Source organism: Rathayibacter sp. AY1G1, from assembly GCF_002932095.1.
Taxonomy (GTDB): Bacteria; Actinomycetota; Actinomycetes; order Actinomycetales; family Microbacteriaceae; genus Rathayibacter.
The window spans coordinates 57,533-112,104 of sequence record NZ_PSUZ01000008.1; the positions used below are offsets into that span (position 1 = coordinate 57,533).

The window sequence follows — 54,572 nt, forward strand, 5'->3', positions numbered from 1 at the left end:
AGCCCGAGATGACGGCACAGGTACTCGACGGCGTCGCGACGGCGACGGCGGTCAAGACGGAGATCGCGGAGCGGGTCGCCGCTCTGCGCGAGCGGGGCGTCGTGCCCGGGCTCGGAACGCTGCTGGTGGGGGACGATCCCGCCTCCCGCTCGTACGTCGCGGGCAAGCACCGCGACTGCGCGGAGGTCGGGATCGAGTCGATCCGCGTGGACCTCCCCGCGACCGCGTCGGCGGACGACATCCGCGCCGCCATCCGGCAGCTCAACGACTCGGAGGCCGTGACCGGGTACATCATCCAGCTCCCGCTGCCGAAGGGCATCGACGAGAACGCGATGCTCGAGCTCATGGATCCGGACAAGGACGCCGACGGCCTGCACCCCACCAACCTCGGCCGCCTGGTTCTCGGCGTCGAGGGCGAGCTGGACAGCCCGCTGCCCTGCACGCCGAACGGGATCGTCGAGATGCTGCAGCGCCACGGCATCCCGACCTCGGGCCGGCATGTCGTCGTCGTGGGCCGCGGGCTCACCGTCGGCCGTCCGCTCGGGCTCCTGCTCACGCGGAAGGGCCTCGACGCCACCGTGACCCTCACCCACTCCCGCACGGCCGATCTCGCCGCGGAGGTGCGCCGCGCCGACATCGTGGTGGCCGCCGTGGGCGTGCCCGGGCTCATCCGCGCCGACTGGGTGAAGCCCGGCGCCGCCGTGCTCGACGTGGGCATCACGCGGGTCGAGAACCCGGAGACGGGCCGCGCGAAGCTGACCGGCGACGTCGCACCGGAGGCGGCGGAGGTCGCGGGCTGGCTGTCGCCCGTGCCCGGCGGAGTCGGCCCGATGACGCGCGCGATGCTCATCCACAACGTGGTGACGGCGGCCGAGCGCGCCCTGCGCTGACCGGTCCCGCGCCACAGGACCCGCGCCGGACCGCGCTCGGGGGCGACGTCCAGTCGCCTGCCGGTAGCGTGGCCCGGCGCTCTCGCGTCCCCCACCCCGTCGGACACGTCCTCGGAGCGCGCCCCGCCCCACGAGGAGAACCCATGCTCACCGTCACCGCCTACGCCGCCCCCTCCGCGACCGAGCCGCTCGTCCCCACCACCATCGAGCGCCGCGACGTCGGACCGCACGACGTGCTCATCGAGATCGCCTACTCCGGCATCTGCCACTCCGACATCCACACCGTCCGCGGCGACTGGGGACCGGTGGCGTACCCGCTGACCGTCGGCCACGAGATCGTCGGCGTCGTCGCCGAGGTCGGCTCCGAGGTCACCAAGCACTCCGTCGGCGACCGCGTCGGCGTCGGCTGCATGGTGAACTCCTGCCGCGAGTGCGAGAACTGCCTCGCGGGCGAGGAGCAGTACTGCCTGAAGGGCAACACCGGCACCTACGCCTCCGTCGACCGCGACGGCACCATCACCCAGGGCGGCTACTCCACGCACGTCGTCGTCGTCGAGGACTTCGTGCTCCGCGTGCCGGAGTCGATCCCCTACGAGGCCGCCGCTCCGCTGCTGTGCGCGGGCATCACGACCTACTCGCCGCTCTCGCACTGGGAGGCGGGCCCCGGCAAGCGCGTGGCCGTCGTCGGCCTCGGCGGGCTCGGCCACATGGCCGTCAAGTTCGCGCACGCGATGGGCGCCGAGGTCACCGTGCTCTCGCAGACCCTCAGCAAGAAGGAGGACGGCCTCCGCCTGGGCGCCGACCACTACTACGCGACGCGCGACGAGGCGACCTTCACCGATCTCGCGAACACCTTCGACCTGATCGTCAACACGGTCAGCGCGCCCCTCGACCTCGACGCCTACCTGGGGCTCCTGCGCCGCAACGGCACGATGGTGAACGTGGGCGCTCCGGCCGAGGCGCTGCCGCTGCACGTCTTCACGCTCTTCGGCGCCCGTCGCTCCTTCGCGGGCTCGGGCATCGGCGGCATCCGCGAGACCCAGGAGATGCTCGACTTCTGCGCCGAGAAGGGCATCGCGAGCGAGGTCGAGGTCGTCTCGGCGTCGCAGATCAACGAGGCCTACGAGCGCGTCCTCGCCTCGGACGTCCGCTACCGCTTCGTGATCGACGCCTCCACGTTCGAGAAGTGAGGGCGGCCGGGGCGCTAGCCTCGGCGGCATGAGCGAACGGAGCCACCCGGCCGTCGACCGCGTCCTCGCCGACCTCGACCGGCACGGCGTGCACCCGACCGTGCGCTGGCTCGATTCGGCCGCGTCGACGGCGGCACTGGCGGCCGAGGCGCTGGGCGTCGACGTCGGCCAGATCGCCAACTCGCTCGTGTTCCTGATCGACGGTGCGCCGCTGCTGGTCCTGACCAGCGGCGGCCACCGCGTCGACACCGCCTGGCTGGGCGTGCAGCTGGGCGGATCGATCACCCGGGCGCCGGCCGCGGAGGTGAAGTCCGCGACGGGCCAGACGATCGGCGGGATCGCGCCGGTGGGCCATCCCGCGCCGCTGCGCACCGTGGTCGACACGGCCCTCGCCGCCTACGACGTGGTCTGGGCTGCGGCCGGGCACGCGCACACCGTCTACCCGACGAGCTTCGCCGAGCTGGTTCGGGTCACCGGGGGAGAAGGGCGCGCCGTCGTTCCGCCGGATCCGGCGCCGTAGCGGCTGGACGAGGAACGCCCCCTGCGACGCGAGGTCGCAGGGGGCGTCGACGGAAGCAGAGGTCAGAGCACCCGACCCGCGCCGTCGGCGGCCGTGACCAGGAAGAGCTCCGGAGTCGTGAAGCCCTTCTCGGCGAAGGCGGCGAGGACCGCGGCGCGGACCTCCTCCTCCTTCTCCACCGGGGTGAGGGCGATCGCGGAGCCGCCGAAGCCGCCGCCGGTCATCCGGGCGCCGATCGCTCCGGCGCCGCGCGCCGCCTCGACGGCGGTGTCGAGCTCGGGCACCGAGATCTCGAAGTCGTCGCGGAGGGAGACGTGGCCGGCGTCGAGCAGATCGCCGATCGCCCGGGGACCGTGCTCGCGCAGGGTGCGGACGGTCTCGAGCACGCGGACGTCCTCGGTCACGACGTGCTTCACGCGCCGGTAGGTGACGTCGTCGAGGAGCTCCTGGGCGCGCGGCAGGTCGTCGACCGTCAGCTCGCGGAGCGACGGCACGCCGAGGGTCGCGGCGCCGAGCTCGCAGGAGGCGCGCCGCTCGGCGTAGCCGCCGGTGGCGTGCGCGTGCTCGACGCGCGTGTCGACGACGAGCAGGACGAGGCCGGCCTCCTCGAAGCCGAGGGGGACGACCTCGGTGTCGAGGCTGCGGCAGTCCAGGAACACCGCGGCGTCGCGCTTCCCGAAGAGGGAGGCGGACTCGTCCATGATCCCGGTGGGGGCGCCGACCGCGACGTTCTCGGCGCGACGGCCGACGCGGGCCATCGTCGCGCGGTCGAAGCCGAGGTCCCAGAGCTCGTCGAGGGCGACGGCCATCGCGCACATCAGCGCCGCCGAGCTCGAGAGCCCCGCGCCGACCGGCACGTCGGAGTCGACGTACGCGTCGAAGCCCGAGCGGGAGCCCAGGTCGACGCCGTACTCGGTGAGCGCCCAGACCACGCCGAGCGGGTAGGCCGACCAGCCGGTCACGGCGCCGGGGCCGAGCTCGTCGAGAGCGACCTCGACCACCTCGGGGGAGAAGGCGCTGCTGATCCGGATCAGGCGGTCCTCCCTCGGAGCGACGGCCATCGCCGTGGCGCGGTCGATCGCGAAGGGGAAGACGAAGCCGTCGTTGTAGTCGGTGTGCTCGCCGATCAGGTTCACGCGGCCGGGGCCGGCCCAGACGCCCGCGGCGGGGCGGCCGAAGGTGCGCTCGAAGGCGGCGGCCGCGCTCTCGGCGACGGCGGTCAGGGATGCGGGAGCGGCGGTCATCGGTTCTCCTCGGCGATGTCGGCGGCGGTGGTGGCGGGAGTGGCGGCGCCGCCGGGAAGCGAGTCGTCGCTGTGCGCGGCGACCGGCAGCGCCGCGTCGGGGCGCTGTGCGATCCCGGCCTCGAGCACGGCCGCTTCGGCCCGCTCGATCGCCGCGCGCAGGGCCGCGGCGCTCGTCTCGGGGGCGATGTCGCCGATCCAGGCGCCCATCGCGGCCTCGCTCCCCGCGAGGTACTTGAGCTTCGTCTCGGCGCGGCGGGGCGAGGTGATCTGGAGCATCAGGCGCACCTCGTCGCGGCGCTCGTGCACCGGGGCCTGGTGCCAGGCGGCGATGTAGGGCGTCGGGGTGTCGTAGAGGGCGTCGATGCCGCGGAGCAGGCGCTGGTACATCACAGCCAGCTCGTCGCGCTCCTCCGGGGTCGTCGCCGCCAGGTCCGGGACGTGGCGGTGCGGCAGGAGGTGCACCTCGACGGGCCAGCGCGCGGCGAACGGCACGAACGCGGTGAAGTGCTCGCCGCGGAGTAGGACGCGCTCGCCGGCCTGCTCGAAGGCGAGGACGTCGGCGAACATCGACGGCCCGTAGCTGTCGAGCGAGGCGAGCAGGCGGGTCGTGCGCGGCGTGACGTAGGGGTAGGAGTAGATCTGCCCGTGGGGATGGTGCAGCGTGACGCCGATCGCCTCGCCGCGGTTCTCGAACGGGAAGACCTGCTGCACGCCGGGAAGGGCCGAGAGGGCGCCCACGCGGTCGGCCCAGGCCTCGACCACGGTCCGGGCTCGGGAGGCGCTGAGCGTGGCGAACGAGCCCTCGTGCTCGGGGCTGAAGCAGACGACCTCGCAGCGGCCGACGCTGGTCAGCGTCCGGCCGAGCCCGAGAGTGCGCAGGTCCTCCAGGGAGGCGGGCGCGTCCGCGTCCTCGAGGAGCGGGCCGAAGGAGGGGGAGCGGTTCTCGAAGACGGCGACGTCGTAGCGGCTGGGCACCTCCGACGGGTTCGTCGGCGACGCCGGGGCGAGCGGATCGAGCTCGGCCGGCGGCAGGAACACGCGGTTCTGGCGCGACGCGGCGATGGAGACCCACTCGCCGGTCAGCACGTCCTGGCGCATCCGCGCGGTGGCAGGGCGGGGGTCGAGGTGGCGGGCGTCGGCGGCGCGCTCCGGGGGGAGGGTCGTGTCGGCGTCGTCGAAGTAGAGGAGCTCGCGGCCGTCGGCCAGCGTGTGCGGGCGCTTGACGACGCCGGCGGAGAGTGTGATCGCTTCGTTCATGGCAGGAGTCAGACTAGGGCCGCACCTTCGAAAAGGAAAGCTCGTTTTCCCTTTGACAAGTCCACCGGCCCGCGGGCACGATGGGCGGATGAGGACGGACGGCGAGCAGGAGTCCACGTCGGCGATCGAGCGCCGGCTGCGGCTGCGTCTGGCCGCCGAGAGCTCGGGCTTCGTCGGGGTCGCCCCGATGGCCGACATGCTCGGGGTCTCGGTCGTCACGGTCCGCTCCGATCTCGCCCTGCTCGCGAGCGAGGGCGTCCTCCAGCGGGTGCGCGGAGGGGCGATCCCGGCGCCGAGGCCCACCGGTGAGCGCTCGCTCGAGGAGGGCCTGAGCGCCGCCTCCGACGAGAAGGCCGCGATCGGCGAGGAGGCCGCCGCCTCCGTCTCCTCCGGGCAGAGCATCGTGCTCGACGTGGGCACCACCCCGCTCGCCATCGCGCACGCGCTCGTGGCGCGGGAGGAGCTGCGCGACGTCACGGTGATCACGAACGGCCTCTCCACGGCGCTGGCGCTCGAGCCGGCCATCCCGCGCTTCACGGTCGTCGTCACCGGGGGCACTCTGCGGCCGCTGCAGCACTCGCTGGTCGAGCCGCTCGCGTCCGAGCTGCTCGAGCGGATCCGCGCCGACATCGCCTTCATCGGCTGCACCGGCGTGCACCCCGATGCCGGCGTCACCAACGTCAACCTCCCGGAGGCGACCCTGAAGCGCCGGATGCTGCAGGCGGCGACCCGCCGGGTCGTGGTCGCGGACTCCTCGAAGCTCGGAGTGGTCGACCTCGGCCGGGTCGCCGCTCCCGACGAGTTCGACCGTCTGCTCACGGGGGCGGGCGCCGCCGACGGACTCATCGCCGCTCTGGAGGAGGCGGGGCTCGCGGTCACCCGCTGCCGGACGCTCGGCGAGCGCGTCAGTCCGTAGGATCGAGGAATGGCCGACTTCACCCCCGCCCCCGCCACCGGGCGCCAGTTCTCGCTCGACCTCACCGCCGAGGGACGCACCCTGCACGCCGTCGTGACGGAGGTGGCCGCAGCGCTGCGCCACCTCTCGGTCGACGGAGTGGAGATCACCGCCTCCTACCCGGAGAGCACCGTCCCGCCGTTCGGCTCGGGCATCGTCCTGATGCCCTGGCCCAACCGCGTCAAGGACGGGCGCTGGCACCACCGCGGCGAGACGCTCCAGCTCGCGATCACCGAGCCGAAGTACCACAACGCCATCCACGGCCTCCTGGTGAGCACCCCGTACCGCCTCGTCGACCAGGGCCCGTCCTTCGTCGAGCTGGCCGCGCCGGTCGTGCCGCAGGCGGGCTACCCGTTCCACCTCGAGACCTCGGTCCGCTACGAGCTGCAGGCCGACGGGCTGAAGGTCGTCCACCGCGTCGTCAACGTCGGAGCCGACGAGGCGCCCGTCGCCATCGGCACGCACCCCTTCCTCGCCATCGGCGACGTCCCGACCGACGAGCTCGAGATCACCGTCGACGCGGCGGTGCACATCGAGGTCGACGAGCGCCTCAACCCCACCGTGCAGAACCCGGTCGAGGGCACCGAGTGGGACCTCCGCTCCGGCCGCCGCATCGGCGACCTCGAGCTCGACGACGCCTGGGCCGACGTCCGGATGGTCGACGGCGAGAGCGTGCACGGCCTCCGCGCCGCGGACGGCCGCCGCGTGCTCCTCTGGGCCGACGCCTCGCACAACTTCATCCAGGTCTTCATCACCCGGATCTTCCCCGACGGCGACGACGTGAAGACCGCGATCGCCGTGGAGCCGATGACCGCTCCCGCCGAGGCGTTCAACAGCGGGCAGGGCCTGCGCTGGCTCGAGCCGGGCGAGGAGTGGACCGTCGCGTGGGGCATCCGCCACGAGGGGTTCCCCACCGCGTCATGACCACCCTCGCGGCGGTCGGGCGCGACGACGAGGCCAAGCGCGTCGCTCTCGTCCGGATGAAGCGGCTCGCCACGGGCCTGCTCGTGGTGATGGCCGTCGTCTTCGCCGTGTCGTTCGCCCTGCAGGAGCGCTACCCGTGGCTGCAGTGGGTCCGGGCCGCGAGCGAGGGCGGGATGGTCGGCGCGCTCGCCGACTGGTTCGCCGTGACCGCGCTGTTCCGGCGGCCGCTGGGCCTGCCGATCCCGCACACCGCGATCATCCCGACCAAGAAGGACGAGATCGGCGCGAGCCTCGCGCAGTTCGTCGAGGAGAACTTCCTCCGCGGCGCCATCGTGCGCGAGAAGCTCGACTCCTTCGGGATCGCCCGGCGGGCGGGGCTGTGGCTCGCCGAGCCGGAGAACGCGCACCGGGTCGGCGGCGAGAGCGCCGCGGCCGTCCGCTCGGCGATCGCCCTGCTGGACGACTCCGACGTGCAGCGCGTGATCGAGGCGCTGGCACGGCGCCACCTCCTCGACCCGCAGTGGGGCCCGCCGCTGGGCTCGCTGGTGGGAAGCGTGGTCGAGGCCGGCCACCACCGGCGCCTCGTGGACACGCTGGTGGAGCAGGCGGAGGCGTGGCTGACCGCGAACCCGCAGAGCTTCACCCGCATGGTCAGCGGCCGCCTGCCGAGCTGGCTGCCCTCCGCGGTCAGCCGAGCGGTGGACGAGCGGCTGTACCGCGAGGCGCTCGTCTTCGTCGCCGCGGTGCGCGAGGACCAGGTGCACCCGTTCCGGATCGCGATCGACGGCTACCTCGCCACGCTGGCGCAGGATCTGGGCACAGACCCCGACCTGATCGCCCGGGTCGAGGAGATCAAGAACCGCGCCTTCGACAGCCCGCGCGTCCGCGAGCTCGCCGGGGACGCCTGGGAGGCGACGAAGGCCTCCCTCCTCGGCGCGATGGACGACCCGTCGAGCCCCCTCCGCGGCAGCATCGAGTCGATCGTGGTCGATCTGGGCCGCCGGCTCTCGACCGACGCCGGTCTCGCGGCGACCGTCGACTCCTGGATCGGATCGGTCGCGGCCAACCTGGTCGACCGCTACCGCACCGACATCGCCAGCATCATCGGCGACACCATCCACCGCTGGGACCCGCGCGAGACGTCCGAGAAGCTCGAGCTGCAGGTCGGGAAGGACCTCCAGTTCATCCGGATCAACGGCACCGTCGTGGGCTCCCTGGCCGGGCTGGTCATCTTCACCGTCGCGCACGCGCTGCTCGGCTCGTGAAGCGGGGCGCCCGGGCCCGCTCCGCAAGCCCTCGTCGGCGTCGGTGGTCGGGCGTACGGTCGCACCATGAGCGATGACAACACCACCGATCCCGATGTCAAGACCGAGGGCGACGTCCTCGGCGCCCGTGCCGACGACGGCAGCGACACCAGCGCCAGCAAGGACCCGTCCGACTGGGTCACCGGCGACGAGCCGATGACCGGCCCGCAGCGCAGCTACCTCGACACCCTCGCGCGCGAGGCGGGCGAGACCCTGCCCGCCGACCTCACCAAGGCCCAGGCCTCCGAGCACATCGACCGCCTGCAGTCCTCCACGGGCCGTGGCGACGGCAGCAACGGGCACGACTGATCCCGCCGGGGCGCCCCGGGGCTGAGCATCAGTCCCCGTCGGCGCCCCCGTCCGGGGCGCGCACACCGCGCCCCGGCGTCCCTAGGGTTCCGTCATGGCGATCTCCCGCACCACGCGCAACGCCCTCGACCTCATCGACGCGATCCGGATCCCCGGCCGCATCGATCCCCGTCTGGCCCGGCAGGTGACCCTGTCCCTCCGCCAGCTCCTCGAATCCGGAGCCTTCGGCCCGAGCGAGCGGCTCCTCCGCCGCCGCGCGAGGAGGCTCCGCTCCCGCACCCGCGAAGCGGCCGCGTTCCGGCAGACGCGCTCGGCCGGCTGCACCGTCCAGCCCTGAGTCCGCTGAACGGAGCCGCTCCGCTGTGACCGGCGACGGGACAGACACCGTTCGCGCGGTCGTCTAGAGTTCCTGGCATCCGGTCCGCCGGATGCCCGCCGCAGTCTCCCGGCCGGTCGACAACGGAGTCGTCCCGGTGCGGGTCATCCCCCCGTTCGCGCGTCGAACGCCCCGCTGGTTCCAGCACCCCGCTCCCTCCTCGAGAAGGGACTCCCGCGATGACGACTCGCGTCTCGCACACCGCGACGACCGTCCGCCTCGTCCGCTGGTACCGGATCGACTCCGACTGGCTCTCGGAGGTCGTCACCGGCCGCCTGCTCGAGCACCAGGACGGCCGCTGGCGCCTGCTCGTCGGCGAGAAGGTCCGCGACTACCCGGACGAGGTGTGGTCGCTCTGCCACGAGTGACGCCGTCGCGGAGCACCGCGGCCCGGACGAGCCGTCAGAGGTAGAGGTAGTACGTCTTCGCGCAGTCCATCGAGCAGAACGGGTCACGGCGGCGGGCCGGCCGGAAGCGGCACGCCTCGCACAGCCGAGGCCGGCGCAGGAGGACGCGGAGGACGGTCAGCACCTCTGCACGGTAGTGCGGCGACGTGGCTGCGCCCTGGCACTGTCCGGAAAGCGCGACCAGGCGGTCGTGTGGTGGGCCCCGTCGGGCTCGAACCGACGACCCGCGGATTAAAAGTCCGCTGCTCTGCCAACTGAGCTAGAGGCCCGCGCGCTCCAGGGTAGCGGGCCGTCGACGCCCCCGGAGCAGGTGCGGCCCGGAGCAGGTGCGGCCCGGAGCGCGGACGATCCCGGAGCGGACCGCGTCCTCCGCGCGGGCATACCCGCCCAGCCGCGGGCGTTACCCTCCTCGAACCCCCTACGGAGCGCGAGCGCGAGAGCGTCCGCGCGCACGACCGCGGAAGGCGGCCCCATGACAGACGGCTTCCACAAGCCGACCAAGTTCCCCTCCCACGTCTTCGAGGCGTTCCAGGGAGGAGAGGACCCGGCGCAGATCAGCCGCGTCGCCCACGAGACCGCGATCGCGCTGCTGAGCCGTGTCCGGAACGACCCCGACCCGGTGGTCATCGACCGCCTGGTCGAGTACACCGACCACAACGGCATCGACGCGCTGGCCGAGCTCTGGGCGCGCTCCAGCGCGGCGAGCCTGCCGGGCGCCCTCTGGCGGATCTACCTGCTGCGGCTGGTCATCCGGCAGGACCCGGAGAGCACGAGCTTCCTCTACCAGCGCGGAGTCGAGCTGTCCGCCACGATCGACCCGGTGGTCGCCGGAGCCAGCACTCCCACGGGGCCGGCCGAGATCACCGAGCTGGCCGACCGGATCCTCCGCGGCGTCTTCGACGGCGACTTCGCGGTGGCACTGGACCGCGCCGCGGCGTTCTGCCGCGTGAGCGCCTCCGGAGCCGTCTCGGTCGCCGACGACGTGGAGCCGGTGAACCCCGCCCGGGCGAGCGAGCTGACCACCCGCGCCCTGCGCCTCTCGACCACCGCGGCCGAGCTCGTGAGCTGCGCGCGGCTGTGGCGGAGCGACTCCTTGGAGTGACGCGCAACCCGCGTTCACCCACTGCGAACGCCGCTCGCCGCCACCGCGGAGGCCTTTGGTAGACTGGCGGAAGCCGGATCGCAGTAACCCCGGGCTCCACTTATAGCCGCTTCGAGCGGCCTCGCGCCGAGAGGCGTTCCTGCGGTCCGGCCCCTTCTCTGCTCGCATCGCCGCCACGGTGCGCGAGGCGAGGGCCCAGGAGGAGTCGATCCTCGCCCGAGTCCCCACAGACAGGCGCCAGCGGAATGAAGAACAGCAGAGCTCTCCGGATCGGCGCGCGCGTCTGGGCGGGGGCGGGGCTGCTGGTCGTCGCCGCCCTCTACCTCCTCGCCGCCCCGAGCGTCGACGACGCGGAGGGCGCCCAGTTCGCCGCGGGGGTCTCGCTCTCGCAGGGCACGGTGATGCGCGTCCTCGCGGTCCTCGACGTGCTCGCCGGGCTCTGGGTCCTCATCCGCCCGCGCAGCTATCCGGGCATCACCGCTGCGGCGGTGGCCGTGATCTCGCTCTGGCTGGCCCCCCGGCTGGGCGACCCCGCGCTCGTGCCGATCGGCACGTTGGCGCTGGATGTCCGATTCGTGACGCATCCGATCGAGGTGTCGGTCGTCGTTGCAGGCCTGGCCGTGACAGCCTTCTGGATGACGCGGAATCTTTCAGCCCGGGCGCGGGCGAGGCGGGGCTGATGACGGACGACACCACAGCGGAGGCGGCTGTCCTCCTCGAGCGCATCGCCGGGGGAGAGCAGGCCGCGTTCGCCGCGCTCTACGACCAGATGGCCGGCCGGGTCCTCGGCCTGATCATCCGCGTCCTCGTCGACCGCTCCCAGTCCGAGGAGGTAGCCCAGGAGGTCTTCCTCGAGATCTGGCAAACCGCTGGGCGTTTCGCTCCGAATAAAGGAAGCGCGACGACCTGGATCCTCACGATGGCACACCGCAGGGCCATCGACAGGGTCCGCGCGGCTCAAGCCGGCCGTGATCGGGACATGCGCATCGGAATCCGAGACCTCGGACGCGACTACGACCAGGTCTCCGAGCAGGCGGAGGTGTCCCTCGAGCACGAGAAGGTCGCGGCCGCCATGGGCCGCCTGACGGAACTGCAGCGGCAGGCGCTGCAGCTCGCTTACTACGGCGGATACTCGCACAGCGAGATCGCGGGGATCCTGCAGTGCCCCGTGGGAACCGTCAAGACGCGCCTGCGTGACGGAATGATCAGACTTCGAGAAGAGATGGGGGTGGCCCTGTGAACGATGTGCGACTCCCCGACGGGATGGACGATCCGCGCGATCTCGCGGCGGGTCACGCACTGGGCATCCTGACGCCCGAGGAGCAGGAGCGCTACGAGCGCTTCCTCTCCGAGCACCCGGAGGCGCGCGGCGAGGCCGACGCGTTCGCCGAGGTGGCGGAGGCGCTGGTCGCCGACGCACCCGCCGTGGAGCCCTCGCCGGGCTTCAAGGCCGACCTGATGGCGCTCATCGCCACCACTCCGCAGCTGCCGCTGGAGGAGCCCGACGAGGACCACGAGGCGCCCGCCGCGCCCCGTCTGGTCCCCGTCGCCTCCGAGGGCGAGCGGAGCGGTCCGACGGCTCGCCGGGACGGTGGCGGCAGCGCCGCGAACCGCGCCCGGAGCCGCTGGTTTGCCCGCCCCGCGGTCTACCTCTCGGCGGCCGCGGCCGCCGCGGTGATCGTGGTCGGCGGAGTGACCCTTCCGCCGCTGCTCTCGTCCGGCCCCGGCCAGACGCAGCAGCAGACGGCTCTGGAGCAGATCCGCAGCGCCCCCGACGCGCAGGAGACGACCGGCACGGTCGCCACCGGCGAGCAGGCGACGCTGGTCTGGTCGAGCTCGCTCGGCCGCTCCGCCCTCGTGGTGGACGACCTGGCGCCGCTGCCGGAGGACAAGACCTACGAGCTCTGGTACATCGGCTCGTCCGGTCCGGTCGCCGCAGGGACGTTCGATGGGGGAGAGGGCAGCACCGTGGCCCCGCTCGAGGGGAGCCTGACCGAGGGCGGAGTCGTCGCCGTGACGGTCGAGGACGCCGGCGGCTCGCCGACTCCGACCACCGATCCGATACTGGCGATCGACATCGCCTGACGGCCCGAGCACGAGAAGAGCCGCACTCCCCTCACGGAGTGCGGCTCTTCTCGTTCCCGGAGGGCACGCGGTGGAACGAGAGCGAGCCGCGACCCCGGAGGGACGCGGCTCGCTCTCGCCTGCGGCGGATCAGCCGAAGCGGCCCGAGACGTAGTCCTCGGTCGCCTGGACGGACGGGCGCGAGAACATCGTCGCGGTGTCGTCGTACTCGATGAGCTTGCCCGGCTTGCCGGTGCCCGCGATGTTGAAGAACGCGGTGCGGTCCGAGACGCGCGAGGCCTGCTGCATGTTGTGGGTCACGATGACGATCGTGTAGTCGTTCTTGAGCTCCTCGATGAGGTCCTCGATCGCGAGGGTCGAGATCGGGTCGAGGGCCGAGCAGGGCTCGTCCATCAGGAGGACGTCGGGGGAGACGGCGATCGCGCGGGCGATGCACAGACGCTGCTGCTGGCCGCCGGAGAGACCGGAGCCCGGCTTGTCGAGGCGGTCCTTCACCTCGTTCCAGAGGTTCGCGCCCTGGAGCGAGCGCTCGACGAGCGCGTCCGCGTCCGACTTCGAGATGCGGCGGTTGTTGAGCTTCACGCCGGCCAGCACGTTGTCCCGGATGGACATCGTCGGGAACGGGTTGGGGCGCTGGAAGACCATGCCCACCTGCCGACGGACCTGCACCGGATCGACGCCCGGGCCGTACAGGTTGTTGCCGTCGATCAGGACCTCGCCCTCGACGTGCGCGCCGGGGATGACCTCGTGCATGCGGTTGAGCGTGCGGAGGAAGGTCGACTTGCCGCAGCCGGACGGGCCGATGAAGGCGGTGACCGTGCGGGGCTCGATGGCGAGCGAGACGCCCTCCACCGCGAGGAACTGGCTGTAGTAGACGTTGAGGTCGTTGACCTCGATGCGCTTGGACATTGCTTCCTTCGGGGATTCCGGCCGGAGCCGAGTGGTGGGTGTCAGCGGCCGAGCTTGGGGGCGAAGATCTTCGCGATCAGGCGGGCGACCAGGTTCAGCGCCATGACGATCAGGATGAGGGCCAGCGCGCCGGTCCAGGCCCGGTTGAGGAACGCCTCGGCGTCGGGGCCCTGGTTCGCGTACTGCGTGTAGACGAAGACCGGGAGGGTCATCATCCGCTCGCTGAAGAGGTCGTAGTTCATCGACGCGGTGAAGCCGGCGACGATGAGCAGCGGGGCGGTCTCGCCGATGACGCGGGCGATCGCGAGGGTGATGCCCGTCGTGATGCCGGCGATGGAGGTCGGCAGCACGATCTTGACGATGGTCAGCCACTTCGGCACGCCGAGGGCGTAGGACGCCTCGCGCAGCTCGTTCGGGACCAGCTTCAGCATCTCCTCCGACGAGCGGACGACCACGGGGATCATCAGCACGGCGAGGGCGATCGAGCCGGCGAAGCCCATCCGGACGCCGGGGCCGAGGAGCAGCGCGAAGAGCGCGTAGGCGAACAGGCCCGCGACGATGGAGGGGATGCCCGTCATCACGTCGACGAAGAAGGTGATCGCCCGGGCGAGGTGGCCGCGGCCGTACTCGACGAGGTAGATCGAGGTGAGCAGGCCGATCGGCACCGAGATCAGCGCGGCCATGGCCGTGATCTCGAGCGTGCCGATGATCGCGTGGAGGGCGCCGCCGCCCGCGTCGATGACGTTGCGCATCGACGAGGAGAAGAAGAGCGGATCGAACCGCGCGACTCCGTTGGAGACGACCGTGTAGAGCAGGGAGATCAGCGGGAGCAGCGCGATGATGAACGCGGTCGCGACCAGCGAGGTCACGAGGCGGTCGACAGCCTTGCGGCCGCCCTCGACCAGGCGCGAGACCACGTAGATGGCGACGTCGAAGAGGACGGTGCCCCAGAAGATCGCGCCGACGAGGCTGAAGTCATTCATCATGCCGGCCGCCTGGAGGATCAGGAAGACGGCGGCGAACACGACCCAGCTGCCGACGAGCAGCATCCAGGGGGTGCCCTTGGGCAGCTTGCCCGCCTGCAGCGAGAAGGGCATCGACGAGGTGGCGGCGGACATCAGTTGGCTCCCGAGAAGGCCTTGCGGCGGTTGACGATGAACCGCGCGACCGAGTTCACGACGAGGGTGATGACGAAGAGGATGAGGCCCGAGGCGACGAGGACGTTGACGCCGACTCCGCTCGCCTCCGGGAACTGCAGCGCGATGTTCGCGGCGATGGTGTTCGAGTTCTGCGAGGTGAGCAGGAGGAAGGAGACGACCGTCGCAGGCGAGAGCACCATCGCGACGGCGAGCGTCTCGCCGAGGGCCCGGCCGAGGCCGAGCATGGCGGCCGAGACGATGCCCGGGGCGCCGAAGGGCAGGACGGCCATGCGGATCATCTCCCAGCGGGTCGCGCCGAGCGCGAGCGCCGCCTCCTCGTGCAGGCGCGGGGCCTGGAGGAAGATCTCGCGGCAGACCGCGGTGATGATCGGGATGACCATGACGGCCAGCACCACCGAGGCGGTGAGGATCGTCTTGCCGGTGCCCGACGCCTGGCCGCCGAAGAGCGGGAACCAGCCGATGTTCACGTTGAGGAAGAGGTAGAAGGGCTGCACCATCGGCGCCAGCACGGTCGCGCCCCAGAGGCCGAAGACCACCGAGGGGACGGCGGCGAGGAGGTCGACCACGTAGCCGAGGGCCATCGCGATGCGGCGCGGCGCGTAGTGCGAGATGAAGAGGGCGATCGCGATCGAGAGCGGCAGGGCGATCACCAGGGCGATCACCGCTGACCAGACCGTGCCGAACACCAGGGGGCCGACGTAGGCCCAGAAGCTCGTCGCGTCGCCGGGGAGGCTGCCGGCCGGCGCGGTGAACGCGGGGATCGACTGCGCGATGAGGAAGATCGCGACGGCGGCGAGGACGAGGAGGATGAGGGAGCCGGCGGCGACGGTCGAGATCGAGAAGACCCGATCTCCGACACGCACCTTCGCCTTCGGGCGGACGACGGTCTCAGTTGCCATTCCAGGGGACTCTCTTCAGACGAGGGGGTTCGGCGGGGCGCACAGGGAGATGCTAGGGCTCGGAGGGGCGTCCGGTGGGTCGAGCCCGGCACAGGCGGGGCCCGTCCCGCGGATCGTGCTGCGAGACGGGCCCTGCCGGTGGGACTACTTGATCGACTCGATCGCGGTGGCGACGGTCGAGGCGAGCTCGGAGCTCAGGGGAGCGGAGCCGGCCTGAGCGGCGGCGGCCTCCTGGCCATCCTCGCTCGCGACGTAGGAGGCGAAGGACTTGACGACCTCGCCCTTGTCGGCGTCCGCGTACTCCTGGCACACGATGAGGTAGCTGACCAGGACCATCGGCCAGGCGTCCGCCTCGGTGCCGGTGCGGTCGATCTTGATCGCGAGGTCGTTGTCCTCGCGGCCGTCGGCGATGGGCGAGGCGGCGACGACCGCCGCGGCTCCGTCGGCCGAGATGGTCGAGAACGCGTCGCCGACCTTCAGCTGGGCCATGTCCATGCCCTGGGCGCCGGACTCGTCGGCGTAGCCGATCGTGTTGGTGCCGTTCTTGACCGCGTCGACGACACCCGAGGTGCCCTTGGCGCCGTCACCGCTCTGGTACGGGAAGGTCTGCGCGGCGGGAGCGTCCCAGACGTCGCTCGCGGTGGCCGCGAGATAGTCGGTGAAGTTCTGCGTGGTGCCCGAGTCGTCCGAGCGGTGCACGGAGGTGATGTTCGCCGACGGGAGGGTCGCGTCGGGGTTCAGGGCCTTGATCTCCGGGGCGTCCCAGGAGGTGATGGTGCCCTTGAAGATGCCAGCGATGGTGGCCGCGTCGAGCTTGAGCTCGTCGACGCCCTCCACGTTGAAGATGACCGCGATCGGCGAGATGTAGACCGGGAGGTCGATCGCCTTGGTGTCGGGGGCGCAGGCGGCGAAGGTGCCCGCGAGCTCCTCGTCCTTGAGCGCGGAGTCGGAGCCGGCGTAGTCGGCGGCGCCGTCGATGAAGTTGGTGCGGCCGGCGCCGGAGCCCTGCGGGTCGTAGTTGACCGTGACCTCGGGGTTCGCGGTCTGGAACGCGGCGGCCCAGGTGGTCTGCGCGGTGCCCTGAGCGGACGAGCCGATCCCGGTGATGGTGCCGGAGAGCGTGGAGGTGGTGGCGGAGCCGGAGCTGCCGCCTGCGGCCGGTGCCTCGTTGGCAGCGCAGGAGGTCAGCGTGATCGCTGCGACGGCGGCGACGACGGCCGCCTGGCCGAGACGCGAGAATCTCACAAGTATCCCTTTCGGGTAGGAAAGCGTGGAAAACAGAACAGGGCCTGGTGCAGCCCGCGAGCGAGAGTACGGAGGGGTCGTGTCCTGGCACCGACCGCTCGGTGAACGCGCGGTGAACGGGTCCGCCTCGGGGATTGCGGAGCGACGGGGCGGCGGGGAAGGCGCGGTGCGTCGGGCGCGTCCCGGCGGCGCGACCGGCCCGGTCCGGAGGGACCCGTCGAGCCGGCCGCGCAGCGCCCGGGCGGGTCAGGCCAGCGGCGTGTGCGTCTCGATCGCGACGATGCCGGAGCCGGGGTGACCGGTGGAGAGGTGCACCACGGCGAAGCCGCCGGTCGGGAGCGCTGCCGCCTCGTCGAGGTAGGCGCCGAGAGGGGTCGCCGTGGCGAGGGCGATCTCGCGCAGGATCTCGGGGATCACCGGTCGGTGGCTGCAGAGGACGGCGGTGCGGCGGGCGCGGACCCGCTTGCCGACGAGGGCGCGGACGTCGGCGGTGCCCTGCTCGTGCGCCTCCTGGCTGAGGTCGTCGCGCAGCTTGACCGGCTTCCTGACCAGACCGGACAGCGGGGCGATGGTCGACCGGCAGCGCTTGGCGGTGCTCGAGACGAGGCGGCGCGGGCGCCAGGCGGCCACGGCCTGAGCGGCGGCAGCGGCCTCGACCCGGCCGCGCCCGGTGAGGCGGCGGGTGGAGTCGCGGCCGTCCCAGGAGGAGGCGGGCACCGCCTTCGCGTGCCGCAGGACCACGATCGCGAAGGTCTCGAGCGCACCGCGTGCGGCTATCCGGGCGAACTCGTCGACGATCGTCACGTCGTGCGGATAGGTCAGGTAGCTCCGGGCCCGCTTGAGCGTCACCCACTCGAGCGCCTCGACCTCGTCGTTCGGGAGGAAGTCGGACGCCAGGACGGCCTTCTCGGTCACCTGCGCCGCCCAGTAGTAGACGGCCTTCGGGCGCCCACTCGGCAGCGTGTACTCGGTGCACCCCAGCGGCACCCCGAGCGCCACCGAGAGCCCGGTCTCCTCGCGGATCTCGCGCACCGCGGTCTCCGGGAGGGACTCGCCCGCGTCGACCTTGCCCTTGGGCAGGCTGACGTCCCGGCGGTGCGGCCGGTGGATCACGAGGATGTGCGGGCGGCCCTCGATGATCCGCCAGCACACCGCTCCTGCTGCGTAGACGGTGCCCGTCACGGGCGTCAGCGGCTGGAGGCCCGGTTGGCGGACCGTGTCGCCGCGCGCTTGCGATGGGTGATGTGCTGCATCAGCTGGTTCTGCAGGTCGGCGAGCGGAGCGCCCTCCTCATCGAGGTGGTGCCGCGTCCAGTCGCCGTCCGGGCCGAGCCACCAGGAGGCGGTCCGCTCGTCCATCGCCCGCTCGAACATGTCGTCGATCTCGCTGAGGTGCGCCGGCTCGACGATCCGCACCAGAGCCTCGACGCGGCGGTCGAGGTTGCGGTGCATCATGTCGGCGCTGCCGATGAAGACGTCCGGCTCGCCGCCGTTGACGAAGCTGAAGATGCGGGAGTGCTCGAGGTAGCGGCCGAGGATCGAGCGCACGCGGATGGTCTCGGAGAGCCCCTCCTGGCCGGGCTTCAGCCCGCAGATGCCGCGCACCCACACGTCGACCGGCACGCCGGCCTGGCTGGCGCGGTAGAGCGCGTCGATCACGGACTCGTCGACGATCGAGTTGACCTTGATCCGGATGCCCGAGGGGCGCCCCGCGCGGGCGTTCTCGGTCTCGGCGGCGATCCGCTTGAGCAGGCCCTTCCGCAGGTGGCGCGGCGCGACCAGCAGGCGCTTGAACTTCTTCTCGATCGCGTAGCCCGAGAGCTCGTTGAACAGACGCGTGAGGTCCTTGCCGACCTCGGGGTCGGCCGTCAGGAGTCCGAGGTCCTCGTAGATGCGCGAGGTCTTCGGGTTGTAGTTGCCGGTGCCGATGTGGGAGTAGTGGCGGAGCACTCCGCCCTTCTCCTGGCGGATGACGAGCGCGAGCTTGCAGTGGGTCTTCAGCCCGACGAGCCCGTAGACCACGTGCACGCCCGCCTTCTCGAGCTTGCGCGCCCACGAGATGTTCGCCTGCTCGTCGAAGCGCGCCTTGATCTCGACCAGGGCGAGCACCTGCTTGCCCGACTCGGCCGCGTCGATGAGCGCCTCGACGATGGGGGAGTCGCCCGAGGTGCGGTAGAGCGTCTGCTTGATCGCGAGCACGTCCGGATCGGCCGCCGCCTGCTCGAGGAACGACTGCACGCTCGTCGCGAAGGACTCGTAGGGGTGGTGAAGGAGCACGTCGCCGCGGGAGACGGCCTTGAAGACGTCCTGCCGCTGGTTGGGCTCGCTGGGCGAGAGCTGCACCGCCGTCGTCGGGACGTGATTGGGGTACTTCAGGTCCGGGCGGTCGATCTTCTGCAGGCTGAAGAGCCCGCTGAGGTCGAGCGGGGCCGGGAGCTTGTAGACCTCCTGCGTCGTGATGTCGAGCTCGCGGACCAGCAGGCCCAGCGTCTCGTCGTCCATGTCGTCGGTGACCTCGAGGCGGATGGGCGGGCCGAACCGGCGGCGCAGCAGCTCCTTCTCGAGGGCCTTGATCAGGTTCTCGGTCTCGTCCTCGTCGACCTCGACGTCCTCGTTGCGCGTCACCCGGAACACGTGGTGGTCGAGGATCTCCATGCCGGGGAACAGGTCGTCCAGCTGGTTGGCGATCAGGTCCTCGAGCGAGATGAACCGCATCGGCTCGCCCGGCGCCGCGACGCCGGCGATCCGCACGAAGCGGGGGAGCATCTGCGGCACCTTGAGGCGCGCGAACTCGACCTTCTGCGTCTTCGGGTTCCGCACCCGCACCGAGAGGTTGAGCGAGAGGCCGGAGATGTAGGGGAACGGGTGCGCCGGGTCGACCGCGAGCGGCATCAGCACCGGGAACACCTGGGCCGAGAAGTAGTCGTCCAGCACGGTGCGCTCGGCGTCGCTCAGCTCGTCCCAGCGGACGAGGTCGATGCCGCCGTCGCGCAGGGCGGGCTCGACGAGCTCCTTGAACGCTCGGGAGTGGCGCTGCTGCAGCAGGTGCGCCTTCTCCGAGATGTCGGTCAGCACGTCGACCGGCACGCGCCCGATGTTCGTCGGCAGGGCGAGCCCCGTGAGGATGCGGCGCTTGAGGCCGGCGACCCGGACCATGAAGAACTCGTCGAGGTTGGACGAGAAGATCGCGAGGAAGTTCGCCCGCTCGAGCGCCGGAACCAGCGGATCCTCCGCGAGCTCGAGCACGCGCTGGTTGAACGCCAGCCAGCTCAGCTCCCGGTCGAGGTAGCGGTTGTCGGGGAGGAGCGGGTCCGAGTGCTCCTCCTCGTCGTCGAAGTCGTCGTCGAGGTCATCGCTGAGACCGTCTTCGAGAAGCAGGTTGTCGCCGTCCATGCGACCATCCTGGCACCGCGTCCGTCCGCTCCGCGCCGCCGCTCGTGAATGCCGGATGAACGGGGCCGGGGGATGCCCTGTGGAGGAGTGCCGGTTCAGCGCAGCGGCGCAGCCCGCTGCAGGTACTGCACGTCGACGGAGGCGTCCGTGAACCCGAGCGAGCGGTAGAGCGCCACCGCCGACCGGTTCTCGGCCTCGACGTAGAGGTCGGCCGTGGTGCAGCCGCGCTCGAGCATCCGCGCGAGCCCGGCGTTCAGCAGGGTGCGGCCGAGTCCCCGTCCGGCCGCCTCGGGGGCGACCCCGAGGACGTAGATCTCGCCGGTCGTCGATCCGGGCTCGATCTTGAGCCAGTCGTAGCCGAGGAGCGTGCCGTCGGCGTCGCGGAGCAGGAGGAAGTCGCCCTCGTCGAACCACGGCTCGGCGCGGCGGGCCGCCAGGTCCTCCTCCGTCATCCGCCCCTGCTCGGGGTGCGCGGCGAAGATCCGCGCGTTCAGGGCGATCCACTCGGCCGGAGCGAGGTCGCGGGCGTCCGAGAGGACGACGCCCTCGGGGACGCGGACCTCGGGGGCGGCGAGCGGCTCGAGCTCGAGGTGCAGGAGGGTGCGAACCGGTGCGAAGCCGTGGGAGGCCGCGAGGGCCCGGGCGGCGGGGTGGTCGCCGTGCGCCCAGGCGAGCAGGCCCGTCCGGCCGCTCGCGAGGACCTGCTCCAGGGTCGCGGTGCCGAAGCCGACCCCGCGCCACTCCGGATCGACGACGAACTCCAGCTCGCCCTGCCCGAGGATCGCCGCCGCCACGACCACGTCGGCGCGCAGCCCCACGAGGAGGGTGCGCGAGCCGGCCCGGGCGTCGACGAGCGTCTGGTCGCTGAAGGGGGGCTGGTGGTCGAACCAGGCGGCGCGCCCGATCAGGTGCTCGAGGCCGGCCGCCACCGCGGGATCGGCCAGGTCCTCAACGGACAGGTTGAGCGACTCGCTCATTGTCCTCTTCGTACACGTTGAAGCGGTATCCGACGTTGCGGACCGTGCCGATCAGCGACTCCAGGTCGCCGAGCTTCGCGCGGAGGCGCCGCACGTGCACGTCGACCGTGCGGGTGCCGCCGAAGTAGTCGTAGCCCCACACCTCGCTCAGCAGCTGCTCGCGGGTGAAGACGCGCGAGGGGTGCGTGGCGAAGAAGCGGAGGAGCTCGAACTCCTTGAAGGTGAGGTCGAGCGGGCGCCCGTGCACCTTGGCGGAGTAGCTGGCCTCGTCGATCACGACGCCCGACGCCTGGATGCGCGAGGTCGACTGCTCCTGCGCCAGTCGGCCGATCACCAGGCGGATGCGGGCGTCGACCTCGGCGGGGCCGGCCGAGTCGAGGATGACGTCGTTGACGCCCCAGTCGGCCGAGACGGCCGTGAGCCCGCCCTCCGTGAGAATCAGGATGAGGGGGACGTTGATGCCCGTGGTCGTGAGGATCTTGCAGAGCGACTTGGCGCTGGCGAGGTCCTGCCGCGCGTCGACCAGGATCAGATCGCAGCTCGGGGCGTTCACGAGCTGGGCGGGCTCCGCGGGGATCTGCCGGGTCCGGTGGCTGAGGAGCCCCAGTGCGGGGAGCACCTCGGCGCCTCCCGCCGAGGTCAGTATCAACAACTGCGCCACGGATCCTCCAGAACTGGTCTGCCCGCAATACTAGCGGCGGGCCGGGAGGGGCGTCCGCCTGGGGCACAATTGTCGGATGGGCAGGGATCGGGTGGGCATCGGAGTCGTCTGGGCGCTCGCACTCGCGGGCTCCGTGCTGACGCTGGCGATCGCCGCTCCGGAGTCCCGGCAGCTCTGGCTCGCGCTGACGTTCGGCGGCTGCCTGCTCGCGACCTTCGCGGTGCAGCTCGCCGTGGCCCGCGCCGAGGGGTACCTCCTCCGCGCGATGACGAGCATCGTCGGAGCGATGGCCGTGGTCGCGGTCGCGAGCGGGATCGCCCTCCTCCTCCCCGCCTGAGCAGTCGCGTCCTCCCGTCCCGAGCGCCCGGATCCGCACCGCCTGAGCGGTCGCGTCCGCCCCGCCCCTGCGTCGGAGGCGGCGGGTAGGATGAGCGCATGCTTCTCGCCCTGGAACTCTTCTACCTCGGTCTGCTCGGGCTCGCCTCCCTCGCCATCGCGTGGGTCTCCGGCGTGGTCGTCTACAAGCTCTACCGCGGCCAGCGCTAGCCGCCGCCGGAGCCCGAGTGATCTCGCTTCCGTCGGGCCTGCCGCCCGAGCTCGTCCCCCTGTCCTGGCTGCTCGGCGTCTGGGAGGGCTCGGGCGTCATCGACTACACGATCGGCGACGACTCCGTCCAGGCCGAGTTCGGCCATCGCATCAGCTTCAGCTACGACGGCCTCCCGTACCTCAACTACAACTCCTACACGTGGCTGATCGAGGAGGGCGCCGAGGAGGCGCCCCGGCCGCTGGTCACCGAGACCGGCTACTGGCGCCTCAGCCGCGCTCTGACCGACTCCGACGCCGGCCCGGGAATGCTGCCCGGCCGCGGCGCACCCGCCTTCCCCGACGCGGAGTCCGTCGAGACGCTGCGCAACGCCGCCGGCGGGTTCGACATCGAGGTCTCGCTCGTGCACCCGGACGGGGTCAGCGAGCTCTACCTCGGCCAGGTCAAGGGGCCGCGGATCGACCTCGCGACCGACGCGGTGATGCGCACCGCCGCGGCGAAGGACTACGCCGCCGCCACGCGCCTCTACGGCCTGGTCGACGACCACCTGCTGTGGGCGTGGGACATCGCCGCGCTCGGCCAGGGCCTGCGGACCCACTCCTCCGGACGGCTCGCCCGTGTCGACTGACGCGCTCTCCCCGCTCCTGGCCGCCCCGGGCGCCGTCGCGACGACGAGCGCCGCCGAGCCCGGCGTCGCCGCCCACTACGGCGAGCCCTTCCGCGAGCAGCGCGCTCTCGCCGCGGGCACCGCGCTCGTCGACCTCTCCGGCCGCGGCGTCGTGACCGTCACGGGGCCGGACCGCCTCACCTGGATCGACTCGCTCACCAGCCAGGCCGTCTCGCGCCTCGCTCCCGGCGCGTCCGCCGAGACGCTCCTGCTCGACCCGACCGGCCGGATCGAGCACGTCATCCGCCTCGTCGACGACGGCGAGACCGCCTGGCTCCTGCTCGACCGCGACGAGACGGCCGGCCTGGCCGCCTGGCTCGACCGGATGCGCTTCATGCTCCGCGTCGAGGTCGCCGACCGCACCGACGACTTCGCGACCCTCGCCGCCCTCGGCGACGGGCCGGCCCTGACGCTCGCCCTGTCCCTGGCCGAGGAGCCCGTCGTCTGGAGCGACCCGTGGTCGCAGGTCCAGCCGGGCGGCTGGCAGTATGCGCTGACCACAGAGCACCCCGGGGCCTCCTGGGAGCTCCGCGAGGTCCTGGTCCCGCGAGCGGCCCTCGAGGCCCTCGCGGAGACGGCCGTCGGGGTGGGAGTGGCCCTCGCGGGAGTCGACGCCCTCGAGGCGCTGCGCATCGCCGCCTGGCGCCCGCGCCACGCGACCGAGGTCGACGAGCGGTCCATCCCGCACGAGCTCGACCTCCTCCGCTCGAGCGTGCACCTCGCCAAGGGCTGCTACCGGGGCCAGGAGACGGTGGCGAAGGTGCACAATCTCGGCCACCCGCCCCGGCGCCTGGTCCTGCTGCAGCTCGACGGCTCCGACTCGGTCCTCCCCGCCCACGGCGACGTCGTCACGGCGCTCAAGGGCGGCGAGCCGGTCGACGTCGGCACGGTCACCTCCAGCGCCTGGCACTACGAGGACGGACCGGTCGCTCTCGCGGTCGTCAAGCGGAGCGTCCCGGTGGATCTCGAGCTGACCGTGCTGGCCGGCGACTCGCGCGTGGCCGCGGCCCAGGAGGTCGTGGTCCCGCCCGGAGCCGGAGCGGAGGCGGGAGTGCCCCGCCTGCCCCGCCTCGGGGCGACGACCAGGTAGGCCACGCCGTGGTGGCCGCACGTCCCGCCGAGCGGGGCCGGGCGGCCGAGCGGCTGCGCGGTCTCGTCCGGACCCCCGAGCTGAGTCCCGCGCGCGCCCTCGCCCGCGCGGGGGCGTCGCTCCCCGCCGTGCTGCAGATCGTGCTCGCGGCGACCCTCGCCTACTCCGTCGCGCACTTCCTCCTCGGGCACCCCGCGCCGGTGCTGGCGCTGACGGCCACGATCTCGAGCCTCGGCATCGCGCGCGACACCCGCCCCAAGCAGGTGGCCGAGACAGCGACGGGGATGCTCATCGGCATCACGGCCAGCGAGGTCCTGCTCCTGCTGTGGGGGAGCGGCGTCTGGCAGCTCGCCGTCGTCCTCGCGATCGTCTTCACGCTCGGCCGGGCCCTCTCGCCCTCGCCGGGGTTCGCGGTGGCCGCCGGGACCCAGGCGATGCTGGTGATGGTCCTCCCTGCGCCGGACGGAGGCGTCTTCACCCGGAGCGTCGACGGCCTGATCGGCGGGCTCGCGGCGCTGCTCTGCACGGCGATCGTGCCCCGCCCGCCGCTGCGCACAGCGCGGGCCGAGGCGCACCGGCTCCTCACCGCGCTCAGCCGGACCGTGGAGGAGCTGGCCGAGGCGCTCCGCCGGGGCGACTCCTCGGCGTCCACCGCAGCCCTCGAGCGGATCCGCGGGACGCAGCCGGTCATCGACGGCTGGACCGCGGCGCTCGACTCCGCGACCGGCGTCGCCCGGATCTCGCCGTTCGTCCGCCGGCACCGCGGCGAGCTCTCCCGCCAGGCCGTGATGCTGTCCGCGCTGGACCTCGCGACCCGCAACCTGCGCATCGTCGCGCGCCGCACCGACTTCCTCGTCCGGGACGGCGCCCCGCGGCCGGAGCTCGCCGGAGCGGTCGCCGCCCTCGGCCCGGGCATCGCGCTGCTCGGCCGCGCGGTCGCCGATCCGTCGGTGCTCGCCCTGGCGCGTCAGGACCTCGTGCTGCTCGCGACCACGCTCGACCCCCAGCGGCTGATCCCGGAGGCGCGCCTCGCCGAGAAGACGGTGCTCGTCCTGCTCCGCCCGCTCGTCGTCGACCTGCTCACGGCGACCGGCGCCGCTCCCGCCGAGGCGCGGGCCGCCCTGCCCCCGCTCGCCTAGGGCTCAGGAGGTCCGGTGCTCAGGTCCGGTGCTCAGGCCCGGTGCTCAGGCCCGGCGCTCAGGAGGAGGGGGCGACCGCCTCCCACGCGACCGTCACCTCGCCCAGGCGCCAGCGCCGCGGCCCGCCGAGGACCGGCCACTCCGGCCGGAGGTCCCGGACCGCCGCGATCCAGCGCTGACCCGGACCGTAGACGGCGAGAGGGGCGTTCAGCGTCCACGCCCGCTCGAGGGAGGAGAGGAAGGCGTGCACGCCCTCGCCGGGCACGTTGCGGTGGATGAGGGCCTTCGGCAGGCGCTCGGCCGCCGTCATCGGCGAGGGGATCGCCGCGAGCCGGAGCGAGAGGGTCAGCGAGCGCGGGCCCTCCCGGCCGACCTCGATCCAGGTGCAGATGCGGCCGATCTCGTCGCAGGTGCCCTCGACCAGGACGCCGTCGGGCTGCAGACGGTCCGTCATCGTCGCCCAGGCTCCCTCCACCGCGTCCTCGTCGTACTGGCGGAGCACGTTGAAGGCGCGGATGACGCCCGCCCGCCGCCCCGCGGGCAGGGGCACCTCGAAGCCGCCGCGCTCGAAGCGCACGCGCGCGTCCGCGGGGAACGGCGTGCCGCCCTCCCTCACCCGGGCGAGCTGGCGTCGAGCGGTGTCGACTCGGGCGGGCTCGATCTCGAGGCCGAGCACCTCGACGTCGGGCGCGGCCCGGACGAGCCGGCGGTGCAGCTCGAGCGTGGTGACCGCGCTCGCCCCGAAGCCGAGATCGACGACGAGCGGGGAGGCGGTGCTGCGCACTACGGGCAGCTCGGCGAGCCGGCGGTCGACCCGGCGGAGGCGGTTCGTGCCCGTCGTTCCGCGGGTGACGGCTCCGATGGGCATGCTCTCCAGCGTATCCGCGGGCGAGGGGGCCGCCTCTAAGCTGGACGCATGTCCGAGACCTACACCCTCATCCTCGTGCGCCACGGCAACAGCGAGTGGAACCAGAAGAACCTCTTCACCGGCTGGGTCGACGTGCGCCTGACCGAGCAGGGAGTCGCGGAGGCCACCCGCGCCGGCGAGCTGCTGACCGACGCGGGCCTGCACCCCGACATCGTCTACACGTCGCGCCAGACGCGCGCGATCCAGACCGCCAACATCGCCCTCGAGGTCGCCGACCGCCTGTGGATCGACGTCAAGCGCTCCTGGCGCCTCAACGAGCGCCACTACGGCGCCCTGCAGGGCAAGGACAAGGCGCAGACCCTCGCCGAGTACGGCCCCGAGCAGTTCCAGACCTGGCGCCGCTCCTTCGACGTGCCGCCGCCCCCGCTCGACGACGACGACCAGTACTCGCAGGCGCACGACGAGCGCTACGCGGACCTCGGCGACGCCCTGCCCCGCACCGAGTCGCTGAAGCTCGTGATCGAGCGGATGCTGCCCTACTGGGAGTCCGACATCAAGCCGGACCTCGCCTCGGGCAAGACCGTCATGATCACCGCGCACGGCAACTCCCTCCGCGCGCTGGTGAAGACGCTCGACGGCATCTCGGACTCGGACATCGCGGAGCTCAACATCCCGACCGGGATCCCGCTCGTCTACGAGCTGAACGAGGACTTCGAGCCCATCGGGGAGGCGCGCTACCTCGACCCGGAGGCCGCGGCCGCCGGTGCCGCCGCCGTCGCCGCCCAGGGCGCCAAGAAGTAGCACCGACCCGCACGCGCGAACGGCCCGCCCGAGTCCTCGACTCCGGCGGGCCGTTCCCGTCCGCAGCTCCGACGGGGACGGCACGGACACGTCCGGCCCGCAGGAGACGATCGTTCCTGCGGGCCGGACGGTGAGACGGGCCGGAGCCCGCGGTGTCGACTAGGAGTAGTCGCCCGAGATCAGGTACTGGACCTTCTTGGCGATCGACACGGCGTGGTCGGCGAAGCGCTCGTGGTAGCGGCTGGCGAGGGTCGCGTCGACGGTGTCGGCGGCCTGGCCCTTCCACGCCTCGCTGAGCACCTTGTCGAAGACGCTGACGTGCAGCTCGTCGATCTTGTCGTCCTCGTCGCGGATCTCCTCGGCGATGCGCGGGTCCTGCGAGCGGAGCAGGTCGGTCAGCTTGTGCGCGACGACCACGTCGAGGCGGCCCATCTCGACGAACGTCGGACGCAGGCTCTTGGGGACCACTTTGTCGGGGAAGCGGTAGCGCGAGAGCTGGGCGATGTGCTCGGCGATGTCGCCCATCCGCTCGAGCGACGCGCTGATGCGCAGCGCCGAGACGACGATCCGCAGGTCGCGGGCGACCGGGTTCTGCCGGGCGAGGATGTCGATCGCGAGCTCGTCGAGGCTGATGGCCAGCTCGTCGATGCGCGCGTCGCTCGCGATGACCTCCTCCGCGAGGGTGACGTCGGAGTGGTTGAACGCCTGGGTCGCCTTCTCGATGGCGATCTCGACGAGTCCGGAGATCTCGACGAGTCGTTCCTGGACCTCGGCCAGCTCCTGCTGGAAAACTTCGCGCATCTGTGTTCGACCCTCTCTACGGCGCGCGCGGACGACGGCGCCGGATCTGCGGCGAGCACCTCGCACGCCGCTGCGACTGCACTCCGTGGGCGCAGGCGCAGTCATGATGACCACGGCAGGTTAACGGACGGTGCCGGGCTTTTGAACAGTACTCGACCCCCGGAGGATCGACGGGCGTCCGGTAGGGGGACGCCCGGTGGATGGTTAGCCTGGGTCCGTGGATTCGGGCTTGATCGTGGTTCTGTCGCTCGTTCTCGGTGTCGCGATCGGGATCCTTCTGACGACCGTGCTCACGCTCGCCGCCCGCCAGGGCCGCATCGCGCAGGACGTGATCTCGGTCGGGCTCCCCGAGGGGATCGAGGCGATCATCGACGCCGTCGGCTCGCCCGCCTTCGTGACCGACCCGTCTCACAACGTGCTGAAGGCGTCCACCCGCGCCGTCGCGCTCGGCCTGGTCTCGCAGGACACGCTGCTCCACCCCGACCTCGCCGCCATCGTCGACCGCGTCCGCCGCTTCGGCGACGACATCGTCCAGGACCTCGAGCTCGCGACCAGCCCGCTCTCCGACGCCGCCGTGACGCTCGTCGTCCACGCGACCCGCCTCGGCTCCCGCTACGTCCTCGTCATCGCCGAGGACCACACCGAGGCGCGCCGGCTCGAGGCCGTCCGCCGGGACTTCGTCGCCAACATCTCCCACGAGCTGAAGACCCCGATCGGCGCCGTCGGCCTGCTCGCCGAGGCCCTCGACTCCGCCGCCGACGACCCCCAGCAGGTGCGCCGCTTCGCGCACCGGCTGACCCAGGAGTCGCACCGCCTCGCGAAGATCACCCGCGAGATCATCGAGCTCTCCCGCCTCCAGGCCGCCGACGTCGCCGGCTCCGCCGAGATCATCCGCGTCGACGACGTCGTCACGGCGGCGCTCGAGACCACCCACGTCATGGCGGAGTCGCACGACGTCACCCTGGTCAAGGGCGGGATGAAGAAGGCCTACGTCGTGGGGCAGGAGAAGATGCTCGTCTCGGCGCTGCACAACCTCCTCGCCAACGCCATCCAGTACTCGCCCGCCGGCTCCCGCGTGGGCATCGGCGTCCGCTCCACCGGCGGAGTCGTCGAGATCGCCGTCACCGACCAGGGCATCGGCATCCCGGAGGAGGACCTCGACCGGGTGTTCGAGCGCTTCTACCGCGTCGACCAGGCCCGCTCCCGCCACACCGGCGGCACCGGCCTCGGCCTCAGCATCGTCAAGCACGCCGTGCAGAACCACGGCGGCGACGTCCGCGTCTGGTCCAAGCCCGGCCGCGGCTCCACCTTCACCATCCGGCTCCCCGAAGCCGACCCCGCCCGGACGCCCTTCGCGGCGACCGCCCCGATAGGAGAACACGCGTGACCAGCATCCTGCTCGTCGAGGACGAGAGCGCCCTCAGCGAGCCCCTCAGCTACCTGCTCGAACGCGAGGGCTACGACGTCACCGTCGCCGAGGACGGCAACCGCGCCGTCGCCGCCTTCGACGAGAGCGACTACGACCTGATCCTCCTCGACCTCATGCTGCCCGGCATGCCCGGCACCGAGGTCTGCCGCGAGATCCGCACCCGCTCCTCCGTCCCGATCATCATGGTCACCGCCAAGGACTCCGAAGTGGACATCGTCGTCGGCCTGGAGCTCGGCGCGGACGACTACGTCACCAAGCCCTACTCCACCCGCGAACTGCTCGCCCGCATCCGCGCCGTCCTCCGACGCCGCACCGAGGAGCCCGGCGAGGAGCGGATCGTCGTCGCGGGCCCCGTCCGCATGGACATCGAACGCCACACGGTCGAAGTCGACGGCGTCGAGACCCCGATGCCCCTCAAGGAGTTCGAGCTCCTCGAGATGCTCCTCCGCAACGCGGGCCGCGTCCTCACCCGCGGCCAGCTCATCGACCGCGTCTGGGGGAGCGACTACTTCGGCGACACGAAGACCCTCGACGTCCACGTCAAGCGCATCCGCTCGAAGATCGAGAAGACGCCGAAGGAGCCGGTGCTCCTGGTTACTGTCCGCGGCCTCGGCTACCGCTTCGACGCTTGATCGCGGGCCCTGGCGGGGCGATCTGCGGCGTTGTCGTCGGTTGCGATACCGCTGGTATCGCGTCCTCCTCCGCCTTGCAGCTCACCCCGCCAGGACCCGCGATCAACCCTGTACTGGAGGGGTGGGGGACGAGGCCGTCGCTGCGCGACGAGCCAGGTGGGGTGGGCCGTCGCTGCGCGACGAGCCGGGCAGGGGTGTCGCTCAGGGCGTGGTGCTCGAGTGGTCGGTGTATCGAGACGCGCGCAGCCGGACGTCGCGCGAATGGTGGTCGAGTGGCCGACGGAGTCGGCGGATCGAGACCTGCGGGGACGACGAAGGGACGCCCTCCGGGGTTGACGGCCCTCGAGGGCGGAGGGGGCTACTCCGCGGTGGGAGCGTCGACGCCGGGCTCGGCGGTGGGAGTGGGGAGCGCGGTCCGGGCGGGGTCGGCCGTCGGGGTGACGGTCGGCGTCGCGGAGGGAGCGGGAGTCAGCGTCGAGTAGGCCTCGAGGGCGTTCGTCAGGACGGGGACGAGGAGCTCCTTGCCCTGCTCGGAGCCGTACTGGAAGTAGACGGGGAGCAGGCCGCCGGGAATGGTGTCGATGTCGTCCATCTGGACGGCCTCGGTGCTGTCGGGGCGGACCTCGGTACGGCCGGGGACGGCGTCGACGGTGTCGCTGGTGCGGCCCGCGGAGCCCTCGTACTGCACCTCGACGCTCAGCGCCTCATCGGTGGAGTTCACGAGCGTCACGATCAGGGTGCCGGCCTCGCCGTCGTCCGAGACGATCATCGCGTTGCGGATGGCGAGATCGCCGATCGTCGCGCCGACTCCGTCGCTCGGGTCGTAGATCTTGCGCGTCGCCTGCGGGGCGACAAGGTTGCAGCCGGCGGTAGCGAGGGCGACGCCGACCGCGAGAACGACGGATGCAGCGATACGCGCCTTCACAGGAACCTCCAGATCGTCGGCCCCGCTCGCCCCGGACAGGGCGACTTCACTGTGCACGAGCCGACACCAGGCTAGCGTAGCGAGCACCGCGGCTCCGCCCGTCCGGACTCCCGTCCCGCTCGGCGCGCATGGTAATCTGTCCGCCGCTGAAAGGACGTCGCATGCAGTTCGAGGTCGGAGAGACGGTCGTCTACCCCCATCACGGAGCCGCCACGATCGCCGAGGTGAAGACCCGGACGATCAAGGGCCAGGAGAAGACGTACCTGAAGCTCCGCGTCGCGCAGGGCGACCTCGTCATCGAGGTGCCCGCCGACAACGTCGACCTGGTCGGCGTCCGCGACGTCATCGGCCGCGATGGCGTCGAGCGCGTGTTCGAGGTCCTGCGCGCCGAGGTCGTCGAGGAGCCGACCAACTGGTCGCGCCGCTACAAGGCCAACCTCGAGAAGCTCGGGTCCGGCGACGTCGTCAAGGTCTCCGAGGTCGTCCGCGACCTCACCCGCCGCGACCGCGACCGCGGCCTCTCGGCGGGGGAGAAGAGCATGCTCGCCAAGGCCCGCCAGATCCTCGTCTCCGAGCTCGCCCTGGCCGAGAAGACCGACGAGGACGCCGCCTCCGTGCTCCTCGACGAGGTCCTCGCATCCTGAACGGTCCGGCCGGCGCGCCGACCGCGGCCGTCGTCGTCGTCGCCGCCGGCAGCGGCACGAGGCTCGGCCGCGAGCGCCCCAAGGCCTACGTCGACTGCGCGGGGAGGACGATCCTCGAGCGCAGCCTGCGCACGGTGCTGCTGCTCGCGGAGCCGGTCCAGATCGTCGTCGTGGCTCCCGCCGCCCTCCTCGAGGAGACGGCCGCTCTCGCGCACGCCGCCGGAGCCCCGGACGGCTCCGTCAGCGTCGTCGCCGGAGGCGCCAGCCGCCAGGAGTCGGTCGCTCGAGGGCTCCGGGCGCTCGGTCCGGCCGTCGAGACGGTGCTCGTGCACGACGCCGCCCGCGCCCTCACGCCCGTCGACCAGTTCGAGCGGGTGATCGCGGCGGTCCGGGAGACGCGCGGTGGAGTGATCCCGGGTCTGCCGGTTACCGACACGATCAAGCGCATCCGCGCCGACGGCGGGATCCTCGGCACGGTGGACCGCTCCGAGCTCGCCGCGGTGCAGACGCCGCAGGGCTTCCCGCGCGTGCTCCTCGACGAGGCCTACGCCTCGGCGGAGGAGGACTTCACCGACGACGCGGCGCTCCTCGCCTCGCGCGGCGGCCCCTCGATCGTCGTCGCCGGCGACCCGCTCGCCTTCAAGATCACCACCCCCTGGGACCTGGCCCGCGCCGAGCAGGTGCTCGCACCGCCGCCCGTCGTCGTCGTGCCGCGCGTCGGCATCGGCACGGACGTGCACGCCTTCGACGACGCGTCGCCGCTCTGGCTCGCCGGGCTGCACTGGCCGGGGGAGCGGGGCCTGTCCGGGCACAGCGACGGCGATCCGGTCGCCCACGCGATCTGCGACGCGCTCCTGGCGGCGGCGGGTCTCGGCGACATCGGCTCCCGCTTCGGCACGGCCGACCCGCGCTTCGCGGACGCCCACGGCGAGGTCTTTCTCCGCGCGACCCGCGAGCTGGTGGAGGCCGCCGGCTTCGCCGTCGGCAACGTCTCGGTGCAGCTCATCGGCAACCGCCCGAAGTTCTCGCCGCGGCGCGACGAGGCGCAGAGGCTGCTCTCGGAGCTGCTCGGCGCACCGGTCAGCGTCGCCGCCACCACCTCGGACGCGCTGGGCTTCACCGGCCGGGGCGAGGGGGTCGCCGCGACCGCGACGGCACTCGTCGTCCCCACCCCCGCTGTCACCCGGTAGTCCCCGGGCGGAGCCGCCGACCCGGCCGGGAGCGGTCCGCCCGGTAAACTCGCCCGCGTGACTCTGCGACTGCATGACTCGAAGGCCCAGGCCCTCGTCGATTTCGTCCCCCTCCGCGAGAACGAGGTCGGGATGTACGTCTGCGGACCCACCGTGCAGTCCTCGCCCCACATCGGGCACCTGCGCTCCGCCCTCGCCTACGACCAGCTGCGCCGCTGGCTGGCGTACCGCGGCTTCCAGGTCACCCTGGTGCGCAACGTCACCGACATCGACGACAAGATCCTCGCCATCGCCGAGGACGCGCGGCGTCGGGTGCCCGAGGGCGCGCCGGTCGAGCAGTGGTGGGCCCTCGCCTACCGCGTGGAGCTCGAGTTCACCGCCGCGTACACGGCCCTCGGCATCCTCCCGCCGACCTACGAGCCGCGCGCGACCGCGAGCATCGCCGAGATGATCACGCTCATCCAGACCCTGATCGAGCGCGGTCACGCCTACCCGGCGCCCGACGACTCCGGCGACGTCTACTTCGACACGCGGTCCTGGCCGGACTACGGCTCACTCACCCACCAGCGCCTCGAGAGCATGGAGGCGGCGACCGACGCCGACCCGCGCGGCAAGCGCGACCCGCACGACTTCGCTCTCTGGAAGGGCGCCAAGCCGGAGGAGCCCGAGTCGGCCGCCTGGGCCTCGCCGTGGGGCGCCGGCCGCCCCGGCTGGCACATCGAGTGCTCCGCGATGTCGACGAAGTACCTCGGCACCCAGTTCGACATCCACGGCGGCGGGCTCGACCTGCGCTTCCCCCACCACGAGAACGAGCTCGCCCAGTCCAGCGCCGCCGGCCACGCCTTCGCCAGCTACTGGCTGCACAACGGTCTCGTGTCCGTCATCGGCCAGAAGATGAGCAAGTCGCTCGGCAACTCGGTGTTCGCCTCCGAGCTGCTCGAGGCGGCCCGCCCGCTCGTCGTCCGCTACTACCTCGGCTCGGCCCACTACCGCTCCACCCTCGAGTTCCACGACGGGGCCCTCGAGGAGGCCGAAGCGGCGCTGGAGCGGATCGAGGGCTTCCTCGAGCGCTCCCGCCGCCGCCTCGACGGCACGCGGTTCGCCGCGCTCGGCGAGCCGGTGGTCCCGGAGGAGTTCGCCGAGGCGATGGACGACGACCTGTCCGTCCCGCAGGCCATCGGCGTCCTGCACGAGACCGTGCGCGCCGGCAACGCCGCCCTCGACGCCGAGGACCTCGGCTCCGTCTCGGCCCTGCGCACCCAGGTGCTCGCGATGGCGGCCGTGCTCGGCATCGACCCGGAGGCGCCCGAGTGGGCGCGCTCCGACGACGAACCCTCGTACCGCGCGCTCAGCGTGCTGGTCGACCGCCTGGTCGCCGAACGCCAGACCGCGCGCGAGCAGCGCGACTGGGCGAGCGCCGACCGCATCCGAACCGATCTCGCCGCGGCGGGAATCACGATCGAAGACACCCAGACGGGTGCGCATTGGAGTCTCGATGGCGAATAAGCCCGGCCGCCCCGGAGCGGTCCGAAAGAAGAGCAAGGGCAAGGCCGTCGGTTCCGGCGGTCAGGGCCGTCAGGCCCTCGAGGGCAAGAAGCCCACGCCCAAGGCCGAGGACCGGCCCTACCACCCCGCAGGCAAGGCGAAGCTCGCGCGCGAGCGCTTCGTCGCCGCAGGCGGCAAGGGCCGCCCCGGCGGAGCCCTCTCCGCGGCCGCCCGCGGACAGGGGCGCCCCGCTCCGTCGCGCAAGCCCAAGAGCGGCGACGACTTCGAGATGGTGACGGGCCGGAACTCGGTCCTCGAGGCGTTGCGCGCCAGCATCCCGGCCACCACCCTCTACCTCGCGACCCGCATCGAGATGGACGACCGGGTCAAGGAGGCGCTCAAGATCGCCACCGCCCGCGGCCTTCCCGTGCTCGAGGTCATGCGCCCGGAGCTCGACCGCCTCGCCGGCCCCGACTCCGTGCACCAGGGCCTCGTGCTGAAGGTGCCGCCCTACGAGTACGCCCACCCGAGCGACCTGCTCGAGCGCAGCGTCTCCCGCGGAGCGGTCCCCCTCCTCGTCGCCCTCGACGGCATCACCGACCCGCGCAACCTCGGAGCGATCATCCGCTCCGTCGCCGCGTTCGGCGGCCAGGGCGTCATCGTCCCGCAGCGCCGCTCCGTGGGCCTCAACTCCGCCGCCTGGAAGACCTCCGCCGGAGCCGCCGCGCGCATCCCCGTCGCGATGGCGTCCAACCTCACCGCCATGATCAAGGACTTCAAGCGCGCCGGCGTCTTCGTCATCGGACTCGACGGCGACGGCGACGTGATGCTGCCCGGCCTCGAACTCGCCGACCGGCCGCTCCTCGTCGTCGTCGGCAGCGAGGGCAAGGGCCTCTCCCGCCTCGTCACCGAGCAGTGCGACGCCGTCGTCTCCATTCCGATCAGCTCCGCCACCGAATCCCTCAACGCCGGGATCGCGGCGTCGGTCGCGCTCTACGAGATCTCCAAACTCCGCTCCGCCTCCGAGTAGCGCGGGCGCTGGCACGGCGATCTGCGGCGTTGTCGTCGGGCGCGATACCGCCGGTATCGCTTCCTCCTCCGCCTTGCAGCTCACCGCGCGGGCGCCGGCGCGGCGATCTGCCGCGTTGTCGTCGGGCGCGATACCGCCGGTATCGCTTCCTCCTCCGCCTTGCAGCTCACCACGCCGGCACCCGCGCTACGGGTCTGGATGTCAGGGGCGCCGCCTGCGGCGAGCGAGCCGGGGGAATGCGAAAAGGGCCCGTGCTGATGGCACGGGCCCTCTTGCGGTGGTGGGGGGTCAGACGTTCTTGGTCCAGTCGACGTCGGCGTCCTCGTCGGTGAGCTCGGCGTCGCCGGACTCGTCGAGGACGAGGTTCGGGAGGGTCAGCGCCTCGGTGGGAGGAGCGATGACCGTCGCCTCGTCGCGGCGGTGACGCAGGATGTCGTTCACGTAGGCGGTGACCGCCTCCGCCAGGGGGACGTCGCGCGCCTGCTGCTGCGACATGAACCATCGGTGCTCGAGCAGCTGGTGGAACATCTCGGCCGGCTCCAGGCGGCCCTTGAGATCACGGGGGATCGAGCGGATGACCGGCTCGAACACCTGCGCCAGCCACTCGTGCGCCACCATCTCCTCGTCCAGGCCCTGCTTGTCGTAGGTCGCCGTGTACGAGTCGAGGTCGTTGAGCAGGCGCCGCGCCTGGTTCTCCTGCGCGTCCAGCCCGGTGAGACGGAGCAGCCGCCGCTGGTGGTGGCCGGCGTCGACCACCTTCGGCTGGATCCGCACCGTGGACCCGGCCTCGTCGGTCTTGATCGCGAGCTCCTCGATGTCGAAGCCCAGCTCGTTCAGCCGGTTCACGCGGTCGTTGATCCGCCAGCGCTCCGAGGTCGCGAACGACTCGGCACCGGTCAGCTCCTTCCAGAGGCTGCGGTACGCCGCGACGATGCCGTCGGAGACCGTGATCGGATCGAGGTCGTCGTCGACGCGACCGCCGGCCTCGAGGTCGAGCAGCTCGCCGGCGATGTTGACGCGGGCGATCTCCAGATCGTTCTCGCGCTGGCCGTTCGAGAGGCCGCCCGAGTAGAGCTGCCCGGTCTCCGCATCGACCAGGTAGGCGGCGAAGGCGCCGGCATCGCGCCGGAAGAGGGTGTTCGAAAGGGACACGTCGCCCCAGAAGAAGCCGATCACGTGCAGGCGGACCAGGAGGAGCGCCAGCGCGTCGACCAGACGGGTCGCCGTGTCCGGCCGCAGCGTCTGCGAGAAGAGCGCCCGGTAGGGGAGCGAGAACTTGAGGTGACGGGTGACCAGCACGGCGGGCAGGGCCTCGCCCTCGTCGTCGGTGCGGTTCGTGATCACCGCGCCCGGCACCACGCACGGCACGTCGAGGCGCTGCAGCGTCTTCAGCATCTCGTACTCGCGCCGCGACATCTCGGCGGTCGTCTCCTTGACGGCGACGACGTGACCGGAGAGGTGGGCGAAACGGACCGTGTGCCGCGAGATGCCCTTCGGCAGGGCGGCGATGTACTCGTCGGGCCAGTCGTCGAGCCGCAGGTTCCACGGCAGGTCGAGCAGGGCCGGGTCGACGGTGGCCGAGGTGATGTTCAGGGAGCCGGACATGGTGCGCCGTTCGTGTCGCGTGTCGGACGGTGGGGGAGCCGCAGACGACGCTGCCGCCGCCCTGGAGGGGACGGCGGCAGCGTGCGGTGCAGGAGGAGGCTCAGGAGAGGCGCTCGCCCGACTCCGCGTCGAAGATGTGCACGCGGTGGTTCGCGGTCACGTACACGCGGTCGCCCGCGGTCGGGTGCACGCGGCCGTCGACGCGCGCGACGATGTCGGTGCGGCGGCCCTCGACCTCGGTGTGGCCGTAGAGGTAGCCGTCCGAGCCGAGCTCCTCGATGAGGTCGACCTCGATCGGCAGTCCGCCGGGCTGGGTCGAGACGGTGACGTCCTCCGGGCGCACGCCGAGCGTGACGACCTTCTGGCTCGTCTTCGCGAGCGCCTCGCGGGCGATCGGGAGGACGGTGTCGCCGAACTTGACGCCGCCGTCGGTGACGTCCGCGTGGAAGAGGTTCATCGCGGGCGAGCCGATGAAGCCGGCCACGAAGACGTTGTTCGGGTTCTCGTACAGGTCGCGGGGCGAGCCGACCTGCTGGAGGAGGCCGTCCTTGAGGACCGCGATGCGGTCGCCCATGGTGAGCGCCTCGGTCTGGTCGTGGGTGACGTAGACCGTGGTGATGCCCAGGCGGCGCTGCAGCGTGCCGATCTGGGTGCGGGTGGACACGCGGAGCTTGGCGTCGAGGTTCGACAGCGGCTCGTCCATGAGGAAGACCTGGGGCTTGCGGACGATGGCGCGGCCCATCGCGACGCGCTGGCGCTGGCCACCGGAGAGCGCCTTCGGCTTGCGGTTCAGGTAGGGCTCGAGGTCGAGCATCTTCGCGGCCTCGAGGACCCGCGCGGCGCGCTCGTCCTTGTTGACGCCGGCGATCTTGAGCGCGAAGCCCATGTTCTCGGCGACCGACATGTGCGGGTACAGCGCGTAGTTCTGGAAGACCATCGCGATGTCGCGGTCCTTCGGCGGAACGTCCGTGACGTTGCGGTCGCCGATGAGGATGCGGCCCTCGTTGACCTCCTCGAGGCCGGCGAGCATGCGCAGGGAGGTGGACTTGCCGCAGCCGGAGGGGCCGACGAGGACGAGGAACTCGCCGTCGCCCACCTCGAGGTTGAGCTTGTCGACGGAGGCACGAGTGGCCCCGGGGTAGACGCGGGACGCGTGGTCGAAAGTTACGGACGCCATTGTTCTTGCTCCTTCACCGGCAGGTACGTGCCGGACGATCCGAGTGAATGGAAGTGATGGTCATCATCGCGTGGGCGACTCCGACCAACCGTCACAGTATGCCACGGGGCCGACAGTCGTCGGTCGGGCACCGCGTATCCGTCGTTTGGAGGTTTCCCAGGGCTCGCGCGTAGGATTCCGGCGAGTCGCGCCCGGCGACCCCCTTCTTCCCCCTCTCTCATTCGGAGCGTTCTTGTCATGACCACCGGCGGAGCCAACGACCGTCTCTCGAAGAACCAGCGACGAGAGGCCGCCCGAGAGAAGGCGCGCCGCCTGCGCGAGCAGCAGAAGCGCCGCGACCGCGTGAGCCGCTTCGCCCTGCAGGGCGGGCTCGCCGCCGTCGTGATCGCGGTCGTCGTGATCGTGGTCTTCGCCGTCACCTCGAGCATCCGCCCCGCGGGCCCGGGCCCGGCGAACATGGCGAGCGACGGTGTCGTCATCGGCGAGAACATGGTCGCGCAGACGAGCGGTGCCGTCGCCGCCGACGGGACGCCCACCCCCAGCGCGCTCGACACCTCGGCCGGCACGGTCGACATCCGGGTCTACCTCGACTACCTCTGCCCCTACTGCGGCCAGTTCGAGAAGACCAACGGCGACCAGATCAAGGAGTGGGTGACCAGCGGTGCCGCGACGGTCGAGATCCACCCGATCGCCATCCTCACGACCCGCTCCAACGGAACCAAGTACTCGGAGCGCTCGGCCAACGCCGCCGCGTGCGTCGCGGACCGCTCGCCCGACTCCTTCTTCGACTTCAACTCCCTGCTGTTCGCCAACCAGCCGGCGGAGGGGACAGACGGACTCTCGGACGACCAGTTGAAGGACTACGCCTCGCAGGCGGGCGTCGAGGACACGGCGGCCGTGAACACCTGCATCGACGACCAGAGCTTCGTGAGCTGGGTCCGCGCCGCGACCGAGCGCGCCACCTCGGGTCCGCTGCCCGGCACGGACGTGCCCGCTGTCACGGGCACCCCGACCGTCCTGGTCAACGGCGAGGCGTACTCGGGCTCGCTGACCGACCCGGACGCCTTCAGCTCCTTCGTGCTCTCGGCCGCCGCCGACTCCTACTCGTCGGCGACTCCCGCGCCCACTTCCTCCGAGACCCCGGCGCCGAGTGACACGCCCGCCTCGACCGAGGCCCCCGCGTCGACCGAGACGCCCGCGTCGACCGAGACCCCCGCTCCCAGCGACGCCCCGGTCTCCACCGAGGCTCCGGCCTCCTCCGAGCCCACTCCGGCCGCCGCGGGCTGAGCCCCGGACGCGCAGGAGCCCCGCGCATGCAGAAGGCCCCGACCGCACACAGCGGTCGGGGCCTTCTTCTCTCCTGAGCCGACGACGGGACTTGAACCCGTAACCGCCCGATTACAAGTCGGGTGCGCTACCAATTGCGCCACGTCGGCAGGTGCGCTCGCGCGCCCGGCCACCCTATCGCGGGCCCCGGATCCGCCCGGATCGGGGCCCGCCGCGTCTCACGGTTCGAGGATGCTGAGGTGCCGCTCTGCGGGAACGGGACGCTTGGGGCCGCCGATCTTCCCGTCGGGACGGCCGACGTAGAGCCAGCCGAGCAGCTCCTCGCCCTTCTCGAGGCGATGCGCCTTCCGCACGGCCTTGTCGCGCGTGTAGGAGCCGGTGCGCCAGAAGACACCCCAGCCCGCCTCGTCGAGCAGCAGGCTCAGGAGGTGGGCGACGCCCGAGGCGACGGCCTCCTGCTCCCAGGCCGGCACCTTCGACTTCTTGACGCTGACCACGACGGCCAGCAGCAGGGAGGCGCGGTGCGTCTTCTCGATGTACTTCCGCGGGTCCTTCTTCGCCCCCGAGGCGACCGCGAAGCTGCGGCCGACCCGGTCGCGGGCGGCGCCGCGGATCTCGATGACCCGCCACGGGCGCAGCGAGCTGTGATCGGCGAGACGCGACGCCGCCGAGACGAACGCCGCGATCTCGTCGTGCCCCGGAGCCTCCGGCGTCACCTTCGAGCGCGATCGGCGCGCGAGGACGGCCTCGAGCACGGGGGAGGAGGACACGGTCACTCGCCCTCGGCCTGGAAGTTCAGGGCGATCGAGTTCATGCAGTAGCGGTCGCCGGTGGGCGTGCCGAAGCCGTCGGGGAAGACGTGTCCCAGGTGGGATCCGCAGTTCGCGCAGCGGACCTCGGTGCGGACCATGCCGAGGGTGCTGTCCTCGATCAGCTGGACCGCGTCCGGGTTCACGGACTCGTAGAAGCTCGGCCAGCCGCAGCCGGAGTCGAACTTGGTGCCGCTCTTGAAGAGCTCGGCGCTGCAGGCGGCACAGGTGTAGAGGCCGGAGCGGTGCTCGTCGAGCAGCTCGCCGGTCCACGGGCGCTCGGTGGCCGCTTCGCGCAGGACCGCGTACTGGTCGCGGTCGAGCTCCTCGCGCCACTCGGCGTCGGACTTGTTCACGGAATACGACGACATGGGTCTCCCTCGGAATCCTCGTCAGTGTACGGGGGCGGTCGCGCCCCTCCACCTGGTCCAACCCCCGGGGCGACGGCTCCATTCCGCCTCCGCGGGCTGTGGAGGAGACTCCCCGCCTCCATGCCGCGACACGGTCACGAGCCGTTCGGAGCGCCTCCCCGGCGGCGGCCGTGGGCCTGCCTACCCTGGAGGGATGAGCAGGACGACGGACCCGAGACCGGGCATCGGTCTGTCCGAGCGCGAGCTGCGAGTGCTCGCCTTCGAGCGCGAGTGGACGGCCCGCTCCGGGGACAAGGACGACGCGATCCGCTCCCAGTTCGGACTGTCGGCCGCCCGCTACTATCAGGTGCTCAGCGCGGTGCTCGCCTCTCCGGCCGCCCTCGCGCACGACCCGATGCTCGTCACGCGGCTGCAGCGCATCCGCGACCAGCGCGCCGGCGCCCGCGCCTCGCGACGCCTCGGGCGCCTCGAGTAGACGAGCTGCTCGAGTCCACCAACGGAAGGCCGGCCGTACCCCCGATGTCGAACACGCACCCGAGAGACCGCTTCGACGAGGTCCCGGCGACGGAGGCGCGCGTCGGCGCCCACCGCCGGCCGCCGGCCCCTCACGCCCGCGGCGTCGCGCTCGCCTGGGCCGCGCTCGCCACCGGGGTCATCGTCCTGCTCGGCTTCATCGGGCTGCTGGTCATCGACGACCGGGTGCAGTTCACGGACGTGTTCACTCCGCCCACCGCGACCGCGGAGGCGGCTCCGACCGCTGCCGCGACGCTCGATCCCGAGCTCGCCGTCGCCGTCCTCAACGGCACCGCCACCGTCGGACTCGCCGCCAGCGCCGGCGACGCCCTGACGACGGCCGGCTGGAGCGTCCCGACCGTCGCGAACGCGAACACCGAGGACATCGCCGCCACGACCGTCTACTTCACCGACCCGGCGCTCGAGGGAGCGGCCCTCGGTCTCGTCGACTCGCTCGGAACGGGGACCGTCCTGCTCTCGCAGGACTTCGTCGAGACGGGCTCCGTCGTCGTGGTCCTGGGGGCCGATTACGCGTCCGAGCAGGGCTGATCGGGGCCCTCTGTTACGGGCACGTTTCCTCCGTGTTGAATCCCGGGCAACTCTTCCCCGCGAGGCCCTTTCCAGCCCCTCCCGGGGCCGATAGCCGGATTAGTATTCCTGACCAGGCACCAGCACATCGCTCGTGCCGCGGGCATCACAGCACTGGGGAGTACAGAGATGGCGAACGGAACCGTCAAGTGGTTCAACGCTGAGAAGGGCTACGGCTTCATCACGGTCGACGGCGGCGGACAGGACGTCTTCGTCCACTACTCCGCGATCGACATGTCGGGGTACAAGGTCCTCGAGGAGGGGCAGCAGGTCGCGTTCGAGGTCGGCACGGGGTCGAAGGGCCCCCAGGCCGAAGCGGTCCGCCCGGCCTGACCGCCGAGCCTCCCGGGAGCCGTCGTCCGCCTCGTGCGGGCGGCGGCTCCTTCGTGTCGGAGCGCGTGCCGGTCGCTTGCACTCGTCCACCGCGAGTGCCAGAATCGACCTTGGCACTCGCTCCGGTCGAGTGCCAGCACAGACATTTCACGACGTCCGGGAGGGACGAGAAACACACATGGCCAAGATCATTGCTTTTGACGAAGAAGCCCGCCGCGGCCTCGAGCGTGGACTCAACACTCTGGCCGACGCGGTCAAGGTGACCCTCGGCCCGCGCGGCCGCAACGTCGTCCTCGAGAAGAAGTGGGGCGCTCCCACCATCACGAACGACGGCGTCTCCATCGCCAAGGAGATCGAGCTCGACGAGCCGTACGAGAAGATCGGCGCCGAGCTCGTCAAGGAGGTCGCCAAGAAGACCGACGACGTCGCCGGCGACGGAACCACCACCGCGACCGTCCTCGCTCAGGCGCTCGTCCGCGAGGGCCTGCGCAACGTCGCGGCCGGCGCCGACCCGATCAGCCTCAAGAAGGGCATCGAGAAGGCCGTCAAGGCCGTCACCGCCGAGCTCATCGCCGGCGCGAAGGCGATCGAGACCAAGGAGGAGATCGCGGCGACCGCCTCCATCTCCGCTGCGGACCCCGAGATCGGCGCGATCATCGCCGAGGCGATCGACAAGGTCGGCAAGGAGGGCGTCGTCACCGTCGAGGAGTCGAACACCTTCGGCACCGAGCTCGAGCTCACCGAGGGCATGCGCTTCGACAAGGGCTACCTGTCGCAGTACTTCGTGACCGACCCCGACCGTCAGGAGGCGGTGTTCGAGGACCCCTACATCCTCATCGTCAACTCCAAGGTCTCGAACATCAAGGACCTGCTCCCGGTCGTCGACAAGGTGATCCAGGCGGGCAAGCAGCTGCTGATCATCGCCGAGGACGTCGACGGCGAGGCGCTGGCGACCCTGGTCGTCAACAAGATCCGCGGCATCTTCAAGTCGGTCGCCGTCAAGGCCCCCGGCTTCGGCGACCGTCGCAAGGCGCAGCTCCAGGACATCGCGATCCTCACCGGCGGCCAGGTCATCTCCGAGGAGGTCGGCCTCAAGCTCGAGAACGTCACCCTCGACCTGCTCGGCTCGGCCCGCAAGGTCGTCATCACCAAGGACGAGACCACGATCGTCGAGGGTGCCGGCGACGCCGAGGCCATCGCCGGCCGCGTCGCGCAGATCCGCGGCGAGATCGAGAACACCGACAGCGACTACGACCGCGAGAAGCTCCAGGAGCGCCTCGCGAAGCTCGCCGGCGGCGTCGCGGTCATCAAGGCCGGAGCGGCGACCGAGGTCGAGCTCAAGGAGCGCAAGCACCGCATCGAGGACGCCGTCCGCAACGCGAAGGCCGCCGTCGAGGAGGGCATCGTCGCCGGTGGTGGCGTCGCCCTCATCCAGGCCGGCAAGCTCGCCTTCGAGAAGCTCGAGCTCGTCGGAGACGAGGCGACCGGCGCGAACATCGTCAAGGTCGCCATCGACGCCCCGCTCAAGCAGATCGCCCTCAACGCGGGCATGGAGCCCGGCGTCGTCGCTGCGAAGGTCCGCGAGCTGCCCACCGGACACGGCCTCAACGCCGCGACCGGCGAGTACGTCGACCTCATCGCCGCGGGCATCATCGACCCGGTCAAGGTCACGCGCTCCGCTCTGCAGAACGCGGCGTCGATCGCCGGTCTCTTCCTCACCACGGAGGCCGTCGTCGCCGACAAGCCCGAGAAGAACCCGGTCGCCGCGGGCGGCGACCCCACCGGAGGCATGGACTTCTAGTCCGTCCCCCCACCACGCAGAAGGCGGTTCCCCTCCGGGGGAGCCGCCTTCGGCGTTTCCGGAGGCATCTGAGCGAGCAGCAGGCGACCGAACCGGCAGGTGGTTCTGAATCCGCTCCGCGACCACAACGGCGGTCCTCCTGCGGTGGCACCGCACTCCGCGCCGCCTCGGTCTCCTCAGCGGACACCGGCACCAGAAGCGCGTGGGGTGCGCCGGTGCGGGTCGCGACGTACGGGGTCGGGGCGGAGATGTCGTCGGCCGAACGGATGCGGACGGCGACTCTGCAAGAGCCGGCGACGCGGCATCCGTCGAGCGTCGGGTGTCATCTCCAGCGGTCCGGGCGGGCTCGCCGCCCGTTGGTCCCCAAGAGGAGAGAGTGAGCCGTGCGCGGCCGTGCGCGGCCGTGCGGGCCGGGTGGGCGAGGTCACGGTCGCTCGGGCGGATCGATCTGTGCCGCTCGCGGACGTCGACGGGAGAGCTCGGACCGAAGGGGCCCCCGAGGAAGGACGGACCGCGGTGCGGATCAGACCGAGGCGGGGGAGGTCTCGCCGTTCTGGCCGACCGTGAGCAGCGGCAGCGCGACGCGGAAGGTCGCGCCTCCGCCCGGCGTCTCGACGACGTCCACGCGGCCCTTGTGCGCGGCGACGATCGAGGACACGATCGCCAGTCCGAGGCCGCTGCCGCCGGTCTCGCGGGTCCGCGACGTGTCCGCGCGCCAGAAGCGCTGGAAGATCTTCTCGCGGATCTGCGGCGGGATGCCCTCGCCGTGGTCGATGACCTCCAGCAGGGCGAGGCGGCGGGAGCGGTCGACGGCGACGCCGATCTCGATCGGAGTGTCCTCGGGCGTGTAGCGGACGGCGTTGCCGATCAGGTTCGTCAGGACCTGGCGGATCTTGTTCTCCTCCGCCATCACCATCGCGGGCACGCCCGGCTCCTCGGGGGCGGTGGCGGTGCCGGCGGCGATCTCCTCGGCGTTGACCCGGCGCGGACGCCGGCGGAATCGGGCGAGCCTCGCTCCTGCCGCGGCGATCGGGCCGGTGAGCCCGGGGTTCGTCAGCTCCATGGTCTGAGTGGCGGAGGCGCCGGCCTCGTCGGGCTCGAGCGCGGGCGTCTCCACGGGGGTGTCGTCGCGGGTCTCGACGCCGAAGTCGCGGTCGGGCCAGGAGGCCATCGCGTCCATCGCGGCGTCGCGGGCGAGCGGCATCAGATCGACGGGCGCGAGTGCGAGAGGCTTCGTCTCGTCGAGGCGGGCGAGCTCGAGGAGGTCCTCGACCAGGCCGCCCATCCGGATCGCCTCCTTCTCGATGCGCTCCATCGCCTGGCCGACGGCCTCGGGCGTCTGCAGAGCGCCCATCCGGTACAGCTCGGCGTAGCCGCGGACGGAGACCAGCGGGGTGCGCAGCTCGTGGCTGGCGTCGCCGACGAAGCGGCGCATCTGGTCGATCGTGCGGGCGCGGTCGCGGAAGGCGGAGTCGATCCGCCCGAGCATCGCGTTCAGGGAGCGGTTGAGGCGTCCGACCTCGGTGTTGGGTGTCGTGCCGTCCAGGCGCTGGCTGAAGTCGCCGTCGGCGATGGCGGCGGCGGTCTGCTCGACCTCGCGCAGCGGGGCGAAGGTGGTGGTGACCAGCAGGCGGGTGAGGAGTGCGCCGATCACGACGATCGCGACTCCGAAGCCGAGGAAGATCGTGAGGTACGTCGTCATGATGACGTCGACGCTGCGGGTCGACACCGCGAGCAGGAGCGTCTGGTACTCGGTGCCCCTCGTGAACACCGTCGACATGACGTGGTACTCGACCTTGCCGTTGGAGCTCCAGATCTCCATCGGCTTGTCGCCGCCCTGCAGCGCCTGCTCGAGGGTGAAGGTCTGCGGGAAGGCGGGGTCGGCCGCGCCGGACGCGTTCGTGTTGTCGAGCGTGCCGTACTGGTCGTAGACGGCGCCGAAGTCGGCCTTGGACTCGTCGATCGCGGCGAGGTCGTTGACGGAGAGGTCGCTCGCCGTCCGCTGGACCTGGTCGGCCAGCTGCGCGTCGAGCTGGGCGACGAGCTGCGGCTTCAGCATCGTCATCGTCCCGATCCCGGAGACGAGGAGTCCCAGCGTGAGCAGGAGGACCGTGACCGCGGTGATCTTGGTGCGCAACGAAATCGAGTTCCACCGCTCGGCCAGACCCTGGTGCATGGCGGTGGAACTCCCTCGGGATCGGCGGGCGCCGCGCCTCCGGCGGGAGGTGGCGCCGAGGTGGCGGAGGCTAGGCCTTCGCGACCTTCAGCATGTATCCGAATCCTCGCTTGGTCTGGATGAGCGATTCCTCCGAATGCGTGTCGAGCTTACGTCGCAGGTACGAGATGTAGGACTCGACGATGCCCGCATCGCCGTTGAAGTCGTACTCCCAGACGTGGTCGAGGATCTGCGCCTTGCTGAGCACCCGGTTCGGGTTGAGCATCAGGTAGCGGAGCAGCTTGAACTCGGTGGGGCTGAGCTCCACCGGCTCGTCGCCGACGAGGACCTCGTGCGTGTCCTGGTCCATCGTCAGCTCGCCGGCCCGGATGACGGCGTCCTCCTCGGCGTGCATGGTGCGGCGGAGGATCGCCTTGATGCGCGCGACGATCTCGTCGAGGCTGAACGGCTTCGTGACGTAGTCGTCACCGCCGACGGTGAGGCCCGTGATCTTGTCCTCGGTGTCGTCCTTCGCCGTGAGGAAGAGGATGGGGGAGGTGTACCCGGCCGAGCGGAGGCGCTTGGTCACGCCGAATCCGTTCATGTCCGGGAGCATCACGTCGAGGATGATCAGGTCCGGCTCCTCCTCGAGGACCGCCGAGATCGCCTGGGCCCCGTTGCCGACCGCACGCACGGCGAAGCCGGCGAAGCGGAGGCTCGTGGTGAGCAGGTCTCTGATGTTGGGCTCGTCGTCGACGATGAGAATGCGGGGTCCGTCCATGCAGGACAGTATCTGGCCGTCGGCTGTACGGAGTCTGGGAGTCGGTTGTCCGGGCGCTCGGTGCCGGCTCGGCGGCGGGGAACGCCGGATCGGAGGCGGTGCGGCAGGAGGAGAGCGCGTCCGATCAGGACTGCGCGCGGCGGCGCCGGACCCCCACGATGAGCATCGCGATCATCATGAGGAACGCGATGGGCAGGCCCACCAGCGGCACGGCGAAGACGAACTGCCAGAACGGGCCGGCGTACTCGCGGATCCCGAGCGCGGGGGCGACCAGGATCGCGAGGAACGCGAGGACCGTCACGACGATGATCGCGATGAACATGTAGGCGAGCGTGCGCTCCGCGCGTCCGACGCCCGCCGGCTCCTGTGGCTTCACCCGTCAAGGATAGGGCGGCCCCGGTCGACTAAACTGATGGCTGCTTCATTTCCAGGAGGGGTCTGCATGCCTACCGGCAAGGTCAAGTTCTACGACGAGGAGAAGGGCTTCGGCTTCATCAGCACTGATGACGGCCAGGAGGTCTTCCTGCACGCTTCCGCGCTGCCCTCCGGGACCGCGGTCAAGGCCGGCACCCGCCTCGAGTTCGGCATCGCCGACGGCAAGCGCGGGGCGCAGGCGCTCTCGGCGCGCGTCCTCGACGCCCCGCCGAGCCTGGTGAAGCTCAACCGGAAGTCCGCGGACGACATGTCCGTGATCGTGGAGGACACGGTCAAGCTGCTCGACGGGATCGGCGCCGGGCTCAAGCGCGGCCGCTACCCCGACAAGGCCCACGGGCGCACGATCGCGGCGCTCCTGCGCCGGGTTGCGGACGAGCTGGATGCCTGACGCCGACGGCACGACCGACGAGCAGCGCCCGGTCGAGGAGACCGTCGCCGCTCCGACCACGGAGGACGCTCGCGTGGAGCAGTCCTCGGAAGAGGGCGACTCCGGCGAGCCGGACACGACTCCTGCCGAGGAGGACTCCTCCGCCGAGGACGCGAGCGGAGCCGACGAGGAGATCGCCGCTGACGAGGCGGCTCCTGTCGACGAGGCTCCCTCCGGCGAGGGTGAGAGCGACGCCGCCCTCCCGGTGACCGAGGCTCCTGGCGAGGACTCCGCCTCTGCGGAGGAGACTCCTCCGGCCGACGATGTCGCCGCTGAGGCGGGGGCTCCCGGCGCGGACACGGCTTCTGCTGCAGTGCCGGCTCCTGCTGAGGACGCGGCCACTGCTGACGATGCGGTTCCTGCTGACGACGCGGGAACATCTGAGGACTCGGCTCCTGCTCAGGACATGGCTCCTGCTGACGACTTGACTCCTGCTGAGGATGCGGCTCCTGCTGAGGATGCGGCTCCTGCTGAGGATGCGGCTCCTGCTGAGGATGCGGCTCCTGCTGAGGATGCGACTTCTGCGGAGGATTCCGGCCCCGTCGCCGACGACCGTTCCGAGGCCGACGACGACGCTTCCACGGGGGAGGCGGACGAGGCCGCCGCGGACGAGGCTCCCGAGCCCGTCTACGAGGCGGACGCCGTGCTCGCGGGGTCTCTCGATGTCGCTCGCGCCGCGCTCGCCGAGATCGCCCCCGAGGGGACGATCGGCGAGCTGGTCACGACTCTGGCGCAGGGCGAGCACGTCGTGTCGCTGCAGTTCGCGAACCTCATGCGCGGGTACCCGGGTTGGCTGTGGACGGCGACGCTGTCCCGGATCGACGAGACCGAGGACGTGAACGTCCTGGAGGTCGAGCTGCTGCCGGGTGAGGGCGCGGTCCTCGCTCCGGACTGGGTGCCGTGGTCCGTGCGTCTCGCCGACTACCAGACCGCGCAGGACGCGCTCGGCGAGGAGGTCGAGGACGCGGACGACGACGAGCTCGAGGACGCCGAGGAAGACGACCTCGACGACGAGTCGGACGACGACTCCGACGAGGACGAGGACTCGGACGAGGACGAGGACTCGGGCGACGACTCGGATGACGACGAAGACTCGGACGACGAGGACTCGGACGAGGACGACTCCGACGACGACGACGACCCGGACGACGACTCCGACGACGAGGACTCCGACGACGTCGAGCCCGAACCCGCTCCCGCCCCCGCCACCCGTCGCCGTCGCCGTCGCCGCTGATCCGGTCCGGCGCCGCCCGATGAGCATCGACTCCGACACCCGCATCGCCTATCCCGACGGCACCGTGCGCTCCTCCGGGCGCGTGCAGCACGTGGGCCGGCTGCAGGACGGCCGCTTGGCGGTCGTCCTCGATGCGACCTCCGCTCACCCCGTCGACCCGACCTGGCCCGACCAGGGGCCCGACCGCGGTGCGCTGGTCGTGGCGCGGGAGCGGCTTCCCCTCATCGACTGCCTCATCGGGGCGTGGCAGGGCGGCGAGCTGCACGTCGGCGAGCGGCTCCCGGCGCGGCTCGGCACTCCGGAGTGGAGCTTCGTCGTCGTCCACATCGTCGACGACGCCTCCTCACTCCACGTGGACGACGAGGTCGACGTCGAGGTCGACACGGAGCACCGGCACGAGCTCTCCCGTGGGCACACCGCCTGCCACCTCGCCTCCCTCGCCCTGAACGCCGCTCTGGCCTCGTTCTGGTCGAAGCCGGCGCGCACCGACGCTCTCGGGAACCCGGACTTCGACCAGGCGGCGATCCAGACCTCGCGGATCCGCGAGTCCGGCTCCACCGACGTTTACCGCCTCGGCAAGTCCCTCCGACGCAGCGGGATGGACACCGCCCGCCTGCTGGCGGAGATCCTCGAGGTGCAGGAGCGGGTGAACGCCCTCCTCGCCGAGTGGATCGCCTCGGACGCGGAGGTGCGCATCGAGCGCGACGACGACCTCCTCAGCACGCGGCGGACCTGGCGTTGCACCCTCCCCGCGGGGGACGCCGCGATCGCTTGCGGCGGCACCCACGTCGAGCGCCTCGGCGAGTTCACCGGCCTGCGCGTCCGTCTCGAGCCCGAGGCCGACGGCACCGGACTCCGGATGGAGACCGACGCGGTCTAGCGGCGGTTGCGGCTGTAGAACAGCCCGATCGTGCCGAGGACCAGTCCGATCACGACGGTCGACAGAACGACCGGCTCGATGACGGCTCCGACGGCCGTCGCCACGAGCACGGCCACGAGCGCGACCGCCCAGACGGCGCACCCGACCAGCAGAGCCGTCGCGTCGTCGCTCGCGTAGGGCGGCGGCGCGGGCCGCCGCTCCTCCTCGCGCAGCCACAGCCGCATGGCGTGCCTCAGACCGCCAGGCGCTCGAGGACGTGGTCGATGCAGCCGAGCAGCGAGCGGACGTCGTCCGGCTCGATCGCGACGAACGTCGCCACGCGCAGCTGGTTGCGGCCGAGCTTGCGGTACGGCTCCGTGTCGACGATCCCGTTCGCGCGGAGGATCTTCGCGACGAGAGCGGCATCGACGGAGGCGTCGAAGTCGACGGTCGCGACGACCTGGGAGCGGTGCTCGGGCACCTCGACGAACGGGGTGGCGAGGCTCGAGGCCTCGGCCCAGTCGTAGATCGTGGAGGAGGACTCAGCCGTGCGCGCCGACGCCCAGGCCAGGCCGCCCGAGGCGTTCATCCACTCGAGCTGCGACTCCATCAGCAGGAGGGTCGAGAGCGCCGGAGTGTTCAGCGTCTGGTTCAGGCGCGAGTTGTCGACGGCGTTCTTGAGGCTCAGGAACTCGGGGATGTAGCGGCCGCTCGCCGCGATGCGCTCGATCCGCTCGATCGCGGCGGGGGAGAAGAGGCCGAACCAGAGTCCGCCGTCGGAGGCGAAGTTCTTCTGCGGGGCGAAGTAGTAGACGTCGGCCTCGGCGATGTCGACGTCGATGCCGCCCGCCGCGCTGGTGGCATCGATGACGGTGAGCGCGCCCTCGTCGCCGCGGACCCGGCGGACCGGGGCCATCACTCCGGTGCTCGTCTCGTTGTGGGGCCACGCGTACACGTCGATCCCCTCGACGATCTCGACCTCGCTCCGGGACCCAGCGGGGGCGGAGACGACGTGGGCCGGCTCGAGGAACGGCGCGGAGGCGGCGGCCGCGAACTTCTGGCCGAACTCGCCGAACGTGAGGTTCTCGGCGCGGCGCTCGATGAGGGAGAAGGCGGCGGCGTCCCAGAAGGCGGTCGAGCCGCCGTTGCCCAGCAGGACCTCGTAGCCGTCGGGGATGCGGAACAGCGTGGCGAGGTGCTCGCGCACGCGCCCGACGAGGTCCTTGACGGGCGCCTGGCGGTGCGAGGTCCCGAGGAGGTGCGCGCCCTGCGTCGCGAGGTGGGCGAGCTGGTCGTGCCGCACCTTGGACGGGCCGCAGCCGAACCGTCCGTCGTGGGGGAGCAGCTCGCGAGGAATGGTGAGGTCCGGCATGCGTTAATACTAGGGTTCCCGGCCCGCACCCCTCCTCCGAGCGACGGAGGCCTGCGTCGCGCCGCAGCGCCGATGCTGCGTCGAGGCGACCACTAGGGTGGAGCGCGCCGAGACGGGAAGGCTGAGATGACGGATCTGATCGACACCACCGAGATGTACCTGCGCACCATCCTCGAGCTCGAGGAGGAGAACATCATCCCGCTGCGCGCGCGCATCTCGGAGCGGCTCAGCCACTCCGGGCCGACCGTGTCGCAGACCGTCGGTCGCATGGAGCGCGACGGCCTCGTCGTCGTCTCGGGCGACCGCCACCTCGAGCTCACCTCCGACGGCCGCCGCAAGGCGATCCACGTCATGCGCAAGCACCGCCTCGCCGAGCGGCTCCTCCACGACGTCATCAAGCTCGACTGGGAGTTCGTGCACGAGGAGGCCTGCCGCTGGGAGCACGTGATGAGCGAGCAGGTCGAGCGCCGTCTCCTCGAGATGCTCGACCACCCGACGGAGTCGCCCTACGGCAATCCGATCCCGGGCCTGGACGAGCTCGGCGACACCCCCGCCTCCCGCTTCGCCGACGGCGTCATCAGCCTGCCGCGCTTCGTCGCGGGGTCGAGCGAGCCCCGCCGCGGCGTCGTCCGACGCCTCGGCGAGCCGGCGCAGGTCGATCCGGAGCTCCTCCTCCAGCTCAAGCAGGCCGGCGTCGTCCCCGGTGCCGAGGGCGAGTTCTCGGCCCTCAACGGCTACGTGCTCGCTCGCATCGACGGCGCCGAGGCGGGCATCGAGCTGCCGAACGAGGTCGCGGCGCACATCTTCCTCGTCGTCTGACCCGCGTCTCCCTGGGAGCGGCCCGTACGGCCCCCTTACCGCATCCGGTGACCGGAGGCGAACGGGAGAGCGGTCTCTTCCCGCCGAGAAGGTGACAAATCGGTAACGGTCGCTTACGCTCTGTGGAGCCCTGCGGCCGAGCCTCGGTCCCAGGGCGCGGGATCCGACGCCCCCACACCCGTCTCGGATCCTGTGCACACCGATGCTTCGTGCATGAGACGGGACAGCTGCCTGGGCTGAGGGGACGTCGGAGGATCTCCCCCTTGCCCCAGAACCCCCTCACCCCGAACGAGGACGCCGGCTCACCCGACCGGTTCCGCTCCAACCACCCCGACCGCTCCGGCGACGCGACCTTCGAGAACCGGCCCCCGGTCATCCGCGCCCGGATCCACGGGGACGCACCCGTCTCCCGTCGCGCCGTTCCCGTAGCTCCTGCCCGCCGCGCGGACATCACCGACTTCGTGCCGTCGCCGGCCGGGACCCCGCGCAAGCGCCGGGGCCGTGTCGTCGGCAAGGTCGCGATGGTCGGCTTCGCCGGCGCGCTGGTCGCGACCATGGCGCTCCCTGCCTACGCCTTCACTCCGGGCAGCCAGGACGACGGCCTGTTCGCGGCGTCGCGAGCCGACCTCCTCCGCCAGGGCTCCGCGCAGACCGTCGCCGTCGACGGCGGAGTGGTGCAGGCCGCGATCGCCCGCGACGGCTTCTCGGCCGAGGCGGCGCCCCCGCCGCCCGCACCGGAGCCCGAGCCCGTCGTGGTGGCCGAGCCCGTCGTCGACACGAGCGACGTCGCGGAGGCGCGCGCCGAGACCGCCGAGGAGTTCAACTCCTACTCCGGCGCCTCGGCCAGCGAGATCGCGGCCGCCGCCCCGACCACCAGCTACAGCCTCCCGGCGGTGTTCGATACGGCGATGCAGTACCAGGGCGTGCCCTACGTCTTCGGTGGAGCCGACCCGAGCGGCTTCGACTGCTCCGGCTTCGTGATGTACGTCTTCGCCCAGTACGGCATCTCGATGCCGCACTCGGCTGCGGGCCAGGGCGCCATGGGCACCCCCGTCTCGCTCGCCGACGCGCAGCCCGGCGACCTCGTCATCATGGACGGCCACGACGGCTTCTACGCGGGCAACGGCAACATCCTGCACGCGCCGTACGAGGGCGCGAGCGTCCGCGTGCAGCCGCTGTGGACCTCCGACTACCGGATCGTGCGCATCAACGGCTGACCCGGTCGATCCGCTCGAGAGCCCGTCCCCTCCTGGAGGGGGCGGGCTCTCGTCGTCCCGCCGTGTGAACGCCGCGTGACGAATCCGGACCGACCCCTGGTGTTCCGGGCGTGAAGGGTTAACCTGAACCCCAGTCCGCTCGCGTGGCGAGCGGATCGATTCGTCGAGGGACGGAGTGCCGGGATGGCCGAGCGGAGCGGGCGCCACAGCGTGGGGCTGCGCTCGCGCGTGCGGCCGGCCGATTCGATACGCGCGCGGGTCCTCACCGCGGCGGTGCACTCCTCCGACACGCGGATACGACTCCACGTCATCGCGCGGCACTCCGCCGCGGCCTCGCAGGGCGCCGTCATCACGACGGCGCCCTTGCTCGTGGTCGCGGCGCTTTCGCGTGACGGCGTGCGACAGCACGGAGGTCACTGATGCGCACTCTGGTTCTCAACGCCGGCTACGAGCCGCTCGCGGTGGTGTCGTTCAAGCGGGCCCTGGTCCTGCTGATGACGGAGAAGGCGACCGTGATCGCCGCGGACGAGGGCAATCCGGTGCACAGCGCGCACGGCGACCACGTGCGGCCCTCGGTGATCGTGCTGACCCGGTACGTGCGCATCCCGAGCGGCCGGAGTGTGCCGGTATCGCGCCGGGGCGTGCTCCGCCGGGACAACCACCGCTGCGGCTACTGCGGTCAGCACGCGGCGACGATCGACCACATCCAGCCCAAGTCGCGCGGGGGCCGGGACACGTGGGAGAACCTCGTCGCCTGCTGCCAGCGCTGCAACAACGTCAAGAGCGACCGCACCCCGCACGAGATGGGATGGCGTCTGCGCACCGTCCCCCGGATGCCGCGCGCCGGCTCCTGGCTCGTGCGCGGCGCGGAGCGGACGCAGCCCGACTGGGACGACTACCTGGCTCCCGCCGCCTGACGGGCCGCGGTCGCGCCGCTGGCGGCGTTGTCGTCGGGCGCGATACCGCCGGTATCGCTTCCTCCTCCGCCTTGCCAGCGACACGACCGCGACCCGTCAGTGGAGGGCGTGGTGCGCGACCCGGCGCTATTCGTTGTCGTTGCCGGTGCTCTGGCTGGCGTTGCCGGAGCGCTCGCCGGCCCAGGTCCAGTTCGCGACCTCGGGGATGTCCTCGCCGTGCTCGCGGGTGTAGGCGCGGGCGCGGATGCGGGCGTCCTGCATCTCCTGGCGGAGACCGGCGGCGCGGGCGCCGAGGCCGGGGGTCCGGTCGATGACGTCGATCACCAGCGAGTAACGGTCGAGGTCGTTGAGCATCACCATGTCGAAGGGAGTGGTGGTGGTGCCGTTCTCCTTGTACCCGCGCACGTGCAGGTTGCCGTGGCCGGTCCGCTTGTAGGTCAGGCGGTGGATCAGCCACGGATAGCCGTGGTACGCGAACACGATCGGGCGGTCGGGGGTGAAGACCGCATCGAACTCGCGGTCGGAGAGGCCGTGCGGGTGCTCCGACTCCGACATCAGACGCATCAGATCGACCACGTTGACCGTGCGGATCGCAAGGTCCGGCAGCGTCTCGCGGAGGATGCTCACCGCCGCGAGGGTCTCGAGGGTCGGCACGTCGCCCGCGCAGGCGAGCACGACGTCCGGGGACTCGCCCTGCCGCTCGCTGCTCGCCCACTCCAGGATGCCGAGGCCCCGCGTGCAGTGCGCGACCGCCTCCGCCATCGTGAGCCACTGGGGCGAGGGCTGCTTGCCGGCGACGACCACGTTGACGTAGTCCAC

59 protein-coding genes and 2 tRNA genes (1 of these 61 cut by a window edge) are annotated in these 54,572 nt (G+C 71.7%); 35 read left to right on the plus strand and 26 right to left on the minus strand.

What is annotated here, in order from left to right:
• Positions 1–8 precede the first annotated feature (8 nt).
• The 3 genes from C5C36_RS06110 (at position 9) to C5C36_RS06120 (ending at position 2,600) form a co-directional block, all read left to right on the plus strand.
• The gene (locus C5C36_RS06110; RefSeq protein WP_104247702.1) at positions 9–890 is read left to right on the plus strand and encodes a bifunctional methylenetetrahydrofolate dehydrogenase/methenyltetrahydrofolate cyclohydrolase; all 882 of its coding nucleotides are present in this window, start codon (positions 9–11) and stop codon (positions 888–890) included.
• A gap of 143 nt (positions 891–1,033) precedes the next feature.
• Positions 1,034–2,080, plus strand: a complete 1,047-nt coding sequence (locus C5C36_RS06115) for an NAD(P)-dependent alcohol dehydrogenase (protein WP_104233905.1) — start codon at positions 1,034–1,036, stop codon at positions 2,078–2,080.
• Positions 2,081–2,108: 28 nt separating this feature from the next.
• Positions 2,109–2,600 carry a YbaK/EbsC family protein gene (locus C5C36_RS06120; RefSeq protein ID WP_104227277.1) on the plus strand — a complete coding sequence of 164 codons (492 nt, stop codon included), beginning with the start codon at positions 2,109–2,111 and terminating at the stop codon, positions 2,598–2,600.
• Positions 2,601–2,662: 62 nt separating this feature from the next.
• On the opposite strand, the gene galK is transcribed toward C5C36_RS06120, so the two are convergent.
• Positions 2,663–3,844 (minus strand): galactokinase, encoded by a 1,182-nt coding sequence (gene galK / locus C5C36_RS06125; RefSeq protein ID WP_104224719.1) that lies wholly within the window; start codon positions 3,842–3,844, stop codon positions 2,663–2,665.
• A complete protein-coding gene (galT, locus tag C5C36_RS06130; RefSeq protein WP_104263068.1) occupies positions 3,841–5,103 on the minus strand; it encodes a galactose-1-phosphate uridylyltransferase in 1,263 nt (420 codons plus the stop codon). Before galT ends, galK begins: the two co-directional genes overlap by 4 nt.
• A gap of 88 nt (positions 5,104–5,191) precedes the next feature.
• Between galT and C5C36_RS06135 the strand changes: the two genes are divergently transcribed.
• From C5C36_RS06135 to C5C36_RS06160, 6 genes are all read left to right on the plus strand, one after another.
• Complete coding sequence (locus C5C36_RS06135; RefSeq protein WP_104263067.1) at positions 5,192–6,019, plus strand: DeoR/GlpR family DNA-binding transcription regulator; 828 nt, start codon at positions 5,192–5,194, stop codon at positions 6,017–6,019.
• A 9-nt stretch (positions 6,020–6,028) separates the two neighbouring features.
• Positions 6,029–6,982, plus strand: coding sequence for an aldose 1-epimerase family protein (locus C5C36_RS06140; RefSeq protein WP_104263066.1), 954 nt, complete (start codon positions 6,029–6,031; stop codon positions 6,980–6,982).
• A complete protein-coding gene (locus tag C5C36_RS06145) occupies positions 6,979–8,247 on the plus strand; it encodes a DUF445 domain-containing protein (RefSeq protein WP_104224715.1) in 1,269 nt (422 codons plus the stop codon). The genes C5C36_RS06140 and C5C36_RS06145 overlap by 4 nt, the downstream gene beginning before the upstream one ends.
• A 66-nt stretch (positions 8,248–8,313) precedes the next feature.
• Positions 8,314–8,595: a DUF3072 domain-containing protein gene (locus tag C5C36_RS06150; RefSeq protein WP_104224714.1), complete on the plus strand. Its 282-nt coding sequence runs from the start codon at positions 8,314–8,316 to the stop codon at positions 8,593–8,595.
• A gap of 94 nt (positions 8,596–8,689) precedes the next feature.
• Positions 8,690–8,932: a hypothetical protein gene (locus tag C5C36_RS06155; RefSeq protein ID WP_104224713.1), complete on the plus strand. Its 243-nt coding sequence runs from the start codon at positions 8,690–8,692 to the stop codon at positions 8,930–8,932.
• Positions 8,933–9,150: 218 nt separating this feature from the next.
• Positions 9,151–9,339 carry a hypothetical protein gene (locus C5C36_RS06160; protein WP_104224712.1) on the plus strand — a complete coding sequence of 63 codons (189 nt, stop codon included), beginning with the start codon at positions 9,151–9,153 and terminating at the stop codon, positions 9,337–9,339.
• 34 nt (positions 9,340–9,373) lie between these two features.
• Here C5C36_RS06160 and C5C36_RS18005 read toward each other — a convergent pair whose 3' ends face one another.
• Positions 9,374–9,502, minus strand: a complete 129-nt coding sequence (locus C5C36_RS18005) for a hypothetical protein (RefSeq protein ID WP_258069034.1) — start codon at positions 9,500–9,502, stop codon at positions 9,374–9,376.
• A 69-nt stretch (positions 9,503–9,571) separates the two neighbouring features.
• Positions 9,572–9,647, minus strand: a tRNA-Lys gene (locus C5C36_RS06165).
• 203 nt (positions 9,648–9,850) lie between these two features.
• On the opposite strand from C5C36_RS06165, the gene C5C36_RS06170 reads away from it, so the two are divergent.
• From C5C36_RS06170 to C5C36_RS06180, 4 genes are all read left to right on the plus strand, one after another.
• Positions 9,851–10,480, plus strand: a complete 630-nt coding sequence (locus C5C36_RS06170) for a DNA-directed RNA polymerase subunit beta (protein ID WP_104227273.1) — start codon at positions 9,851–9,853, stop codon at positions 10,478–10,480.
• Between the two features lie 245 nt (positions 10,481–10,725).
• The gene (locus C5C36_RS17540; protein ID WP_104224710.1) at positions 10,726–11,160 is read left to right on the plus strand and encodes a hypothetical protein; all 435 of its coding nucleotides are present in this window, start codon (positions 10,726–10,728) and stop codon (positions 11,158–11,160) included.
• The gene (gene sigK / locus C5C36_RS06175; protein WP_104224709.1) at positions 11,160–11,720 is read left to right on the plus strand and encodes an ECF RNA polymerase sigma factor SigK; all 561 of its coding nucleotides are present in this window, start codon (positions 11,160–11,162) and stop codon (positions 11,718–11,720) included. The genes C5C36_RS17540 and sigK overlap by 1 nt, the downstream gene beginning before the upstream one ends.
• The gene (locus C5C36_RS06180; protein ID WP_146076502.1) at positions 11,717–12,565 is read left to right on the plus strand and encodes an anti-sigma factor domain-containing protein; all 849 of its coding nucleotides are present in this window, start codon (positions 11,717–11,719) and stop codon (positions 12,563–12,565) included. Before sigK ends, C5C36_RS06180 begins: the two co-directional genes overlap by 4 nt.
• A 129-nt stretch (positions 12,566–12,694) precedes the next feature.
• Here C5C36_RS06180 and pstB read toward each other — a convergent pair whose 3' ends face one another.
• The 8 genes from pstB to C5C36_RS06220 all read right to left on the minus strand — a co-directional run bounded on the left by pstB (position 12,695) and on the right by C5C36_RS06220 (position 21,808).
• Positions 12,695–13,474 carry a phosphate ABC transporter ATP-binding protein PstB gene (gene pstB / locus C5C36_RS06185; RefSeq protein WP_104224707.1) on the minus strand — a complete coding sequence of 260 codons (780 nt, stop codon included), beginning with the start codon at positions 13,472–13,474 and terminating at the stop codon, positions 12,695–12,697.
• Between the two features lie 41 nt (positions 13,475–13,515).
• The gene (gene pstA / locus C5C36_RS06190) at positions 13,516–14,592 is read right to left on the minus strand and encodes a phosphate ABC transporter permease PstA (RefSeq protein ID WP_104224706.1); all 1,077 of its coding nucleotides are present in this window, start codon (positions 14,590–14,592) and stop codon (positions 13,516–13,518) included.
• Complete coding sequence (pstC, locus tag C5C36_RS06195) at positions 14,592–15,533, minus strand: phosphate ABC transporter permease subunit PstC (protein ID WP_104227270.1); 942 nt, start codon at positions 15,531–15,533, stop codon at positions 14,592–14,594. Before pstC ends, pstA begins: the two co-directional genes overlap by 1 nt.
• Positions 15,534–15,677: 144 nt before the next feature.
• The gene (pstS, locus tag C5C36_RS06200) at positions 15,678–16,778 is read right to left on the minus strand and encodes a phosphate ABC transporter substrate-binding protein PstS (protein WP_104263065.1); all 1,101 of its coding nucleotides are present in this window, start codon (positions 16,776–16,778) and stop codon (positions 15,678–15,680) included.
• A gap of 246 nt (positions 16,779–17,024) precedes the next feature.
• Entirely contained in the window at positions 17,025–17,960 is a 936-nt protein-coding gene (locus C5C36_RS06205) for an NUDIX domain-containing protein (RefSeq protein ID WP_104224703.1), read from the minus strand.
• A gap of 5 nt (positions 17,961–17,965) precedes the next feature.
• A complete protein-coding gene (locus C5C36_RS06210) occupies positions 17,966–20,170 on the minus strand; it encodes an RNA degradosome polyphosphate kinase (RefSeq protein WP_104224702.1) in 2,205 nt (734 codons plus the stop codon).
• A gap of 95 nt (positions 20,171–20,265) precedes the next feature.
• Positions 20,266–21,147 (minus strand): mycothiol synthase, encoded by an 882-nt coding sequence (mshD, locus tag C5C36_RS06215; protein ID WP_104249369.1) that lies wholly within the window; start codon positions 21,145–21,147, stop codon positions 20,266–20,268.
• Entirely contained in the window at positions 21,119–21,808 is a 690-nt protein-coding gene (locus C5C36_RS06220; RefSeq protein WP_104224700.1) for a winged helix-turn-helix domain-containing protein, read from the minus strand. Before C5C36_RS06220 ends, mshD begins: the two co-directional genes overlap by 29 nt.
• A 76-nt stretch (positions 21,809–21,884) precedes the next feature.
• On the opposite strand from C5C36_RS06220, the gene C5C36_RS06225 reads away from it, so the two are divergent.
• From C5C36_RS06225 to C5C36_RS06240, 4 genes are all read left to right on the plus strand, one after another.
• Positions 21,885–22,145 (plus strand): hypothetical protein, encoded by a 261-nt coding sequence (locus C5C36_RS06225; RefSeq protein WP_146084588.1) that lies wholly within the window; start codon positions 21,885–21,887, stop codon positions 22,143–22,145.
• 226 nt (positions 22,146–22,371) lie between these two features.
• Positions 22,372–22,980, plus strand: a complete 609-nt coding sequence (locus C5C36_RS06230; protein ID WP_104224698.1) for an FABP family protein — start codon at positions 22,372–22,374, stop codon at positions 22,978–22,980.
• Positions 22,970–24,109 (plus strand): folate-binding protein YgfZ, encoded by a 1,140-nt coding sequence (locus tag C5C36_RS06235; protein WP_104263063.1) that lies wholly within the window; start codon positions 22,970–22,972, stop codon positions 24,107–24,109. Before C5C36_RS06230 ends, C5C36_RS06235 begins: the two co-directional genes overlap by 11 nt.
• Positions 24,110–24,117: 8 nt before the next feature.
• Positions 24,118–25,248, plus strand: coding sequence for an aromatic acid exporter family protein (locus tag C5C36_RS06240; protein ID WP_104309424.1), 1,131 nt, complete (start codon positions 24,118–24,120; stop codon positions 25,246–25,248).
• A 58-nt stretch (positions 25,249–25,306) separates the two neighbouring features.
• Here the strand turns inward: C5C36_RS06240 and C5C36_RS06245 are convergent, their stop codons facing one another.
• Positions 25,307–26,116, minus strand: a complete 810-nt coding sequence (locus C5C36_RS06245) for a class I SAM-dependent methyltransferase (protein WP_104263061.1) — start codon at positions 26,114–26,116, stop codon at positions 25,307–25,309.
• 48 nt (positions 26,117–26,164) lie between these two features.
• Between C5C36_RS06245 and C5C36_RS06250 the strand changes: the two genes are divergently transcribed.
• Positions 26,165–26,917, plus strand: a complete 753-nt coding sequence (locus tag C5C36_RS06250) for a phosphoglyceromutase (protein ID WP_104263060.1) — start codon at positions 26,165–26,167, stop codon at positions 26,915–26,917.
• Positions 26,918–27,076: 159 nt separating this feature from the next.
• Here C5C36_RS06250 and phoU read toward each other — a convergent pair whose 3' ends face one another.
• Positions 27,077–27,718: a phosphate signaling complex protein PhoU gene (gene phoU, locus C5C36_RS06255; RefSeq protein ID WP_104224693.1), complete on the minus strand. Its 642-nt coding sequence runs from the start codon at positions 27,716–27,718 to the stop codon at positions 27,077–27,079.
• Positions 27,719–27,935: 217 nt separating this feature from the next.
• Here phoU and C5C36_RS06260 point away from each other — a divergent pair, with 217 nt between their 5' ends.
• Positions 27,936–29,105: a cell wall metabolism sensor histidine kinase WalK gene (locus C5C36_RS06260; RefSeq protein WP_104224692.1), complete on the plus strand. Its 1,170-nt coding sequence runs from the start codon at positions 27,936–27,938 to the stop codon at positions 29,103–29,105.
• Positions 29,102–29,779 carry a response regulator transcription factor gene (locus C5C36_RS06265; RefSeq protein WP_104261014.1) on the plus strand — a complete coding sequence of 226 codons (678 nt, stop codon included), beginning with the start codon at positions 29,102–29,104 and terminating at the stop codon, positions 29,777–29,779. Before C5C36_RS06260 ends, C5C36_RS06265 begins: the two co-directional genes overlap by 4 nt.
• 358 nt (positions 29,780–30,137) lie before the next feature.
• Here C5C36_RS06265 and C5C36_RS06270 read toward each other — a convergent pair whose 3' ends face one another.
• Positions 30,138–30,704, minus strand: a complete 567-nt coding sequence (locus tag C5C36_RS06270) for a hypothetical protein (RefSeq protein WP_104224588.1) — start codon at positions 30,702–30,704, stop codon at positions 30,138–30,140.
• A gap of 161 nt (positions 30,705–30,865) precedes the next feature.
• Here C5C36_RS06270 and C5C36_RS06275 point away from each other — a divergent pair, with 161 nt between their 5' ends.
• The 4 genes from C5C36_RS06275 to rlmB are packed head-to-tail and all read left to right on the plus strand — an operon-like array spanning position 30,866 to position 35,053.
• Positions 30,866–31,348, plus strand: coding sequence for a CarD family transcriptional regulator (locus tag C5C36_RS06275; RefSeq protein WP_104226484.1), 483 nt, complete (start codon positions 30,866–30,868; stop codon positions 31,346–31,348).
• Entirely contained in the window at positions 31,342–32,538 is a 1,197-nt protein-coding gene (gene ispD / locus C5C36_RS06280; RefSeq protein ID WP_104309431.1) for a 2-C-methyl-D-erythritol 4-phosphate cytidylyltransferase, read from the plus strand. Before C5C36_RS06275 ends, ispD begins: the two co-directional genes overlap by 7 nt.
• A gap of 57 nt (positions 32,539–32,595) precedes the next feature.
• Complete coding sequence (cysS, locus tag C5C36_RS06285; protein WP_104258202.1) at positions 32,596–34,044, plus strand: cysteine--tRNA ligase; 1,449 nt, start codon at positions 32,596–32,598, stop codon at positions 34,042–34,044.
• Positions 34,034–35,053, plus strand: coding sequence for a 23S rRNA (guanosine(2251)-2'-O)-methyltransferase RlmB (gene rlmB / locus C5C36_RS06290; RefSeq protein WP_104224591.1), 1,020 nt, complete (start codon positions 34,034–34,036; stop codon positions 35,051–35,053). The genes cysS and rlmB overlap by 11 nt, the downstream gene beginning before the upstream one ends.
• Positions 35,054–35,341: 288 nt before the next feature.
• Here the strand turns inward: rlmB and C5C36_RS06295 are convergent, their stop codons facing one another.
• Both C5C36_RS06295 and C5C36_RS06300 read right to left on the minus strand, forming a co-directional pair.
• A complete protein-coding gene (locus tag C5C36_RS06295; protein ID WP_104226481.1) occupies positions 35,342–36,658 on the minus strand; it encodes a DUF4032 domain-containing protein in 1,317 nt (438 codons plus the stop codon).
• A gap of 100 nt (positions 36,659–36,758) precedes the next feature.
• The gene (locus C5C36_RS06300; protein WP_104224593.1) at positions 36,759–37,835 is read right to left on the minus strand and encodes an ABC transporter ATP-binding protein; all 1,077 of its coding nucleotides are present in this window, start codon (positions 37,833–37,835) and stop codon (positions 36,759–36,761) included.
• 237 nt (positions 37,836–38,072) lie between these two features.
• Here C5C36_RS06300 and C5C36_RS06305 point away from each other — a divergent pair, with 237 nt between their 5' ends.
• Positions 38,073–39,122: a thioredoxin domain-containing protein gene (locus C5C36_RS06305; protein ID WP_104224594.1), complete on the plus strand. Its 1,050-nt coding sequence runs from the start codon at positions 38,073–38,075 to the stop codon at positions 39,120–39,122.
• Positions 39,123–39,198: 76 nt separating this feature from the next.
• On the opposite strand, the gene C5C36_RS06310 is transcribed toward C5C36_RS06305, so the two are convergent.
• From C5C36_RS06310 to msrB, 3 genes are all read right to left on the minus strand, one after another.
• A tRNA-Thr gene (locus C5C36_RS06310) sits at positions 39,199–39,271 on the minus strand.
• Between the two features lie 69 nt (positions 39,272–39,340).
• A complete protein-coding gene (locus C5C36_RS06315; protein ID WP_104309425.1) occupies positions 39,341–39,898 on the minus strand; it encodes a nitroreductase family protein in 558 nt (185 codons plus the stop codon).
• On the minus strand, positions 39,895–40,302 hold the full coding sequence (gene msrB, locus C5C36_RS06320) for a peptide-methionine (R)-S-oxide reductase MsrB (RefSeq protein ID WP_104224596.1): 408 nt from the start codon (positions 40,300–40,302) through the stop codon (positions 39,895–39,897). Before msrB ends, C5C36_RS06315 begins: the two co-directional genes overlap by 4 nt.
• Before the next feature lie 193 nt (positions 40,303–40,495).
• On the opposite strand from msrB, the gene C5C36_RS06325 reads away from it, so the two are divergent.
• The 4 genes from C5C36_RS06325 (at position 40,496) to groL (ending at position 43,537) form a co-directional block, all read left to right on the plus strand.
• Positions 40,496–40,777, plus strand: a complete 282-nt coding sequence (locus C5C36_RS06325; RefSeq protein ID WP_104226479.1) for a DUF3263 domain-containing protein — start codon at positions 40,496–40,498, stop codon at positions 40,775–40,777.
• Between the two features lie 44 nt (positions 40,778–40,821).
• A complete protein-coding gene (locus tag C5C36_RS06330; protein ID WP_104309426.1) occupies positions 40,822–41,364 on the plus strand; it encodes a LytR C-terminal domain-containing protein in 543 nt (180 codons plus the stop codon).
• Positions 41,365–41,532: 168 nt separating this feature from the next.
• Positions 41,533–41,736 carry a cold-shock protein gene (locus tag C5C36_RS06335; RefSeq protein ID WP_104309427.1) on the plus strand — a complete coding sequence of 68 codons (204 nt, stop codon included), beginning with the start codon at positions 41,533–41,535 and terminating at the stop codon, positions 41,734–41,736.
• A gap of 178 nt (positions 41,737–41,914) precedes the next feature.
• Positions 41,915–43,537, plus strand: a complete 1,623-nt coding sequence (groL, locus tag C5C36_RS06340) for a chaperonin GroEL (protein ID WP_104224600.1) — start codon at positions 41,915–41,917, stop codon at positions 43,535–43,537.
• 523 nt (positions 43,538–44,060) lie between these two features.
• On the opposite strand, the gene C5C36_RS06345 is transcribed toward groL, so the two are convergent.
• The 3 genes from C5C36_RS06345 to C5C36_RS06355 all read right to left on the minus strand — a co-directional run bounded on the left by C5C36_RS06345 (position 44,061) and on the right by C5C36_RS06355 (position 46,849).
• Positions 44,061–45,713, minus strand: coding sequence for a HAMP domain-containing sensor histidine kinase (locus C5C36_RS06345; protein WP_104224601.1), 1,653 nt, complete (start codon positions 45,711–45,713; stop codon positions 44,061–44,063).
• A gap of 70 nt (positions 45,714–45,783) precedes the next feature.
• The gene (locus C5C36_RS06350) at positions 45,784–46,473 is read right to left on the minus strand and encodes a response regulator transcription factor (protein WP_055787731.1); all 690 of its coding nucleotides are present in this window, start codon (positions 46,471–46,473) and stop codon (positions 45,784–45,786) included.
• 124 nt (positions 46,474–46,597) lie between these two features.
• Positions 46,598–46,849 carry a hypothetical protein gene (locus tag C5C36_RS06355; protein WP_244229474.1) on the minus strand — a complete coding sequence of 84 codons (252 nt, stop codon included), beginning with the start codon at positions 46,847–46,849 and terminating at the stop codon, positions 46,598–46,600.
• Between the two features lie 66 nt (positions 46,850–46,915).
• On the opposite strand from C5C36_RS06355, the gene C5C36_RS06360 reads away from it, so the two are divergent.
• The 3 genes from C5C36_RS06360 to C5C36_RS06370 are packed head-to-tail and all read left to right on the plus strand — an operon-like array spanning position 46,916 to position 49,449.
• On the plus strand, positions 46,916–47,296 hold the full coding sequence (locus tag C5C36_RS06360; protein WP_104224602.1) for a cold-shock protein: 381 nt from the start codon (positions 46,916–46,918) through the stop codon (positions 47,294–47,296).
• Positions 47,289–48,569 carry a DUF3027 domain-containing protein gene (locus C5C36_RS06365; RefSeq protein WP_104309428.1) on the plus strand — a complete coding sequence of 427 codons (1,281 nt, stop codon included), beginning with the start codon at positions 47,289–47,291 and terminating at the stop codon, positions 48,567–48,569. The genes C5C36_RS06360 and C5C36_RS06365 overlap by 8 nt, the downstream gene beginning before the upstream one ends.
• 19 nt (positions 48,570–48,588) lie before the next feature.
• Positions 48,589–49,449, plus strand: a complete 861-nt coding sequence (locus C5C36_RS06370) for a metal-dependent hydrolase (RefSeq protein ID WP_104263057.1) — start codon at positions 48,589–48,591, stop codon at positions 49,447–49,449.
• On the opposite strand, the gene C5C36_RS06375 is transcribed toward C5C36_RS06370, so the two are convergent.
• The gene (locus tag C5C36_RS06375) at positions 49,446–49,673 is read right to left on the minus strand and encodes a DUF2530 domain-containing protein (RefSeq protein ID WP_104263056.1); all 228 of its coding nucleotides are present in this window, start codon (positions 49,671–49,673) and stop codon (positions 49,446–49,448) included. The two genes, C5C36_RS06370 and C5C36_RS06375, sit on opposite strands and share 4 nt — an antisense overlap.
• An 8-nt stretch (positions 49,674–49,681) precedes the next feature.
• Positions 49,682–50,800: a phosphoserine transaminase gene (gene serC / locus C5C36_RS06380; protein ID WP_104263055.1), complete on the minus strand. Its 1,119-nt coding sequence runs from the start codon at positions 50,798–50,800 to the stop codon at positions 49,682–49,684.
• Between the two features lie 126 nt (positions 50,801–50,926).
• Here serC and C5C36_RS06385 point away from each other — a divergent pair, with 126 nt between their 5' ends.
• From C5C36_RS06385 to C5C36_RS06400, 3 genes are all read left to right on the plus strand, one after another.
• Entirely contained in the window at positions 50,927–51,619 is a 693-nt protein-coding gene (locus C5C36_RS06385) for a metal-dependent transcriptional regulator (protein WP_104224606.1), read from the plus strand.
• Positions 51,620–51,882: 263 nt separating this feature from the next.
• On the plus strand, positions 51,883–52,836 hold the full coding sequence (locus tag C5C36_RS17545; protein WP_258069031.1) for a C40 family peptidase: 954 nt from the start codon (positions 51,883–51,885) through the stop codon (positions 52,834–52,836).
• Between the two features lie 419 nt (positions 52,837–53,255).
• Positions 53,256–53,753 carry an HNH endonuclease gene (locus tag C5C36_RS06400; RefSeq protein WP_104224608.1) on the plus strand — a complete coding sequence of 166 codons (498 nt, stop codon included), beginning with the start codon at positions 53,256–53,258 and terminating at the stop codon, positions 53,751–53,753.
• 126 nt (positions 53,754–53,879) lie between these two features.
• Here C5C36_RS06400 and C5C36_RS06405 read toward each other — a convergent pair whose 3' ends face one another.
• A protein-coding gene (locus tag C5C36_RS06405; RefSeq protein WP_104255433.1) for a phosphoketolase crosses the window boundary here: on the minus strand, positions 53,880–54,572 show its end. Its footprint extends 1,782 nt past the window's final position; 693 of the gene's 2,475 nt are visible here — the last part of the coding sequence; its start codon lies off the right edge, out of view; the stop codon is at positions 53,880–53,882.

Bases quoted from the DNA above. Each gene is read 5' to 3' on its own strand.
- serC (WP_104263055.1), bottom strand. From the start codon at position 50,800: ATGCCGGACCTCACCATTCCTCGCGAGCTGCTCCCCCACGACGGACGG.
- galK (WP_104224719.1), bottom strand. From the start codon at position 3,844: ATGACCGCCGCTCCCGCATCCCTGACCGCCGTCGCCGAGAGCGCGGCC.
- C5C36_RS06365 (WP_104309428.1), top strand. From the start codon at position 47,289: ATGCCTGACGCCGACGGCACGACCGACGAGCAGCGCCCGGTCGAGGAG.
- C5C36_RS06350 (WP_055787731.1), bottom strand. From the start codon at position 46,473: ATGGACGGACCCCGCATTCTCATCGTCGACGACGAGCCCAACATCAGA.
- sigK (WP_104224709.1), top strand. From the start codon at position 11,160: ATGACGGACGACACCACAGCGGAGGCGGCTGTCCTCCTCGAGCGCATC.
- groL (WP_104224600.1), top strand. From the start codon at position 41,915: ATGGCCAAGATCATTGCTTTTGACGAAGAAGCCCGCCGCGGCCTCGAG.
- C5C36_RS06375 (WP_104263056.1), bottom strand. From the start codon at position 49,673: ATGCGGCTGTGGCTGCGCGAGGAGGAGCGGCGGCCCGCGCCGCCGCCC.
- C5C36_RS06385 (WP_104224606.1), top strand. From the start codon at position 50,927: ATGACGGATCTGATCGACACCACCGAGATGTACCTGCGCACCATCCTC.
- C5C36_RS06155 (WP_104224713.1), top strand. From the start codon at position 8,690: ATGGCGATCTCCCGCACCACGCGCAACGCCCTCGACCTCATCGACGCG.
- C5C36_RS06170 (WP_104227273.1), top strand. From the start codon at position 9,851: ATGACAGACGGCTTCCACAAGCCGACCAAGTTCCCCTCCCACGTCTTC.
- C5C36_RS06210 (WP_104224702.1), bottom strand. From the start codon at position 20,170: ATGGACGGCGACAACCTGCTTCTCGAAGACGGTCTCAGCGATGACCTC.
- phoU (WP_104224693.1), bottom strand. From the start codon at position 27,718: ATGCGCGAAGTTTTCCAGCAGGAGCTGGCCGAGGTCCAGGAACGACTC.
- C5C36_RS06400 (WP_104224608.1), top strand. From the start codon at position 53,256: ATGCGCACTCTGGTTCTCAACGCCGGCTACGAGCCGCTCGCGGTGGTG.
- C5C36_RS06245 (WP_104263061.1), bottom strand. From the start codon at position 26,116: ATGCCCATCGGAGCCGTCACCCGCGGAACGACGGGCACGAACCGCCTC.
- C5C36_RS06120 (WP_104227277.1), top strand. From the start codon at position 2,109: ATGAGCGAACGGAGCCACCCGGCCGTCGACCGCGTCCTCGCCGACCTC.
- pstC (WP_104227270.1), bottom strand. From the start codon at position 15,533: ATGGCAACTGAGACCGTCGTCCGCCCGAAGGCGAAGGTGCGTGTCGGA.
- C5C36_RS06250 (WP_104263060.1), top strand. From the start codon at position 26,165: ATGTCCGAGACCTACACCCTCATCCTCGTGCGCCACGGCAACAGCGAG.
- C5C36_RS06135 (WP_104263067.1), top strand. From the start codon at position 5,192: ATGAGGACGGACGGCGAGCAGGAGTCCACGTCGGCGATCGAGCGCCGG.
- C5C36_RS06275 (WP_104226484.1), top strand. From the start codon at position 30,866: ATGCAGTTCGAGGTCGGAGAGACGGTCGTCTACCCCCATCACGGAGCC.
- mshD (WP_104249369.1), bottom strand. From the start codon at position 21,147: ATGAGCGAGTCGCTCAACCTGTCCGTTGAGGACCTGGCCGATCCCGCG.
- C5C36_RS06160 (WP_104224712.1), top strand. From the start codon at position 9,151: ATGACGACTCGCGTCTCGCACACCGCGACGACCGTCCGCCTCGTCCGC.
- C5C36_RS06145 (WP_104224715.1), top strand. From the start codon at position 6,979: ATGACCACCCTCGCGGCGGTCGGGCGCGACGACGAGGCCAAGCGCGTC.
- msrB (WP_104224596.1), bottom strand. From the start codon at position 40,302: ATGTCGTCGTATTCCGTGAACAAGTCCGACGCCGAGTGGCGCGAGGAG.
- C5C36_RS06110 (WP_104247702.1), top strand. From the start codon at position 9: ATGACGGCACAGGTACTCGACGGCGTCGCGACGGCGACGGCGGTCAAG.
- C5C36_RS06360 (WP_104224602.1), top strand. From the start codon at position 46,916: ATGCCTACCGGCAAGGTCAAGTTCTACGACGAGGAGAAGGGCTTCGGC.
- C5C36_RS06330 (WP_104309426.1), top strand. From the start codon at position 40,822: ATGTCGAACACGCACCCGAGAGACCGCTTCGACGAGGTCCCGGCGACG.
- C5C36_RS06140 (WP_104263066.1), top strand. From the start codon at position 6,029: ATGGCCGACTTCACCCCCGCCCCCGCCACCGGGCGCCAGTTCTCGCTC.
- C5C36_RS06325 (WP_104226479.1), top strand. From the start codon at position 40,496: ATGAGCAGGACGACGGACCCGAGACCGGGCATCGGTCTGTCCGAGCGC.
- C5C36_RS17540 (WP_104224710.1), top strand. From the start codon at position 10,726: ATGAAGAACAGCAGAGCTCTCCGGATCGGCGCGCGCGTCTGGGCGGGG.
- C5C36_RS06150 (WP_104224714.1), top strand. From the start codon at position 8,314: ATGAGCGATGACAACACCACCGATCCCGATGTCAAGACCGAGGGCGAC.
- C5C36_RS06115 (WP_104233905.1), top strand. From the start codon at position 1,034: ATGCTCACCGTCACCGCCTACGCCGCCCCCTCCGCGACCGAGCCGCTC.
- galT (WP_104263068.1), bottom strand. From the start codon at position 5,103: ATGAACGAAGCGATCACACTCTCCGCCGGCGTCGTCAAGCGCCCGCAC.
- C5C36_RS06370 (WP_104263057.1), top strand. From the start codon at position 48,589: ATGAGCATCGACTCCGACACCCGCATCGCCTATCCCGACGGCACCGTG.
- C5C36_RS06225 (WP_146084588.1), top strand. From the start codon at position 21,885: ATGGGCAGGGATCGGGTGGGCATCGGAGTCGTCTGGGCGCTCGCACTC.
- C5C36_RS06335 (WP_104309427.1), top strand. From the start codon at position 41,533: ATGGCGAACGGAACCGTCAAGTGGTTCAACGCTGAGAAGGGCTACGGC.
- C5C36_RS06345 (WP_104224601.1), bottom strand. From the start codon at position 45,713: ATGCACCAGGGTCTGGCCGAGCGGTGGAACTCGATTTCGTTGCGCACC.
- C5C36_RS06305 (WP_104224594.1), top strand. From the start codon at position 38,073: ATGACCACCGGCGGAGCCAACGACCGTCTCTCGAAGAACCAGCGACGA.
- C5C36_RS06300 (WP_104224593.1), bottom strand. From the start codon at position 37,835: ATGGCGTCCGTAACTTTCGACCACGCGTCCCGCGTCTACCCCGGGGCC.
- C5C36_RS06295 (WP_104226481.1), bottom strand. From the start codon at position 36,658: ATGTCCGGCTCCCTGAACATCACCTCGGCCACCGTCGACCCGGCCCTG.
- pstA (WP_104224706.1), bottom strand. From the start codon at position 14,592: ATGTCCGCCGCCACCTCGTCGATGCCCTTCTCGCTGCAGGCGGGCAAG.
- pstB (WP_104224707.1), bottom strand. From the start codon at position 13,474: ATGTCCAAGCGCATCGAGGTCAACGACCTCAACGTCTACTACAGCCAG.
- rlmB (WP_104224591.1), top strand. From the start codon at position 34,034: ATGGCGAATAAGCCCGGCCGCCCCGGAGCGGTCCGAAAGAAGAGCAAG.